General features: G+C 70.8%; 50 protein-coding genes, 2 tRNA genes and 1 rRNA gene (2 of these 53 only partly in view). 30 read left to right on the top strand and 23 right to left on the bottom strand.

The features are described 5' to 3' along the window. Positions 1-124, top strand: the 3' end of a protein-coding gene (locus ACQP1V_RS39365; protein WP_433416105.1) for a Ku protein. The gene continues 824 nt to the left of window position 1, outside the view; the window shows 124 of its 948 coding nt (coding positions 825-948); the start codon falls outside the window, past its left edge; its stop codon occupies positions 122-124. 415 nt (positions 125-539) lie between these two features. On the opposite strand, the gene ACQP1V_RS39360 is transcribed toward ACQP1V_RS39365, so the two are convergent. The 8 genes from ACQP1V_RS39360 to ACQP1V_RS39325 all read right to left on the bottom strand — a co-directional run bounded on the left by ACQP1V_RS39360 (position 540) and on the right by ACQP1V_RS39325 (position 7907). Then, entirely contained in the window at positions 540-914 is a 375-nt protein-coding gene (locus ACQP1V_RS39360; protein ID WP_433416102.1) for a hypothetical protein, read from the bottom strand. Between the two features lie 562 nt (positions 915-1476). Next, entirely contained in the window at positions 1477-1962 is a 486-nt protein-coding gene (locus tag ACQP1V_RS39355) for a hypothetical protein (protein WP_433416099.1), read from the bottom strand. A gap of 606 nt (positions 1963-2568) precedes the next feature. Continuing rightward, positions 2569-3072: a hypothetical protein gene (locus ACQP1V_RS39350; protein WP_433416096.1), complete on the bottom strand. Its 504-nt coding sequence runs from the start codon at positions 3070-3072 to the stop codon at positions 2569-2571. A gap of 591 nt (positions 3073-3663) precedes the next feature. Next, positions 3664-4143 carry a hypothetical protein gene (locus ACQP1V_RS39345; protein ID WP_433416093.1) on the bottom strand — a complete coding sequence of 160 codons (480 nt, stop codon included), beginning with the start codon at positions 4141-4143 and terminating at the stop codon, positions 3664-3666. A 617-nt stretch (positions 4144-4760) separates the two neighbouring features. Further along, positions 4761-5261, bottom strand: coding sequence for a hypothetical protein (locus tag ACQP1V_RS39340; protein WP_433416090.1), 501 nt, complete (start codon positions 5259-5261; stop codon positions 4761-4763). 556 nt (positions 5262-5817) lie between these two features. Further along, the gene (locus ACQP1V_RS39335) at positions 5818-6201 is read right to left on the bottom strand and encodes a hypothetical protein (protein ID WP_433416087.1); all 384 of its coding nucleotides are present in this window, start codon (positions 6199-6201) and stop codon (positions 5818-5820) included. A gap of 495 nt (positions 6202-6696) precedes the next feature. After that, positions 6697-7077 carry a hypothetical protein gene (locus tag ACQP1V_RS39330; RefSeq protein ID WP_433416084.1) on the bottom strand — a complete coding sequence of 127 codons (381 nt, stop codon included), beginning with the start codon at positions 7075-7077 and terminating at the stop codon, positions 6697-6699. Between the two features lie 521 nt (positions 7078-7598). Then, the gene (locus ACQP1V_RS39325; protein ID WP_433416081.1) at positions 7599-7907 is read right to left on the bottom strand and encodes a hypothetical protein; all 309 of its coding nucleotides are present in this window, start codon (positions 7905-7907) and stop codon (positions 7599-7601) included. A 579-nt stretch (positions 7908-8486) separates the two neighbouring features. On the opposite strand from ACQP1V_RS39325, the gene ACQP1V_RS39320 reads away from it, so the two are divergent. Beyond that, positions 8487-8615 (top strand): hypothetical protein, encoded by a 129-nt coding sequence (locus ACQP1V_RS39320; RefSeq protein WP_433426108.1) that lies wholly within the window; start codon positions 8487-8489, stop codon positions 8613-8615. Positions 8616-9267: 652 nt separating this feature from the next. On the opposite strand, the gene ACQP1V_RS39315 is transcribed toward ACQP1V_RS39320, so the two are convergent. Further along, positions 9268-9594, bottom strand: coding sequence for a hypothetical protein (locus ACQP1V_RS39315; RefSeq protein WP_433416079.1), 327 nt, complete (start codon positions 9592-9594; stop codon positions 9268-9270). Between the two features lie 286 nt (positions 9595-9880). Between ACQP1V_RS39315 and ACQP1V_RS39310 the strand changes: the two genes are divergently transcribed. The 11 genes from ACQP1V_RS39310 (at position 9881) to ACQP1V_RS39260 (ending at position 26297) form a co-directional block, all read left to right on the top strand. Further along, complete coding sequence (locus ACQP1V_RS39310) at positions 9881-10783, top strand: alpha/beta fold hydrolase (RefSeq protein WP_433416076.1); 903 nt, start codon at positions 9881-9883, stop codon at positions 10781-10783. Between the two features lie 83 nt (positions 10784-10866). Next, positions 10867-12045 (top strand): adenylyltransferase/sulfurtransferase MoeZ, encoded by a 1179-nt coding sequence (moeZ, locus tag ACQP1V_RS39305; protein WP_433219193.1) that lies wholly within the window; start codon positions 10867-10869, stop codon positions 12043-12045. A 101-nt stretch (positions 12046-12146) separates the two neighbouring features. After that, on the top strand, positions 12147-12866 hold the full coding sequence (locus ACQP1V_RS39300) for a hypothetical protein (protein ID WP_433416073.1): 720 nt from the start codon (positions 12147-12149) through the stop codon (positions 12864-12866). Beyond that, positions 12860-14119, top strand: coding sequence for a S8 family peptidase (locus ACQP1V_RS39295; RefSeq protein WP_433416070.1), 1260 nt, complete (start codon positions 12860-12862; stop codon positions 14117-14119). Before ACQP1V_RS39300 ends, ACQP1V_RS39295 begins: the two co-directional genes overlap by 7 nt. A 10-nt stretch (positions 14120-14129) precedes the next feature. Next, positions 14130-14960 carry a hypothetical protein gene (locus ACQP1V_RS39290; protein ID WP_433416067.1) on the top strand — a complete coding sequence of 277 codons (831 nt, stop codon included), beginning with the start codon at positions 14130-14132 and terminating at the stop codon, positions 14958-14960. Further along, entirely contained in the window at positions 14954-16063 is a 1110-nt protein-coding gene (locus tag ACQP1V_RS39285) for a S8 family serine peptidase (protein ID WP_433416064.1), read from the top strand. The genes ACQP1V_RS39290 and ACQP1V_RS39285 overlap by 7 nt, the downstream gene beginning before the upstream one ends. Before the next feature lie 101 nt (positions 16064-16164). Beyond that, positions 16165-16536 carry a hypothetical protein gene (locus tag ACQP1V_RS39280; RefSeq protein WP_387409300.1) on the top strand — a complete coding sequence of 124 codons (372 nt, stop codon included), beginning with the start codon at positions 16165-16167 and terminating at the stop codon, positions 16534-16536. Beyond that, the gene (locus ACQP1V_RS39275) at positions 16524-16826 is read left to right on the top strand and encodes an MGMT family protein (RefSeq protein WP_433416061.1); all 303 of its coding nucleotides are present in this window, start codon (positions 16524-16526) and stop codon (positions 16824-16826) included. Before ACQP1V_RS39280 ends, ACQP1V_RS39275 begins: the two co-directional genes overlap by 13 nt. 49 nt (positions 16827-16875) lie before the next feature. Then, positions 16876-19770 (top strand): CDP-glycerol glycerophosphotransferase family protein, encoded by a 2895-nt coding sequence (locus ACQP1V_RS39270; protein WP_433416059.1) that lies wholly within the window; start codon positions 16876-16878, stop codon positions 19768-19770. A gap of 54 nt (positions 19771-19824) precedes the next feature. Next, positions 19825-22998, top strand: coding sequence for an ATP-dependent helicase (locus tag ACQP1V_RS39265; protein ID WP_433426106.1), 3174 nt, complete (start codon positions 19825-19827; stop codon positions 22996-22998). Between the two features lie 65 nt (positions 22999-23063). Beyond that, entirely contained in the window at positions 23064-26297 is a 3234-nt protein-coding gene (locus ACQP1V_RS39260; RefSeq protein WP_433426105.1) for an ATP-dependent helicase, read from the top strand. Here ACQP1V_RS39260 and ACQP1V_RS39255 read toward each other — a convergent pair. The 3 genes from ACQP1V_RS39255 to ACQP1V_RS39245 form a co-directional block, all read right to left on the bottom strand. Further along, positions 26280-26852 carry a Uma2 family endonuclease gene (locus ACQP1V_RS39255; protein WP_433416056.1) on the bottom strand — a complete coding sequence of 191 codons (573 nt, stop codon included), beginning with the start codon at positions 26850-26852 and terminating at the stop codon, positions 26280-26282. The genes ACQP1V_RS39260 and ACQP1V_RS39255 overlap by 18 nt on opposite strands. A gap of 245 nt (positions 26853-27097) precedes the next feature. After that, on the bottom strand, positions 27098-29071 hold the full coding sequence (locus ACQP1V_RS39250; RefSeq protein WP_433416053.1) for a DUF6596 domain-containing protein: 1974 nt from the start codon (positions 29069-29071) through the stop codon (positions 27098-27100). Positions 29072-29245: 174 nt separating this feature from the next. Beyond that, positions 29246-29572 (bottom strand): YciI family protein, encoded by a 327-nt coding sequence (locus ACQP1V_RS39245; protein WP_285704130.1) that lies wholly within the window; start codon positions 29570-29572, stop codon positions 29246-29248. 143 nt (positions 29573-29715) lie between these two features. Here ACQP1V_RS39245 and ACQP1V_RS39240 point away from each other — a divergent pair, with 143 nt between their 5' ends. After that, a complete protein-coding gene (locus ACQP1V_RS39240) occupies positions 29716-30393 on the top strand; it encodes a DUF998 domain-containing protein (RefSeq protein WP_433416050.1) in 678 nt (225 codons plus the stop codon). A 53-nt stretch (positions 30394-30446) separates the two neighbouring features. Beyond that, complete coding sequence (locus ACQP1V_RS39235; RefSeq protein ID WP_433416048.1) at positions 30447-30806, top strand: DUF1801 domain-containing protein; 360 nt, start codon at positions 30447-30449, stop codon at positions 30804-30806. A 14-nt stretch (positions 30807-30820) separates the two neighbouring features. Here the strand turns inward: ACQP1V_RS39235 and ACQP1V_RS39230 are convergent, their stop codons facing one another. From ACQP1V_RS39230 to ACQP1V_RS39220, 3 genes are all read right to left on the bottom strand, one after another. Then, the gene (locus ACQP1V_RS39230) at positions 30821-32446 is read right to left on the bottom strand and encodes an IucA/IucC family protein (RefSeq protein ID WP_433416046.1); all 1626 of its coding nucleotides are present in this window, start codon (positions 32444-32446) and stop codon (positions 30821-30823) included. Positions 32447-32507: 61 nt separating this feature from the next. Continuing rightward, positions 32508-34157 carry an IucA/IucC family protein gene (locus ACQP1V_RS39225; RefSeq protein ID WP_433416043.1) on the bottom strand — a complete coding sequence of 550 codons (1650 nt, stop codon included), beginning with the start codon at positions 34155-34157 and terminating at the stop codon, positions 32508-32510. After that, positions 34154-35317: an ATP-grasp domain-containing protein gene (locus ACQP1V_RS39220; RefSeq protein ID WP_433416041.1), complete on the bottom strand. Its 1164-nt coding sequence runs from the start codon at positions 35315-35317 to the stop codon at positions 34154-34156. Before ACQP1V_RS39220 ends, ACQP1V_RS39225 begins: the two co-directional genes overlap by 4 nt. Before the next feature lie 87 nt (positions 35318-35404). Between ACQP1V_RS39220 and nudC the strand changes: the two genes are divergently transcribed. Next, complete coding sequence (gene nudC / locus ACQP1V_RS39215; RefSeq protein ID WP_433416038.1) at positions 35405-36343, top strand: NAD(+) diphosphatase; 939 nt, start codon at positions 35405-35407, stop codon at positions 36341-36343. A 66-nt stretch (positions 36344-36409) separates the two neighbouring features. Here the strand turns inward: nudC and ACQP1V_RS39210 are convergent, their stop codons facing one another. Both ACQP1V_RS39210 and ACQP1V_RS39205 read right to left on the bottom strand, forming a co-directional pair. After that, a complete protein-coding gene (locus tag ACQP1V_RS39210; RefSeq protein ID WP_067142013.1) occupies positions 36410-36670 on the bottom strand; it encodes a mycoredoxin in 261 nt (86 codons plus the stop codon). Positions 36671-36731: 61 nt separating this feature from the next. Next, on the bottom strand, positions 36732-37517 hold the full coding sequence (locus ACQP1V_RS39205; RefSeq protein ID WP_433416035.1) for an alpha/beta fold hydrolase: 786 nt from the start codon (positions 37515-37517) through the stop codon (positions 36732-36734). A 243-nt stretch (positions 37518-37760) separates the two neighbouring features. On the opposite strand from ACQP1V_RS39205, the gene ACQP1V_RS39200 reads away from it, so the two are divergent. The 5 genes from ACQP1V_RS39200 (at position 37761) to ACQP1V_RS39180 (ending at position 41805) form a co-directional block, all read left to right on the top strand. Then, on the top strand, positions 37761-39809 hold the full coding sequence (locus ACQP1V_RS39200; RefSeq protein ID WP_387409313.1) for an ATP-dependent DNA helicase UvrD2: 2049 nt from the start codon (positions 37761-37763) through the stop codon (positions 39807-39809). A gap of 12 nt (positions 39810-39821) precedes the next feature. Continuing rightward, a complete protein-coding gene (locus ACQP1V_RS39195) occupies positions 39822-40688 on the top strand; it encodes an acyl-CoA thioesterase (RefSeq protein WP_067142004.1) in 867 nt (288 codons plus the stop codon). A gap of 227 nt (positions 40689-40915) precedes the next feature. Further along, the gene (locus tag ACQP1V_RS39190) at positions 40916-41194 is read left to right on the top strand and encodes a hypothetical protein (RefSeq protein WP_387409314.1); all 279 of its coding nucleotides are present in this window, start codon (positions 40916-40918) and stop codon (positions 41192-41194) included. A gap of 120 nt (positions 41195-41314) precedes the next feature. Next, positions 41315-41578 carry a WhiB family transcriptional regulator gene (locus ACQP1V_RS39185; RefSeq protein ID WP_067142218.1) on the top strand — a complete coding sequence of 88 codons (264 nt, stop codon included), beginning with the start codon at positions 41315-41317 and terminating at the stop codon, positions 41576-41578. Between the two features lie 44 nt (positions 41579-41622). Continuing rightward, on the top strand, positions 41623-41805 hold the full coding sequence (locus tag ACQP1V_RS39180; RefSeq protein ID WP_067142215.1) for a hypothetical protein: 183 nt from the start codon (positions 41623-41625) through the stop codon (positions 41803-41805). Between the two features lie 145 nt (positions 41806-41950). Here ACQP1V_RS39180 and ACQP1V_RS39175 read toward each other — a convergent pair whose 3' ends face one another. Further along, positions 41951-43294, bottom strand: a complete 1344-nt coding sequence (locus ACQP1V_RS39175; protein ID WP_433416031.1) for an ABC1 kinase family protein — start codon at positions 43292-43294, stop codon at positions 41951-41953. Beyond that, positions 43291-44355: a ThiF family adenylyltransferase gene (locus tag ACQP1V_RS39170; RefSeq protein WP_387409317.1), complete on the bottom strand. Its 1065-nt coding sequence runs from the start codon at positions 44353-44355 to the stop codon at positions 43291-43293. The genes ACQP1V_RS39175 and ACQP1V_RS39170 overlap by 4 nt, the downstream gene beginning before the upstream one ends. A 180-nt stretch (positions 44356-44535) precedes the next feature. On the opposite strand from ACQP1V_RS39170, the gene ACQP1V_RS39165 reads away from it, so the two are divergent. Both ACQP1V_RS39165 and ACQP1V_RS39160 read left to right on the top strand, forming a co-directional pair. Next, entirely contained in the window at positions 44536-45051 is a 516-nt protein-coding gene (locus ACQP1V_RS39165; protein ID WP_387409318.1) for a M48 metallopeptidase family protein, read from the top strand. Further along, positions 45048-45641 (top strand): DUF2064 domain-containing protein, encoded by a 594-nt coding sequence (locus ACQP1V_RS39160; protein ID WP_433416028.1) that lies wholly within the window; start codon positions 45048-45050, stop codon positions 45639-45641. Before ACQP1V_RS39165 ends, ACQP1V_RS39160 begins: the two co-directional genes overlap by 4 nt. 75 nt (positions 45642-45716) lie before the next feature. Here the strand turns inward: ACQP1V_RS39160 and ACQP1V_RS39155 are convergent, their stop codons facing one another. The 3 genes from ACQP1V_RS39155 to ACQP1V_RS39145 are packed head-to-tail and all read right to left on the bottom strand — an operon-like array spanning position 45717 to position 48533. Then, positions 45717-46700, bottom strand: a complete 984-nt coding sequence (locus ACQP1V_RS39155; RefSeq protein WP_433416025.1) for an endonuclease/exonuclease/phosphatase family protein — start codon at positions 46698-46700, stop codon at positions 45717-45719. A 40-nt stretch (positions 46701-46740) separates the two neighbouring features. Continuing rightward, positions 46741-47289, bottom strand: coding sequence for an NUDIX hydrolase (locus ACQP1V_RS39150; protein ID WP_387409321.1), 549 nt, complete (start codon positions 47287-47289; stop codon positions 46741-46743). Next, positions 47286-48533, bottom strand: coding sequence for a zinc-dependent metalloprotease (locus tag ACQP1V_RS39145; protein ID WP_387409322.1), 1248 nt, complete (start codon positions 48531-48533; stop codon positions 47286-47288). The genes ACQP1V_RS39150 and ACQP1V_RS39145 overlap by 4 nt, the downstream gene beginning before the upstream one ends. 82 nt (positions 48534-48615) lie before the next feature. Here ACQP1V_RS39145 and ACQP1V_RS39140 point away from each other — a divergent pair, with 82 nt between their 5' ends. The 6 genes from ACQP1V_RS39140 (at position 48616) to ACQP1V_RS39115 (ending at position 54794) form a co-directional block, all read left to right on the top strand. Next, complete coding sequence (locus tag ACQP1V_RS39140; RefSeq protein ID WP_433416022.1) at positions 48616-49686, top strand: NAD-dependent epimerase/dehydratase family protein; 1071 nt, start codon at positions 48616-48618, stop codon at positions 49684-49686. Positions 49687-49791: 105 nt separating this feature from the next. After that, the gene (locus ACQP1V_RS39135; RefSeq protein ID WP_084259640.1) at positions 49792-50214 is read left to right on the top strand and encodes a molybdenum cofactor biosynthesis protein MoaE; all 423 of its coding nucleotides are present in this window, start codon (positions 49792-49794) and stop codon (positions 50212-50214) included. 50 nt (positions 50215-50264) lie between these two features. Then, positions 50265-51311, top strand: coding sequence for a YlbL family protein (locus tag ACQP1V_RS39130; protein WP_433416017.1), 1047 nt, complete (start codon positions 50265-50267; stop codon positions 51309-51311). Between the two features lie 103 nt (positions 51312-51414). Beyond that, entirely contained in the window at positions 51415-54324 is a 2910-nt protein-coding gene (locus tag ACQP1V_RS39125; protein ID WP_433416016.1) for a UPF0182 family membrane protein, read from the top strand. Positions 54325-54380: 56 nt separating this feature from the next. Further along, positions 54381-54454 (top strand) — tRNA-Met (locus ACQP1V_RS39120). Positions 54455-54720: 266 nt separating this feature from the next. Further along, positions 54721-54794: transfer RNA gene (locus tag ACQP1V_RS39115), tRNA-Met, on the top strand. A gap of 83 nt (positions 54795-54877) precedes the next feature. Here the strand turns inward: ACQP1V_RS39115 and ACQP1V_RS39110 are convergent. Further along, positions 54878-55282, bottom strand: coding sequence for a hypothetical protein (locus tag ACQP1V_RS39110; RefSeq protein ID WP_387409327.1), 405 nt, complete (start codon positions 55280-55282; stop codon positions 54878-54880). Positions 55283-56112: 830 nt separating this feature from the next. Between ACQP1V_RS39110 and ACQP1V_RS39105 the strand changes: the two genes are divergently transcribed. Beyond that, positions 56113-56825 (top strand): 16S ribosomal RNA (locus ACQP1V_RS39105) (it continues 809 nt past the right edge of the window).

Below are 56825 nucleotides of genomic sequence, written 5' to 3'. Positions count from 1 at the left end.
CCCCGCGAAATCCGGGACGAAGGCCGGGGGGAAGGCCGCGGCGAAGAAGGCGGCCTCCGGCGCCGAGGACGCCGAGGACGAGGAGAAGGCGCCCCGCAAGCGCGGAGCGCGCCGCTCCGCCTGACGCCACGGCTCGCGTACGTGTCCCGGGTACGCCTGGGGAGGCCGGGCATGGCGTGGATACGGCCGGGAGATCCGCAGGGCAAGGTCGGCGCGCGGCCGGGCCGGTCCGATCCCCGGCCGTGTGGGAACGGCTGGCGAGGCCTGGCACGGCGGGGCGGGTGGGGAACGGGTGGGGAACGGGTGGGGAAATGGAACGGCCATCCGGCCGGGATTCCCTGGCCGGATGGCCCTGTAGTAGGAAAAGGCGACGAGCCGACGGCTCTCGTCCGCGGTGTCCGCCTCTATGCGCTGAAACGATGAGTCTCATCGTGTGGGCCGGGAGACGTATATGTCTCCCGCCTGTGTGAGCGCCTCTCCGTGGGTCCCCCGCTCAGGTTGAGGGCCGATCACGGCGAGGTCGTCCGGTGCGGATCCGCTCAGCCGACGGGCACGATCGGGGCGCCGCTGAACCCCACCTCCGGCACCAGCATCGGGTCCCGCTCTTCCTCTCGCCGCCTCAGGGAGTCCAGAAGCTGCCTGGTGATACGGATCGTGATGTTGTTGATCACGTGCTGCCGCTGGTGCTCCCGCTGGTTCTGGAGTCCGTGCTGGCGCTGGTGGCTGCGGTTGTGATTGCGGTTCCAGTTGCGGTTGCGGTGGCCGCGACCCCAGCCGCCGCCACCACCCCAACCGGCCTGGACGACGGCCGCGTTCGCCGTGGTCGCGGTGGTCGTGGCGCCGAGCGCCACGGCCCCACCGGTCATGGCGGTGCTGATCGCCAGCCCCGCGATGACACTCCTGAACTTGGGCATTGCTCTTCTCCTTTGAAAGGAATTGATTCTCTCTTACCTTTCGACGCTCTCCGGATCGAATTGTGGAGAACGATTGAGATCATCCGGGGTGGATCATCTCGATATCATCTTGATTGCCGAGTTTGCGGAGCGACAAACGGTGACGTACGGATCTTGGGTGCCGCATGTGATTTATTGACGATGCTCCGTGTCGTGGGGTTTTTTCCGGGAAAATGGATGGCCCGCCGGTGAGTCATACAGCTGACGGGGAACGGCGCACGGTGCGGCGGTCGATGGCATTGTCGGCGAAAGTCGTGTGCCCGACGATGCGTCCTGTGTGAAATGCGGAAACGGCGCCCAGGGTCGTACGCACGAAAAGCCCATCCGGTCGGCGGTGCCGACCGGATGGGCCCGGTGTTTCCAGAACGTGAGACCGCTTGGGCGTCGCGACGGACGTCATCGCGTCGCCCGGCCGCTGGCCGTACCGGTGTCACCGAGGTTTCTTACCGGTGTGGACAGGACGGCCCGACCGCCCGTTGGTCGTTCGCGGCCTCACGGCCGGAGAATGCGCTTGCTTACCGGATCACGGCCGCTGCTGGTTGGCGGCGCCGGCGGCGTTGGCGTCGCCGCCGTCGCCGCCATTGGCGTCGTTGTTCTCGCCGCCGGCGATGACGCCGCCGTTGCCGCCGCGGCCGCCGCGGGCCAGGACGAGCTGGGCGAGGATGTCCTCGGCGCGGATGCCGCGCTCCTCACGGGGGCGCTCGCGCTCGCGCTCGCGCTCCCGCGGGATCTGCACGCGGATGTTGTTGATCACGTTCTGGCGCTGATGCTCCTGCTGGCGCTGGTGCTCGCGCTGGTGGTTCCGGTTGTGGTTCCGGTTGTGGTTGCGGTTGTGGTTCCGACCGCCGCGGCCCCAGCCGCCGCCGCCGCAGCCGCCGCCGCCGCAGCCGACTTGGACGACGCCGGCGTTCGCCGTGGTGGCCGTGGTGGCGGCGCCGAGCGCGACAGCTCCGCCGGTCAGCGCGGCGCTGACGGCCAGCAGCCCCACGAGGTTCTTGAACTTGGGCATTGCGTTTCCCCCTGAAGGAATCAATTCCTCTTGACGCTTCGACACTTTCGGGGAATCCCCCGAAGAATGCCCCGGACGCCCTTGATGTGGCATTTCCGTATTGTCTTGATTTCCGGCCTAGGGGGATGGCAAACGCTACAATTCCCTCCTTAGTCAGCTCTTTTCATTTCGTTGGGCGCGTCGCGCGCGGCCATGTCGGTGTTGACGGCGTAGTCCTTCATGAGGCGATTCGCTCGCGTGAGTCGGCCGGTGGCCTGCGGGTGCGTGTCCTTCGCCAGAAAAGGGTCGCGTACGAAAAACCCTGCCCGGCCCGCACGAAGCGAGGCCGGGCAGGGTGGTGTTTTCGGCGAGGTTCGCGTTATGTGAGAGCGCCCTCGTCTCGGTGTCGTAGCCGTCCTACGGCGGGGGCCTGTCGGGCCCCTTTCCGGCCTGCTCGCGATTCTTGTGAACGCCGGCAGGAGGAACCGCGTCCCGGGTGGAACGCGGAGAGTCGTGGGAGCGGCTTTCGGACACCGGCGGCGGGTTGCCGCCGGTGTCCCCATCAGGTGAGATCGCGCGTGTCGCTCGGCGGTCTCACGGCCGGAGAATGCGCTTACTTGTGATTACTTACGGCCGCTGGTCGGCGGCGCCGGCGGCGTTGGCGTCGCCGCCGTCGCCACCGTTGGCGTCGTTGCGCTCGCCGCCGGCGATGACGCCGCCGTTGCCGCCGTTGCCGCCGCGGGCCCGGATGAGCTGGGCGAGGAGGTTCTCGGCCAGCACGTCACGCATGTCGCGGCCCTCCTCGCGGGGCTGCTCGCGCTCGCGCTCGCGCTCCCGCGGGATGTGCACCCGGATGTTGTTGATCAGGTTCTGGCGCTGACGCTGCTGCTCGCGCTGCTGCTCGCGCTGGTGCTGGCGGTTGTGGTTCCGGTTGTGGTTGCGGTTGTGGTTCCGACCGTTGCGGCCCCAGCCGCCGCCGCCCCAGCCGCCTCCGCCCCAGCTGGCGAAGCCGCCCGTCTGGACGACGCCGGCGTTTGCCGTGGTGGCCGTGGTGGCGCCGAGTGCGACGGCTCCGCCGGTCAGCGCGGTGCTGAGGGCGAGAAGCCCGGCGAGCCTTGTGAACTTGGGCATTGCGTTTCCCCCTGAAGGAATCAATTCCTCTTGACGCTTCGACACTTTCGGGGAATCCCCCGAAGAATGCCCCGGACGCCCTCGATGCGGCATTTCCGTATTATCTTGGTTTCCGTCGCGGTAAGACGACAAACGCCGCCGTTCCGTTCTTAGTCAGCTCTTTTCATTTCATTGGGAGCGTCACGCAGGCAATGGTTATGTGGATGGCGCGGAGCCGTTCACGAGGGGATTCCGCCACGTACGGCGGTGCACGCGCCCGCGAAGTTGTGACTGTGCGTCCCTCAGTGCGTACGAAAAACCCTGCCCGGCCCGCACGAAGCGAGGCCGGGCAGGGTGGTGTTTTCGGCGAGGTTCGCGTTATGTGAGAGCGCCCTCGTCGTCGGTGTCGTAGCCGTCCTACGGCGGGGGCCTGTCGGGCCCCTTTCCGGCCTGCTCGCGATTCTTGTGAACGCCGGCAGGAGGAACCGCGTCCCGGGTGGAACGCGGAGAGTCGTGGGAGCGGCTTTCGGACACCGGCGGCGGGTTGCCGCCGGTGTCCCCATCAGGTGAGATCACGCGTGTCGCTCGGCGGCCTCACCACGGTGCATTCGCTTACGGCCGCTGGTTGGCGGCGCCGGCGGCGTTGGCGTCGCCGCCGTCGCCGCCGTTGGCGTCGTTGTTCTCGCCGCCGGCGATGACGCCGCCGTTGCCGCCGCGGCCGCCGCGGGCCAGGACGAGCTGGGCGAGGATGTCCTCGGCGCGGAGGCCGCGCTCCTCACGGGGCTGCTCGCGCTCGCGCTCGCGCTCCCGCGGGGTCTGCACGCGGATGTTGTTGATTACTTGCTGGCGCTGACGCTGCTCCTCGCGCTGGTGACCGCGCTGCTGCTGGTGGAGACGGTTGTGGTTGCGGTTGTGGTTGCGGTTCCGGTTGCCACGGCCCCAGCCGCCGCCGCCCCAGCCGCCGCCGCCGCCCCAGGTCTGGACGACGCCGGCGTTTGCCGTGGTGGCCGTGGTGGCGCCGAGTGCGACGGCTCCGCCGGTCAGCGCGGTGCTGAGGGCGAGAAACCCGACGAGGTTCTTGAACTTGGGCATTGCGTTTCCCCCTGAAGGAATCAATTCCTCTTGACGCTTCGACACTTTCGGGGAGTCCCCCGAAGAATGCCCCGGACGCCCTTGATACGGCATTTCCGTATTATCTTGATTTCCGTCGCGGTAAGGTGGCAAACGCCGCCGTTCCGTTCTTAGTCAGCTCTTTTCATTTCATTGGAAGCGTCGCGCATGGCATGCCTCCCTGAACGGCGCGACTCTCCTCGCAACGGGATTTCGTCGCACGCGGCGGTGTGGGCGTCTCCACAGTTCGCGCATTTCTGAGGAGAACGTCAAACCAAAAAGACCTGCCCGGCATCGCATGGGCGCGGGCCGGGCAGGGTGCTGCTTCCGGCGAGGGACGAGCTGGTCGAGAGCGCTCTCGCTGTTCGCGCCGCGTCTGGTTCCAGCAGCAGGGACCTTTCGTCCCTTTTCCGGCCTGCTCGCGTCCTTCATGAACGTCGATCAGGAAGAACCGTGTACCTGAATAAGTACGCGGATACCGTGGAAACGGCTTTCAGGCGCGATGGCGGCACATGCCGCCGGTTTTCTGGAAGGTGAGACCGTCCGCCGCTGTTCGCTCGGCGGTCCCACGGCCGGAGAATGCGCTTACTTGTGATTACTTACGGCCGCTGGTTGGCGGCGCCGGCGGCGTTGGCGTCGCCGCCGTCGCCGCCGTTGGCGTCGTTGCGCTCGCCGCCGGCGATGACGCCCCCGTTGCCGCCGTTGCCGCCGCGTGCGGCGATGAGCTGGGCGAGGAGGTTCTCGGCCAGCACGTCACGGAGGTCGCGGCCCTGCTCGGGCTCGCGCTCGCGCTCGCGTTCGCGCTCCCGCGGGATCTGCAGGCGGACGTTGTTGATCACGTGCTGGCGCTGCCGCTGGTGCTGCCGCTGCTGCTCGTGCTGGCGCTGGTGGTCGCGGTTGTGATTGCGGTTCCAGTTGCGGTTGTGGCTGCGGCCACCCCAGCCGCCGCCGCCGCCCCAGCCGCCGCCTCCGCCGCAGCCGACGCAGCCGCCCGTCTGGACGACGGCGGCGCTCGCCGTGGTGGCGCCGAGTGCGACGGCTCCGCCGGTCAGCGCGGCGCCGACGGCCAGCAGCCCCACGAGGTTCTTGAACTTGGGCATTGCGATGCTCCCTTGGAAGGAATTTATTTGCCCCGACACTCAGGTATTCCGAGAAGTTTCTCGAAAGCGTGCCCGGATGACCCTTGCCAGATCATCTCTACGGTGTCTCTGATTTCCTTCCGTGTCGGGCGGCAAACGACGATTGGCGGCTCTTAGTCTTTGCTTGTCGCTCTATTAATGAAGTGGATCGGTTTAAGGTGATTTGCTATCGATGCCCCGTATGTCGGAATTTGTGGGGGTGTATTCGGAGCGGATCGCCCGTCGCGTCGAGGCACCGCACCCGATCCTCCCGCGCGGTGGGAACAGGGAATCGGCCCGGTGAAAAAGAAATCCGGCCGGCGAGACGCCGGCCGGATGAATGTGATTTCCACGTGGACAGGATGACGGCTCGCGGGCGGGATGCCCGCCGTCGTCCCCGCGAGAATCGTCGAAAACGACGTGCTTTCCAGGAGAGAAACGGAAAACACCGCCTGTCCCGCGTTACGCGCCCTGGTCCCGGGTGTGCGGTGCGGGACCGTCGGTGTGTCCGCGCTCCCGCCGCGGTGAGTACGGCGGATCAGTCGAGGACTCGGGATTCGCGGACGATGTCCCTGCCATTCGTACTCGACGTGGTGGTCGCGGTCGGCGGCAGGTTGCGGTCGCCCGGGACCACGACATCGTTGATCAGGAAATGGGTCTGCTCCTGGTGTTGGTTCTGCTGGTTGTTCTGGCTCTGGTGCTTGACGTTGCGGTTGCGGTTCCAGCCGTTCCCGCAGCCACCGTTGCCACAGCCGCCCCAGCCGCCGTCGCCATCATCGCACCCACCGTCGCCGCAACCGTCGGCCCGGAGCATGCTGGCGCTCGCGGCCGTGGTCGTGGTCGCCGCGCCGACCGCGACGGCGCCGGCGGCCACCGCGGCGCCGAGCGCGAGAAGCCCGGCGAGCCTTGTGAACTTGGACATTGCGTTTCTCCTTCGAAAGAAATGCGTTCGCCCTCGCGGTCCGACGTTCTCGGAGATTTTCCGGGGTCGTCGCGGTGGGCGGCGGAGCGACCTCGATGATCACTCCCGCGGGTCTGTGATTTCCTTCCGTATCGAGCGGCAAACGGCGGTTAGCTGCTCTTAGGCGCCACTTGTCGCTCTATTACTAATGTTGCGATAATAAACGCAGATTTGCGGGAAGTTGCGATATATGTCCGAGTTGGGGAGTGCAAAAATCCGGCCGGCGAGACGCCGGCCGGATGGAACACTGTTCCCGGCGGGGGCCGCGGACGGCCGCCCTTCTCGGAGCCCCGTGCCTACCGGGCTGGGCTCCGCCTCTCCTCCGGGGCTCGGGATGTCAACTCGTCAGGCGTGCCCGCGCCCCCCGTGGCCTTTCGCCTTGTGCTCCGAGGCGTACGGCCCCGGTGGAACGCGGGCACGTGGGATCACTTCTCGTCGCCGCCGACAGGCGGCCTTTTAGAAGCCGTCGCCGTCGTCGTCGCCGCCGTCGAGCGCGGCAGCGTTGGACAGGATCTCCGGCAGGTCGTCGCCGTCGTCCTCATTGTTCCGGCCAACGCGAATGTTGTTGATCACGTGCTGACGCTGGCGCTGGTGCTCGGTCTGGTGCTCCTGCTGGCGGTTGTGGTTGCGGTTGTGGTTGCGGTTGTGGTTGCGGTTCCGGTTGCCACGGCCGCCCCAGCCCCAGCCGCCGCCGCCGCAGCCGCCGCCGCCGCAGCCGACCTGGACGACGCCGGCGTTCGCCGCGGTGGTGGTGGCGGCGGCGCCGGCCGCGAGGGCGCCGCCGGTCAGCGCCGTGCTGAGGGCGAGAAGCCCGACAACGTTCTTGAACTTGGGCATAGCGATTCTCCCTTGAAAGGAATTGGTTTGCCCGACACTGTGACGTTCTCCGAATTCGGAGAAATTGCGGATGGCCATTATGTGGACATCGTCGCGTCGTCTAGATTTCCTTCGGCGTCGGGCGATAAACGATGATCGTAGGCTTTTGCCGTCCGCTTGTCGCTTTATTGGAGACGTTGTGTGATTACTGCTACTTATATGGCGGTGTGCGGTATATGTCGCAATTGTGCCGCCCGGCGACCGTGCTGCGGGAATGGGACGGAAAACGCAGAGGACCACCCGGTCGGCGGTATCCGCCGACCGGGTGGTCCCGGTCTAGCTGTAGTGAGGGCTCCCGCGAGCCTTCGCTCGCGGGCCCCCAGGTCATCGCGGTGGAGAATCACCCTTCACCGGTTTGGTGAGGTGCTCTCGGTAGTCACCTGTTTGCGCTGTCGTCCGCGCTCTCCGTGAACTCGCGTCCGGCCGGAGCCGCGGTTCCGGTGGAGCGTGGATACACCATGAATCTCTTGTCGCCTCTGTTATCAGAGGTCGCCCTCGTCGCCCCGATCGCGCTCGCGGTCGACGCGGATGTTGTTGATCACGAACTGCCGCTGCTGCTCACGCTGGGTCTGGTGGTTGCGCTGGTGCTGACGGTTGTGGTTCCGGTTGTGGTTGCGGTTCCAGTTCCGGCCGCCGCCGCCCCAGCCGCCGCCGCCCCAGCCGCCACCGCCGCCGACCTGGACGACGCCGGCGTTCGCCGTGGTGGTGGTCGCCGCGCCGAGCGCGACGGCGCTGCCGGTCAGCGCCGTGCTGAGGGCGAGAAGCCCGACAACGTTCTTGAGCTTGGGCATTGCGTTTCCCCCTTGAAAGGATGGTTGCCCCGTTTTTCGATGTTTCCCAAAATGATTGGGAAACGACGTGGATGCCGATGAATGCTGCGTCCTGGCCGTCTTGATTTCCGTGCCGAGTGTCCGACAAACGACAATCATGCGCTTTTACATCATGCTTGTCGCTTTATTGACGATGTTCAAGTCTTATTGCTAGGTATGCAGTGAAATGTTGCATAATGCCCGATTTGTGCAGTGCGGTGGTGCTGGGCAAGGGGGATATCGCCGGAACGGCAGGCGGAGAGGTACCGACTCGAAGATCGGTCGGTTCCTGGACGGGCGGCGGCGAACCGTGACCCCGTGATCAGGGCAGGGTCTGCATGGGGAGACGATGGGGAGACCAGGCGCTTTGGCGCTGGCTCATGAGCTCCGGCGATACCTTGTGGCTGAGGCGTTCGAGTTCGTGAACGAGGTTGCGGGTTCGGCCTTGGGGATCGATGCGCTGGCCGTAGAAGTCCGGCCCGAGGTCGTCAGAACGGCCGTGAGGTAGGAGTCGCCCGCCAGTACTGCGGCGCCATCGGGCGAGTGGGGAACTGCCAGGTCATGCCGATGCTCGCCTGGGCCTCTCGTGTGGGGCACGCGTTCATCGGCCGACGCTGTATCGAGTCGTGGGCCGGCGACCTCGATCGGGCTGTGGCCGGAGTTCGCGAACGGCTGGCGTTCGCCGCGTAGCCGCATCTGGTGATCGAGATGCTGGAACAGGAGTTGGCGGCTGGGACGCCGTCGCGTACCTGCACCGCATATGCCGGCTACGGCCGCGATCCCGATCTGCGCGCGTTCTGCCACCGCGCCGATCGGCCGATCGCCTACGTGATGGCCGTCCTGGCCGATCTGCCTGTGCGCACGCGGCGCACCGGTCGGCCATGTGTCGGATCGGCTGCTCGCGCTGGGCGAGGTGTGGACTGTGGGGAACCGACACGAGGGGCACCCGCTTGTGCGGACTGGGCCGACATCACAGTGGCCCGGTGCAGGACCAGAGTCCTGCACCGGGCCACGCTCACACGCTGCTGATGCGGCGCCGGGCCGCCAGGCGGCCGAGATCGAGTTCTTCCTGCCCCACGCCCTCGCGGGGCTCAATCCGGAGGCGCCTGAGGAAGCCACTCCTTTCCTTGGCCGGGGTATCGAGCTTCCGACGACGCCACCGGACCCGGGCGCTTCTCAGTCACTACCGTCGACGCGAAGGGCCGCCACCGACCGATCTTCGAGTCAGCATCGGTGACCAGCTGTTTGCGCTGTGCCCGCGCTCTCCGTGAACTCGCGTCCGGCCGGAACCGCGGCTCCGGTGGAGCGTGGGCACGTCACGAATCTTTCGCCGCCTCCGTCTTTAGAAGTCGTCGCCCCAGCCCCGGTCGCGCTCACGCTCACGGCCGACACGGATGTTGTTGATCACGAACTGGCGCTGATTCTGGTTCTGGCGGTTGGTCTGGTGCTGACGGTTGTTGTTCCGGTTGAAGTTGCGGTTGTGGTTGCGGTTGCGGCCCCGGCCGCCCCAGCCGCCGCCGCCCCAGCCGCCGCCACCGCAGCCGCAGCCGACCTGGACGACGCCGGCGCTCGCCGGGGTGGTGGTGGTCGCCGCGCCGAGCGCGACAGCGCCGCCGGTCATCGCCGTGCTGATGGCGAGCCCCGCGATGACACTCTTGAGCTTGGGCATTGAGTTTCCCCCTTGAAAGGATGGTTGCCCCGTTTTCCGACATTTCCCAAAATGATTGGGAAAACGTCGTGGATGCTGATGAACGCTGCATCCTGGTTGTCTTGATTTCCGCGCCGAGTGTCCGACAAACGGCTATCTTGCGCTTTTACTCCCTGCTTGTCGCTTTATTGACGATGTTGAACTCTTATCGCTAGTTATGTAGTGAAATGTCCCGCAATGTCCGATTTGCAGCGCGGTGGCGCCAGGAGGGATACCGTCGAAACGGCGGGCGAGCAGGGGAGGACGCGTGGGTGTCGAGCCGATTCCGTACTGGCCGGGAGAGCTGATCGAGCTGGGGGAGACGCGGATCCACGTACGGTCCACACCACGCGGACCGGAGGAGAAGGCGGTGTACGTCCACGGGCTCGCCGGCTCCGCCACCAACTGGACCGACCTGATGGGCGCGCTGGCGGACGAGGTCGCCGGATGGGCCCTCGACCTGCCCGGTGCGGGCTTCTCCCCGGCGTCCCCCGATGGTGACTACTCCGTGGACGGCCACGCCCGCGCCGTCATCGCGCTGATCGAGCATCTCGGCGCCCCGGTCCACCTGTTCGGCAACTCGCTCGGCGGAGCGGTCTCCGTACGCGTCGCGGCCACCCGTCCCGAGCTGATCAGATCGCTCGTGCTCGTGTCGCCGGCGCTGCCCGACCTGCTCCCCAGGTACGGCCCGGCCCGCGTGGCCGTGTCCGCCGCCCCGCGCATCGGGGAGTGGGCGATGCGGCGGATGAGCGCGGTCCCCGCCGAGCGGAGGGTCCGGGCGACGCTCGGCATGTGCTACGCCGACCTCGGCCGCGTTCACCCCGAGCGCGTACGGCTCGCCGTGGAGGAGGTGCGGCGGCGGGACGCGCTGCAACACGCCGGACCGGCGCTGGTCGGCTCCGCCAGGGCCATCGTGGGCGAGTACTTCCGCACCGGGCCGGACAACCTGTGGCGGCAGGCCGCCCGGGTGACCGCGCCCACGCTCGTGATCCACGGGCGGCGGGACCGGATCGTCGACGCCCGGATGGCGTTGCGCGCCGGCCGTACCTTCCCCGATGTGCGCCTCGTCACCATCCCGAACGCGGGGCACGTCGCGCAGATGGAGTTTCCCGAGATCGTGGCGCGTGAGGCGGCCCGGCTGCTCGCCGAGACACGCGTTCACACGCGGTGACCTCCCGATTTGGGGAATGCCACGGCCCCCCGGCTAGGTTGTCACTAGATGCTTGTGATGACCCCCTGAACGGGAGTGGGACTGTGTCGTTGCCACCGCTGGTAGAGCCGGCAGCAGAGCTGACCGTCGACGAGGTGCGCCGCTACTCGCGTCACCTGATCATCCCCGATGTGGGGATGGCGGGGCAGAAGCGGCTCAAGAACGCCAAGGTGCTCTGTGTGGGCGCCGGCGGCCTGGGCTCGCCCGCGCTGCTGTACCTCGCCGCGGCGGGCGTCGGCACGCTCGGCATCATCGACTTCGACGTCGTGGACGAGTCGAACCTGCAGCGCCAGGTCATCCACGGCCAGTCCGACGTCGGCCGTCTCAAGGCCGACTCCGCGGCGGCCAGCGTGCGCGAGATCAACCCGTTGGTCAACGTGGTGATCCACAACGTGGCCCTCACCACCGACAACGTCATGGACATCTTCTCCGGCTACGACCTGATCGTGGACGGCACCGACAACTTCGCCACGCGTTACATGGTCAACGACGCCGCGGTGCTGCTCGGCAAGCCGTACGTCTGGGGGTCCATCTACCGTTTCGACGGCCAGGCGAGCGTCTTCTGGGCCGAGCACGGGCCGTGCTACCGCTGCCTCTACCCCGAGCCGCCGCCGCCGGGCATGGTGCCGTCCTGCGCCGAGGGCGGCGTCCTCGGCGTGCTGTGCGCGTCGATCGGCTCCATCCAGGTCAACGAGGCCATCAAGGTCATCACCGGCGTCGGCGAGCCGCTGGTCGGCCGCCTGATGATCTACGACGCGCTGGAGATGAAGTACCGCGACGTCAAGGTCCGCAAGGACCCTGAGTGCCCGCTCTGCGGCAAGAACCCCACGATCACCGAGCTGATCGACTACGAGGCGTTCTGCGGCACCGTGTCGGACGAGGCGCAGCAGGCCGCGGCCGGCTCGACGATCACGGCGATCGAGCTCAAGGACATGCAGGAGCGCGGCGACGACATCTACGTGATCGACGTCCGCGAGCCGAACGAGTACGAGATCGTCAACATCCCCGGCGCCGTGCTGATCCCCAAGGGCGAGTTCATCAACGGCTCCGCCCTGGAGGGCCTGCCGCAGGACAAGAAGATCGTCCTGCACTGCAAGTCCGGCGCCCGGTCGGCCGAGGTCCTCGCGATCCTCAAGAACGCCGGCTTCGCCGACGCCGTCCACGTCGGCGGCGGCGTGCTGAGCTGGGTCAAGGCCGTCGACCCCTCGCTGCCCACCTACTGACACCCGCGGACGCGGCCGCCGTCCCTCATCGGACAGCGGCCGCGGTGGGGTCTTTCGGCATTTCGATGGATTTGCGACCAGGTGGGGTTAAGGTCGCTGACGTGGGTGGGACACGGACGTGGCCGGCGCTGATGGTGGCGTCCGCACTCACCGTCATCTGCGCCGTCATCGCCGCAGTGGCGGCGAGCGCAGCGGCCGGCGAGCTCACCCGGGGCCCGAGCGCCGGCGAGCTGCGGCAGGCGTCCGCCGCCGAGATCGCCCGCCGCTGGGAGCTGTGGCCCGTGGGCCGGATCTTCCCCGCCACCCTCGGCTACACCGGCGAGCAGGGCGGCCGGGAGAAGGCCAGGAGGGTCGGCATCTCCTCGCGCACCGACTGCGCCGCCTCCGTCGACGCCCCGCTGCGCGCCCCCGTACGCGCCGCCGGGTGCCGCGCCATCCTGCGGGCCACCTACATCGACGCGCTCCAGGGCATCGTCATCACCGTCGGCGTCGCCGCCTTCCCCGACTCCGTCTCCGCGTCGGCCGCCGAGGCCGCCTTCCCGAAAGCGGGGAAACCCTCGCCCGGGCTGCGCGCCCTGTCCTTCCCCGGCACCGTGACCGACCGGTTCAGCGCCGCCAGCCGTCAGGAGAGCACCGCCAGGCAAGCCGGGCCGTACGTGGTGCTGACCACGGCCGGGCAGGTGGACGGGCGGCCCGCCCGCTGGGTCGGCAGGCAGCGTCCCACCATCTTCACCTTCACCGGCGACCTGGCCGGGCAGATCGCGGCCGCGCTCACCGCGCCCACCGCGCCCGACTGCGAGGCCAAGGAGTGGCGGTGCTGAGGCCGCGCGCCCTCGCCGCGCTCGCGGCGGCCACGGTGGCCTTCATCCCCGGCGTTCTCCCCGGCTTTCTCACCGACGCGGCCCGCGCCGACGACGTGCGGGCCAGCCAGGACGTGGTGCTGCGCACCCTCGACCTGGCCGAGGCGTGGCGGCTCACCAAGGGCGAGGGCGTCACGGTGGCGGTCCTCGACTCCGGCGTGGACCCCCGCCACCGCGACCTCGCCGGCTCGGTGACCACCGGGAAGGACTTCACGGCGGGGGCGAACCCGAAGGGCGTCGCCCCGACCCGCCTGCACGGCACGTATATGGCCTCGCTGATCGCCGGGCACGGGCACGGTCCCGCGCGCGAGGACGGCGTCATCGGCGTCGCCCCGGGGGCCAAGGTGCTCTCGGTGCGGGTGATCCTCGAAGACGAGGAGCCCGGCTTCCGCTCGTTCAACTCCGACGCCCGCTACGAGGGTGTCGTCGCCAGGGGCATCAGGTACGCCGTGGACCGCGGCGCCGACGTGATCAACCTGTCGATCTCGAAGGACCTGCCGACGGAGGAGGAACGGGACGCCATCCGGTACGCCATCTCCAAAGGCGTGGTCCTGATCGCCGCGGCGGGCAACGACGGCGCCGGCAAGCGCGACGCCCCCTACTCCTATCCGGCGGCCATCCCCGGCGTCATCTCGGTCGCCGCGGTCACGCCCGCCCTGCACCGCGCGTCGTTCTCCAATCGCAACTCCTCGGTCATGGTGGCCGCGCCCGGCGTCGACATCCTCGGCGCGGGCCCCGGAGACGAGTACTGGGTCGGTCGCGGCACCTCCCAGGCGACCGCCCTCGTGTCCGGGGTCGCCGCGCTGATCAAGGCGCGGTACCCCCGGATGTCCCCGGCCCTGATCGCGCAGGCCCTCACCTCGTCCGCCTCCGCCAAGGAGCGGTACAACACCGGCACCGGCTTCGGCGTGGTCAACGCGTACCGGGCGCTGACCACGGCGGCGGCGCTCGCCCGCCACCGCGCCACCGCGTCCGGGCCCGGCGTGCAGGACCCGGCACGTACGGCCGGGGCGCGGGAGCGCGCCCCCGAGCCCGTGGCGGTGGTGCGCCGCGACCAGCGGGCCATCCTGGTCTACGGCGCCGTCGCCGTCGGCGGCCTCGTCGGCACGGGCACCGGCCTGGCCGTCCTGGTCCTTCTCGTACGGCGGGCCAGGCGCGAGGAGGACGACACCCCGATCCCGCCTGCTCCTTGGCGTACGGAGACGCAGACGTAGCATCGGGGGTATGTCGCCCGACCAGCCGGGGAGCCGGCGCCGCGCGCATCCGGGGAGCGCGTCCGCGCGGCGGGCGGAGACGGCCCGGGTGGCGGCCGAGCGGGCCGCCCTGGGGCGCGGCGTGCGGTTCCATTCGATCTTTCTCGCCCTCATGGGCCTCGTCCTCGCGGCCGCCGCCGGGAACGTCCTGCTCGGCGCGGTCGGCGTGCTCCGCGAGACGCGTTCCCGCCCGCTCACCGAGGCCGAGCGGGCCAAATATGTCCAGGAGGACGTGGCGCGCCGCTGGCGGGCCTGGCCGGTCGGCATGGTCTTCCCCGAGGAGCTCGAATACGTCGGGCTCGGCCGCGCGCTGCAGTACGCCCGGCGGGTGGGCGTGGCCCCCGAGACCTCCTGCTCCGCCGCGGTCGACCCGCCCGCGGCGTCCGTGCTGCGCAGATACCGGTGCGTCACCATGCTCCGGGCGACGTACGTGGACCAGACGGCGACGTTCGCCGTCACCGTCGGGGTCGCGGTGCTCCCCGACGAGCAGACCCGGGTGGACACCGCCGCCAAGCTGCCGCAGGACGACCGCGTCGGCGTGCGGCCGGTCGCCTTCCCCAACACGGTGACTGACCTCTTCGGCGCCGCGCAGCGGCAGCGGACGGGATTCGTCGGAGCCGGGCCGTACATCGTCTTCTCGTCCGTGGGGTACACCGACGGTCGGATCCGTGACTCGGTGCCCGCGGAGGAGCAGTTGAACAGCGAGATGTGGCCCGTGGGGCAGTCGATCGCCGCGCGCATCGCGCGTTCGCTGGCCCAGCCGCCCGACGTCCCGCGCTGCACCCGGGGGAACGTGTGCTGAGGCGCGTGGCGCTGTGCGCCGCCGCCATTGCCCTGGCGACGCCGCCCGCCGCGCCGGCCCTCGCGGCCTCCACCGGCGACCGCGCGGTGCTCGACGCCGTCAACGCCGAGAAGGCGTGGAAGGTGACCAGGGGCGACGGCGTCCTCGTTGCCGTCCTGGACGGCCGGGTGGACGGCGACGCCTCCGAGCTCAAGGGCCGGGTCGAGCAGGGCCCCGACATGACCGGCACCGTCTACGGCCAGGCGACGTCGCCGCCGGGGGAGGCCACGCCCGCGGCCTCCCTGATCGCCGGCGACGGCAGCGGGGGCGGGGCCTGGGGCGTCGCGCCGCGGGCGCGCATCCTGTCCATTCCCGTGATCGCCGAGCGGCCGTCCGCCGACTTCGTCGACCCGCAGGCCGAGCCGGGGGCCGCGATCGACAGCCCGCTCGCCCGGGCCATCAGGCACGCCGCGAACAACCGCGCGAGCGTCATCGCCATCCCGTCGGGGACGTACACGGTGGGCCGGATGGACCGCGACGCGATCTCGTACGCGCTCTCGCGGGGCGTGGTGATCGTGTCGGGTGTGGGCGACGGCGGGGACTACTGGCGGTTCCCGGCCGGATATCCCGGCGTCGTGGGCGTGGCCGCGGCCGGCAAGGACGCTCCCTCCAGCACGAACCTGTCCGTCCTCGTCGCCGCGCCGGGCGTGGACCTGCCCGTGGCCCTCCCCGGAGGCCGGCACGGGCACCGGACCGGCAGCGGCCCGGCGAGCGCGGTGGTCGCCGGCGTCGCCGCCCTGATCAAGGCGCGCTACCCCGATCTCAAGCCCGAGCTGGTGGCCCGCGCCCTCACCTCCACGTCCCGGCGCGCGGGCGCCGGATACGACAAGAAGACCGGCTTCGGCGTGGTGGACGCGGCGGCGGCGCTCGCCCAGGCCGGCCGGCTCGCCGGGTACGGGCGCGCGGTGCCGGTGGAGGAGGATCTGCACTTCGGCGGCGGTCGGCTCGCCCCGGCGCCAGAGCGTCCGGGACCCGATCCCATTAGGCTCTGGATCTACGGCATCGGCGTCTTTCTCGGCGTCTGCGCCTTCACCGCGGCGGCCGCGGTGATCACCCGCCGGTGATCACATGTTGATGGCCGTTCGGCTGCGGTTCGGCTGCGGTGTGGTCGATCTCGGCACTTTCGGGCACAGGCGGGGGCAAAGGTTCGCTAGGGTCCCGGCTCATGGGGTACGAGCTGCGCGTCGAGCGTGAATCACCGCTCGCCTACGCCGAACTCGCGAGTGTGCTTTCGGCGCAGGCCGGATTCGAGCTGCGCGGGTCGCAGGAGGTCGGCGAGGTTCTCGCGCGGCACGGCGACGCCGTGCATCGGGTGGCGATCTGGTCGGGACGGCTGGCCGGCCAGCCGGGGTCGGACTGGCATGTGGCCCAACTGGCCCTGCTCTCCGACATCGTCGGCGCCCGTCTCGTCGGCGAGGACGGCGAGGCGTACGGCATCAGGAACGGTATCGTCGAGCAGATGAACGGCACGTCGAGCTACGAGTTCGGCAAAGTGGAAGAGATCATCGCGGCCGGACCGGCCGAATGGAGCGCCTGAGCGACTACGCCGAGCGGGTCCTCGACATCGTCGAGCTGATACCGCCCGGCAAAGTCATGCCGTACGGGGACATCGCGGAATACCTGGGGGAGGGTGGACCGCGGCAGGTGGGACACGTCCTGTCCCTCTGGGGTGGTGGCGTCCCGTGGTGGCGCGTGCCGAGAGCGGACGGCTCTCCGCCCGTGGGGCACGAGGTCGAATGCCTCGCCCGATGGCGTGAGGAGGGCACGCCGCTCCGGGGAAACCGGGCGGACATGCGGTTCGCTCGATGGGACGGACCCGCCCGCTGACCGCTTACCATTTCTAGAACACCGGTCTCCGAAGGGTGGTGCCTCCCCTATGACACCCGCGCCCACGAGCGACACCGTCGCCGACCGTCTGCGGGCTGTTCAGGAGCTTTACGACCGGGGTGAGTCCATATCGTCGCTGGTCGCGCTGGCCCGTGAGCCGGGCCTCGGGCCGGCCGAGCGGCGCGAGGTCGACCGCGAGGCGCTGGCCGGGCCGCTCGGGCTGCGGCTGGACGCGGCCGCCAAGCGGGGCCCCACCCGCCGCCGCGAGGCGATCACGGTCCTGCGACCCTACCTCGCCGAGGTGGACCCCCGCGTCAAGAGGGACCTCCCGGTCGGCCGCCGCGCCGTTTACCACCTGATCGAGACCCGCGACCCCGGGGAGCTGGCCGAAAGCGACGCGCTGGCCAAGCTGGCCGCCGCCGCGGTCGAGCCGTCCCGGCGGGTGCGCAAGGGCCTCCGGTGGTACGCCGACCTTCCGGTCGAGGTGGACGACAAACTGCTGCGGCTGCGCAAGGCCGACCTCGTGCCGGTGACGCAGATCGACGACATCTCCTGGACGGGCGGGCGGCTGCGGATCACCGGCCACGCCTACCTCGCCGGGCTGTCCGTGCGCAGCCGCCGGTTCAACCGCGCCACCGTCGTGCTGAAGGGGCCGCGCTGGCTGCCGCGGGTGCGGCTCAAGACCCGGCGGATCTACCATCCCGAGGCCACCCACGCGGCCAAGGAGCCGGGCTGCAACTATGACTGGGCGGGGTTCACCGCCGAGCTGCACCCGTTCTCGCTCCGCTGGCGCGCGGGACTGCGCGCCGTGGTTCGCGGCGGAAAGCGACTGCTCAAGCGTCGCCGCACCGTGCAGGACACCACCACTTGGCGCGCCGAGATCGCGATCTGGAGCCGCATGGCGCGGGCGACCGGCCCGCTGCGCGGCCCTGCGATCGGCCGCACCGAGCGCCCGGCCGGGCTCCGGGTCAAGCCGCGCTGGTGGGTGCGCCCCGTGTGGACCTCCGACAAGGCGCTCCAGGTCGTGCTGCAGCCGACGCGGGCCGAGCTGACCGGCGTCCGGCGTGAGGGCGACAACGTCGTGCTCACCGGCTTCGTCCCCGGCCACCCCGTCACCCGCGGCAAGGCCAGGGTCGGGGGCCACCGGATGGCGGCGGAGTTCGCCCCGGTCGAGGGCGGCAGCGAGTTCTCGCTGGTGCTGGGCGTCCCGACGCTGCTCAAGGACCGCGACGCGCGCCGGCTCTGGGTCGAGCCCAAGGGCGAGCCCGCGGCGGCCGTGATGCTGGAGGGCGGCGAGGAGACCCGGATCATCGTCGGCGACCGCGAGATCACCGTGCAGGGTGATCGGCGCGACCGGGTGATCGTCTCCGGGCACAAGATCCTTCCGGTGATCACCTCCGCCGACTGGCGGGACGACACGCTCACGCTCACCGGCCGGTACCCCGACCCCGACCCCGGGCCGCGCGACATGCTGCTGCGCCACCGCGGAGGCCTGATCATCCGCGTTCCGCTCCAGCGGGACGGCGAGGAGTTCTCGGTGCGGCTCGCGCCCGGCGCGATGCCGCGGTTCGGGGGGACCGTCCCGCTCGCCGAGGGCATCTGGAGCATCTCGGTCGCGCCGCCCGGCAAGCACGGCCCCGCCGTCGCCCCGGCCCGCTTCGACCATGCCGGGCTCGACGCCCTCGACGAGGAGCGGCGCACCATCGACGGCCGCGTCTACCGCTTCGTCGCGACGCGGTACGACGTCCCCGTGCTCGTGACGGCGGAGGACCGGCCGGGCGACGAGCGCAGCGCCGCCGGAGTCTGGGCGCTGAGCCGCAACTTCTACCCCTCGGAGCGGTCCCAGCCGCTGCGCGAGGCCGCGGTCTACGTCTCCTCCGACGGCAGGTCCTACTCCGATAGCCCCCGGGCGATCTACGAGGAGCGGGTCCGCCGGGGCGACGACAGTGAGCACATCTGGGTGGTCAGGGACGGCGCGTTCATCCCGCCGGGCTCGGCCGAGCTGGGTCTTCCCGGCGACATCGTCCCCAAGGTGGTCAGGGAGGGCAGCCGGGAGCACTACGAGGCGCTGGCCCGCTCCCGCTACGTCGTCTCCAACGGCTTCCTGCCGCCGTGGTTCCGCACCCGCGACGACCAGATCTGCGTCCAGACCTGGCACGGCACGCCGGTCAAGCACATCGGCCGCGACCTGCCGCACATGCGGCGTGAGCCGAGGCCGCCGGTCTGGCACCGGCAGGCGGTCGAGGTCCGCGGCTGGGACGTGCTGGTCTCGCAGAGCCCGTGGGCGTCCTCGGTGCTGCGCAAGGCGTTCGGCTACGAGGGCGAGATCCTTGAGTGCGGATATCCGCGCAATGACGTCCTCGTTGGGGACCGCGAGCCCGCCGCGAGCGCGATCAGGCGGCGCGTCGGCGTCCCCGAGGGCAAGCGGGTGATCCTTTACGCGCCGACGTTCCGCGACTACGACCGCAGGAACGCCTCGGTGAAGCTCGACCTCGTGGACGCCCGGCGGGCCCTCGGCACGGACCACGTCGTGCTCGTGCGCGGCCATGCGATGCAGGCGTTCCCGCACGTGCCGTCCCTGGATGGATTCGCCATCGATGTCACCACTTATCCCGACATGGCGGACCTGCTGCTGATCGCGGACGTGCTGGTCACCGACTACTCCTCGTCGATGTTCGACTTCGTCGCGAGCGGCCGGCCGGTCGTGCTGTTCACTCCGGACCTGGACCGCTACCGCGGGGCCCGCGAGATCTACCTCGATCTGGAGTCCCAGCGTCCTGGGCCGCGCCTGGCCACCTCGCCCGAGGTCGTCGAGGTCCTGCACACGATCGACTCGGTGCATGCCAGGCTCGCCGACCGGTATGCCTCGTTCGTCCGGACGTACGCGCCGAATGAGAACGGCAAGGCCGCCGCTCGCCTGGTCGATCACGTGTTCTCATCCTGACCGCGGGCCCAAGCGGGCACGATCAGCTCCCGTGGTCTGGTGGAATGGCGTGTTATGAGTTATCGGCTGGTGCGGCGCGGAGCGGTGGGGCCTCACACGGCTCCCGTTCTCGACGAGCACCAGCGGGCCGTCGTCGAGCACGGATCGGGGCCGCTCCTTGTGCTCGCAGGCCCGGGCGCCGGCAAGACCACCACCATCGTGGAGAGCGTGGTCGACCGGATCGAACGGCGCGGCGTCGACCCCGAGCGCGTCCTCGTCCTCACATTCAGCCGCAAGGCCGCCGGTGAGCTGCGTGAACGCATCACCGGCCGGCTGCGCCGGACGACCAGGACGCCGCTCGCGCTGACCTTCCACAGCTACGCGTACGCGCTGCTGCGCCGGGAGGCGGTGCTGGCGGGCGAGCCGCCGCCCCGGCTGCTGACCGGTCCGGAGCAGCTCCTGGAGGTCCGCCGGCTGCTGCACGGCGAGCTGGAGGACGGCGCGCGGCACTGGCCGGCGCGGATGCGCGAGATGCTCGGCACCCGCGGGTTCGCCGAGGAGCTGCGCGATTTCCTGTCCCGCGCCGCCGAGCGCGGCCTGGACGGCGACGCCCTGGTCCGGCTCGGCCGCGCGCACGGCCGGGAGGACTGGCAGGCCGCGGGGCTGTTCTCCTACCGCTACCAGGACCGGTTCGACCTCGACCCGGTGCCCGCGCTCGACTACGCCGAGTTGATCCGCGCGGCCGCCGGCCTGCTCTCAGACGGCGACGTGCGGCGGCGCGAGCGGGCGGCCTACGACGTCGTCTTCGTGGACGAATACCAGGACACCGACCCCGCCCAGGAGCTCGTCCTGCGGCAGCTCGCCGGGGACGGCCGCGACCTGATCGTGGTGGGTGACCCCGACCAGGCCATCTACGGCTTCCGCGGCGCCGACGTGCGGGCGATCCTCCGGTTCCCGGAGCGCTTCCGCACCCTGGACGGCCAGGACGCGCCGGTCATGGCGCTACGGGTCTGCCGCCGCAGCGGCCCCGCGCTGCTGGAGGCGTCCCGGCGGATCGCCACCCGGCTGCCCGCCACCTTCACGACGCACCGCGACCTGCTCTCGGTGCCCGGCGCCGAGCCCGGCGGCGTACGCGTGCTGGTCGCCGACAGCGCCGGCCAGGAGGCGGCCGTCGTCGCCGACACCCTGCGCCGGGCGCACCTGCTCGACGGCGTCCCCTGGTCGCGGATGGCCGTGCTCGTGCGCAGTGCGGCCCGCCAGATCCCGGCGCTGCGCCGCGCGCTGGTCACGGCCGGGGTGCCGGTCGTCGTCGGCGGTGACGAGGTTCCGCTGATCCAGGAGCCCGGCGTCCGGCCCCTCATCACGTTGTTCAAGATCGCGGTCCGGCCGTCCACACTCGACGCGGCGACCGCGGAGGAGCTGCTCACCGGGCCGCTCGGCGGCACCGACATGATCGGCGTCCGCAGGCTGCGGCGCGCGCTGCGCGTGGCGGAGCAGGAGCAGGCCGCCGACGAGGACGGGACGCTGCCGTTCACACCCCGGTCCTCCGACGAGCTGCTCGTGGCCGCCATCCGCGACGCCCGCGAGCTGATCCCGATCGAGCCACACGTGGCCGCGCCCGCCGAGCGGGTCGCCGGGCTCCTCAAGATCGCACGCTCCGCCGAACGGGACGGGCCGGAGGCCGTGCTGTGGGAGGTCTGGCAGGCCAGCGGGCTGCCCGAGCGGTGGACCGAGATCAGCCTCTCCGGCGGCTCCAGGGGCGCGCAGGCCGACCGCGACCTCGACGGCGTCGTGGCGCTGTTCGACTACGCCGCCCGGTTCATCGACCGGCTCCCCAAGGCGGGCGCGGAGGTCTTCCTCGACGACCTGATCGCGCAGGAGATCCCCGGCGACTCGCTCGCCGAGCAGGCGCCGGACGGCGAGGCCGTACGCATCCTGACCGCCCACCGGTCGAAGGGCCTCGAATGGGACGTCGTGGTGGTGCCCGGCGTCCAGGAGGGCGTCTGGCCGGACCTGCGGCTGCGCGGGTCGGTCCTCGGCATCGAGTCGCTGATCGAGCTGGCCGGAGGGGGCACGCCCGACACGACGGCGCTCGACACCGGCGCGGCGGTGGCCGCGCTCGCCTCCAAACTGCTCGCCGAGGAACGGCGGCTGTTCTACGTCGCCGCCACCCGAGCCCGCCACCAGCTGGTCGTCACCGCGGTCGGCGGCGAGGACACCGACGAACGTCCCTCCCGCTTCCTGAGCGAGCTGCTGCCCGGCGGCGTCGAGCCGGTGACCATGGACGACCGGGCCCGCTGGCTCAACATGCCCGCGCTCGTCGCGGACCTGCGCGCGGCGGTCTGCGACCCCGAAAAGCCCGAGGCGATGCGCCACGCCGCCGCCACGCACCTGGCCCGGCTGGCCCGGGCGGGCGTGCCCGGCGCGAGCCCCCGCGACTGGTACGCGCTGACCCCGCTCTCCGACGACCGCCCGCTCGGCTGGCCGGACGACATCGTCCGCGTCTCGCCGTCCGCCGTGGAGAACTTCACCAAGTGCGGGCTGCGGTGGGTCCTGGAGACGGCCGTGGGCGCGGGGAGCGTCGGAGTCACGCAGAGCCTCGGCACGGTCATCCACGCGATAGCCGTACTCGCGACGGGCGAGGACCCGGATCTGGCGAAGCGCCTGGACGAGGTCTGGGACCGCTTCGACTTCGGCGGCGTGTGGTTCAACCGCAAGCAGCGCAAGGTGGCCGAGCAGATGGTCGAGCGGTTCCTGACCTGGCACCGGGAGAACCCGCGCCGCCTCGTCGCGCTCGAAGAGCCGTTCACCGCGGTGCTGTCCGAGGGCGTGCACATCAAGGGCCGGGTGGACCGCGTCGAGCGGGACGATGACGGCCGGGCCGTCATCATCGACATCAAGACCGGCGGCGTCAAGCCCAAGGACGGCGAGATCGACCGCCACCCGCAGCTCGGGGTCTACCAGCTCGCCACGCTGCTGGGCGCGTTCAAGCGGCACGGCCTGGTCGAGCCGGGAGGCGCCGCGCTCGTGCAGGTGGGCAAGGCCGCGGGCACCACGGGCAAGGCCAAGGAGCAGGCGCAGCAGGCGCTTGGCCAGGACGCGGACCCCGACTGGGCGGAGCGGCTGGTCGAGACCGTCGCGACCGGCATGTCCGAGCGGGTGTTCGTCGCAAAGATCAACGACGGCTGCCGCACCTGCGCTGCGAAGATCAGCTGCCCCGTCAACGACAGCGGAGGTCAGGTGTGCTGAGCGAGGCCGACGGATCCGAAGAGCCGGACGGCGGCCGCGCCGAACCCGAGTGGCGGCCGGCCACGCTGAGCCCGGGCGAGCTCGCCGAGAAGCTCGGCATCCTCCCCCCGACCCCGGAGCAGGCGGTCGTCATCGAGTCGAGCCTGGATCCGATGGTCGTCGTGGCCGGCGCCGGGTCGGGCAAGAGCGAGACCATGGCCGGCCGCGTCGTCTGGCTGGTCGCGTCGGGCCTGGTCCGCCCGGAGCAGATCCTCGGGCTCACCTTCACCCGCAAGGCCGCCGCCGAGCTGGCCGAACGGGTACGCAGGCGGCTCGCCGGGCTCGCCTCGGCCGGCCTGGTCCCGGCCGAGCTGCTCGACGCCGAGCCCACCGTCTCGACCTACCACGCGTACGCCGCCCGGCTGGTGACCGACCACGCGCTGCGTGAGGGCCTGGAGCCGACGATGCGGCTGATGAGCCCGGCGGTGGCCTGGCAGATGGCCGCCCGGATCGTCGGACAGTACGACGGCCCGATGGACCTGGTCGACCTCGGCCCGCCGAGCGTCACCGCCGCCGTCCTCGAACTCGCGGGCGACATGGCCGAGCATCTGCGCGGCGCCGACGACGTGCGCGAGGTCGGCGGGTGGCTCCGGGAACGCCTCGCCGAGCTGCCGGGCAAGGCCACGGTGGCCCAGCAACGGCCGGTGCGCATCCAGGCGATCCGCGAGCAGCTCCTGCCCCTGGCCGAGGCGTACACGCGGGTGAAGCGCGCCAGGGAGGTCATCGACTACGGCGACCAGATGGCGCTGGCGGCGCGCATCGCGGCGAAACACCCCGAGGTGGGCGCGACCGAGCGGTCGCGGTTCTCCGTCGTCCTGCTCGACGAGTACCAGGACACCAGCCACGCCCAGCTCGTGCTGCTCCGCGCCCTGTACGGCGGAGGCCACCCGGTCACCGCGGTGGGCGACCCCTGCCAGTCGATCTACGGCTGGCGTGGCGCGTCGGCCGGCAACCTGTCCCGCTTCCCGGAGGACTTCCCGACGGCGTCGGGCGACCCCGCGCCGGTGCGGCAGCTCTCCGTCAGCTTCCGCAACGGCGAGCGGGTGCTCGACGTGGCGGCGAAGATCCAGATCCCGCTGCGGGACGGGCGGCGCGGCAGCGTGCCGGTGCTCGTGCCCGGCGCCAACCGGGTGGACCGCGGCCGGGTCGTGTGCGCCTTCCACGCCACCGCCGAGGACGAGGCCGCCTGGATCGCGGACGGCATCGCCAGGACGCTCGGCTCCGAGACCGCGCCCGACGGCCTGCCCTGGGGCAAGGGCGAGCAGGCCCGCCCCCTGCAGGCCAGGGACGTCGCCGTCCTCGCCCGCAAGCGGTCGCAGTTCCCCACCCTGCGCCGCGCGCTCGAGGACCGCGGTATCCCGGTCGAGGTGGTCGGACTGGGCGGCCTGCTGACCGTCCCCGAGGTGGCCGACATCGTGGCCACGCTGCGCGTCCTCTATGACCCGACCGCCGGAGACGCGCTCGTACGGCTGCTGGCCGGGCCGCGCTGGCGGATCGGCCCGGCCGACCTGAAGGTCCTCGGCGACCTCGCCCGCGCGCTGAGCCAGGAGGGCCGGCGGACCGAGGACCCGCTGGAACAGGTGATGGCCGACCTGGAGAACGAGCGCGGCAGCCTGATCGACGCGCTCGACGAGCTGCCCGACCGGCCCGAGTGGCTGGAGCCGTTCTCGCCGCTGGCCCGGGTCCGCCTGCCCGCGCTGGCGGGCGAGCTCAGGTCGCTGCGCGCCCGCGCGGGCCAGCCGCTGCCCGACCTGATCACCGAGATCGAGCGGCGGCTCGGCCTCGACATCGAGGTGGCCGCGCGCGGCGGGAGCGCACTGGCGGCACGGGCCGACCTCGACGCGTTCCTCGACGCGGCGGCCAGGTTCGCCGGCGACGCCGAGGACCCCACGCTGGGCGCGTTCCTCGCCTACCTCAAGGCCGCGGAGAGCGAGGAGTTCGGCCTGGAGGCCGGGCGGGTCGGCGAGACCGACAGCGTCAAGCTCATGACCGTCCACGCGTCCAAGGGGCTGGAGTGGCCGGTGGTCGTCGTCCCCGGCCTGTCCCAGCTCACCACCCAGAAGGGCGGGCTCGGCCGGGGCAGCGTCTTCCCCGCCACGCCGGTCACCAATTCGCGCTGGACCGAGAACTTCCGCAAGCTGCCGTACCCGCTGCGGGGCGACGCGTCGGACCTGCCGGCGCTGACCGGTCTCGACAAGGAGGCGCTCGCCGACTTCGACGAGCGCTGCCGCGACCGGGACCTGCTGGAGGAGCGGCGCCTCGCGTACGTCGCGGTGACCCGGGCGCACTACCTGCTGATCGCGTCGGGATATCGCTGGGGCGGCTCGTCCAAGCCGCTCGACCCGTCCGACTTCCTCACGGAGATCCGCGACGCGGGCGCGACCGTGGCGTGCTGGGACGAGAGCGAGGCGGCGGAGAACCCGCTGCTCGCCGAGCCCTCCGAGGCGGTCTGGCCGTCCGTGTCCGTACGTGACGCGGTGCTGGAGGGCGCCCGCCAGGTCGAGGAGGCCATGGAACGCGCGCTCGACGGTCAGAAGGACCCCGTCCCCGCCCGAGGGGAGCGGATGCGCGCCTGGGCCCGGGACACCGAGCTGCTCCTCGCGGAGCGCGAACGGCGCGGCGAGGCGGCGGTCGTGGACCTGCCCGCGCGGCTGTCCGTGTCGTCGCTCGTCACCCTGGCCGGCGACCCGTCCGCGCTGGCCCGGCAGGTGCGCCGCCCGCTGCCGAGGAAGCCCGCGCCGCTGGCCCGGCGGGGCACCGCGTTCCACGCCTGGCTGGAGTCGCGCTGGGGCCAGCAGCGGCTGATCGACGACTTCGAGCTGCCGGGCGCCTCCGACGACGTGTCCGACACCGACGTCCAGCTCACCGAGCTGCAGCAACGCTTCGAGGAGAGCGTGTGGGCGGCGCGGGAGCCGCTCGACCTGGAAGTGCCGTTCGAGACGATGATCGCCGACCGGCTGGTCCGCGGCCGGATGGACGCGGTGTTCACCGACGGCGACGGCTATGTGGTGGTGGACTGGAAGACCGGCGAGCGCCCGCGCGGCAAGGCCGCCCGCACCGCGGCCGTCCAGCTCGCGGCCTACCGCATCGCCTGGGCGTCGCTCGCCGGGGTGCCGCTGGAGAAGGTCGGCGCGGCCTTCCACTACGTGCGGTCGAACGAGACGGTGCGCCCGGTGGACCTGCTCGACGCGGAAGGTCTGGCCGACGTCATCCGCCGCGTCCCCGAAGTGGGGCCGCGAGGATCAGCCGAAGACCGCTGAGGTGTCCAGCTTGACGCCGAACGGCTCGGGCAGCTCAAGCGGCTGACCCGCCTCCACCATCACGACCTCCCGGTACGGCTGCCGCTCGTCGTCCACGGCGAGATCGGCGACCGGGCCGCTCATCAGCGTCATCGTCGGCGGATCGGTCACCGGATCGACGATGAGATAGAGCGGCACGCCGGCCCGTGCGTAGTCCAGCGGCTTCTCGTGCCAGTCCACCATGCGGGTGCCGGGCGAACACACCTCCACGACCAGCAGGGTGCTATGCCCATGAACGCGCATCTCATCGAACTGTTCGGCGTTGTCTGGAGCGATCATCAGATCTGGAAGCCGGTGGTCGAGGAGGGGCGGAATATGGACGGCCCAGTTGTGGTGGAACAGCCAGTCGTTGGCGAGCTTGAGGGGAATGAGTTGATTGGCGATCTTGTCGACTATGTAGGAGCTTCGCCGGTTCATCCAGGGGCTCACGACGACGTGCCCCCAAGAGATCTCGGCGGTGTAGCCGGCGTCATTGAGTTCCCGGCAGAGCTGCTGGATCTCGGCCTCGGCGTCCAACGGCTCCTCTGGAGGCTCGGGCGGTGGTACGGGGGAGGGGGCGGGATGCGTGACGCGTCGTCGGTGCTCGACGAGAGGCATGTGGGTCCCATCCTTTCGGCTCCTTGCGCTGTCTCATGGTACGTGGAGTTGCTACTTCGCGACGGAACGTAACAGCGGGACGGGGGCGCGGTGACGGCCCGGAGAGATTGCGGGAGAAGCCTCTCCACCTCGGGGCGAGAGATGCCCCTCGGGATGGGGGTGGATCAGTCCCGGGGCTTGAGCTGGCGGAGGGTGTAGCCGTGGCCGGCCGGGTCCAGGGGGATGGTGGCCCGCTTGAAGAGGTACTCGGCCCGCTCGTACGACAGGCGGCCGCGGCCGGTCTCCGGGCACAGGTCCGCCGGCGCCGGTGTGCGGGCCGGGCCGGGGCGCCGGTCGGCGAGGAAGAGGGGGCCGCGGGCGCGCCCGGCCAGCAACCGGGAGAGCAGGCGGGCGGTCCCGGAACGCCAGCTCACCCAGCCGCCTCCCGCCCGGGCCCGGCGGTCGTCCAGGTCCAGATCCTCGACGTTCAGGGACAGCACGGTCGTCACCCCGGCCGCCGACTCGTGCAGGAGCCGCCACAGGGTCAGCTCCCGCAGGGGCACATCGGGGAGGTTCCACAGCGCGTCGAGCCGGGCCGCGTCGATCGTCTCCGTACGGGCCGGGGTCACGGTCCGGCGGTCGAGGCCCGCCGCGAGGTCGTCCAGGGACGCCCACGCGCAGAACGACCGCACCGCGGACCGGTGCCGGTTCCAGGTCGCGGCCGCCGCCTCGCTCCAGGCCGTACGGAAAACGTGCGCCACCTGGTCGGCGGTCAGTGAGTCCAGCGGCAGCTCGTCGCCCAGGGACAGGCGTAGCCGCCGCAGCGTCTGCCCGTACGAGCGGGCGGTTCCGCCGTCGAGGTCGTCGCGGGCCAGGAAGTCGCGGGCGGCCTGCCAGAGAGTTAACGTCGGCGCCTGGGGAGCGGGGATCTCGTCCGCGCGGCGGCGCAGGAAGGCGCGTTCGGCGTCGTTTCCGGTGAGGGACCCGGCCCGCAGGAACTCGCGCCGCGCCTCCTCGCGCCGTCCGAGCCGGAGCAGGAGATCGCCCCGGACGCTCGGGAGCAGGTGGTAGTCCCGCAGCGCGGGGTCGCCGGTCAGCGAGTCCACCACGGCCAGCCCCACCTCCGGCCCGTACGCCATGCCGAGCGCGACCGCGTGGTTGAGTTGTACGACCGGGGTCGGGAGCAGCCGGGACAGTGTCTCGTACAGGCTCGCGATCCGGGGCCAGTCGGTGTCGGCCGCCGTCGCCGCCTGGGCGTGGCAGACGGCGATCGCCGCCTGCAGCATGTACGGCCCCGGCGGGCCGCCCGCCTCCCGCGCGCGCAGCATGGCGGTGAAACCGCGGCGGATGAGCAGCCGGTCCCACCGGCCCCGGTTCTGCTCGTGAAGCTGGACCGGCTCCCCTGACGGGCTGGTGCGGGCGGCGGAACGCGACTCCTGGAGCTCCATGAGCGCGACCAGGCCGTGGACCTCGGCCTCGTGCGGCGCCAGCTCGGCCAGCAGGCGGCCGAGCCGCAGCGCCTCCAGGCAGAGCTCCGGCCGCATCAGGTCGTCGCCGGAGGTCGCCGAATATCCCTCGTTGAAGATCAGATAAATGACGTCGAGCACGGACGACAGGCGCTCGGTCAACTCGGCGCCGTCCGGCAGCTCGAACGGCACCCCCTCCTCGGCCAGCGTCCGCTTGGCGGAGGCGATCCGCTGGACGATCGCGGGCTCGACGGCCAGGAACGCCCGCGCGATCTCGGCGGCCGTCAGACCGCCGAGCAGCCGGAGCGTCAGTGCGACCCGCTCCTCCGTGGGCAGCACGGGGTGGCAGGACAGGAACATCAGCCGCAGCACGTCGTCCGGCTCGCCGTCCGGCTGCCGCTGCAGCTCGTACGCGATCTGCTCGTGTTTGCGTTCCAGGCGGGCGGACCGGCGGATGTGGTCGACGGCCCGCCGCTTGGCGATCGTCATCAGCCAGGCTCCCGGGTTGTCCGGGACGCCGGACTCGGGCCACTGTTCGAGCGCGGAGACCAGCGCGTCCTGGGCCAGCTCTTCGGCGAGGCCGACGTCGCGGACCATGCGGGTGAGTCCGGCGACGATCTTGGCCGACTCCATCTTCCAGACCGCGTCGATCGTCCGCCGGACGCCTTCCGGAGGGAGGGAAGCGTCGATCATGGTCTGCCGATGCCTTTCGCCGGTTCGGTGTGGTGGTCCGGTCTCCTGCCCGTGCCTGCTCACGGGAGAGGCCCCGCCCGGCGCCCCCCGGTCAGGAGAGGGGCGCCGGGCGGGGCCGGAGCCGTCGCGGTTCGGCGGCCGGGAGTGCGCTCACGAAGCCCGGCCGCACAGGTGTCAGGGGCCGAAGACCTGCTGGATCACGCTCTCGCCGTCCCCGACGATCTTGCGGAAGCGCCGGGTCACCTCGATCGCCTCCTCCTTGCTGCGGACCTCGACGAGCGCGAAACCGGCGACCGCCTCCTTGGCCTCGGTGAACGGCCCGTCGGTCACCGTGATCGTGTCGCCCGAGGAAGCGACGCGGACACCGCCGGCCTCCAGGCCGCCGGTGGCCAGCAGGACCCCGGCCGCGGTCAGCTCCTCGACGAACTTGGCCATCTCGGCGTACAGCGTCTCGTCGGGGGCGGCGGTGTCGGTGGCCTTGGTCGTCATCAGGTAGCGCATGAGGTTGCTCCGTATTCGTTAGTCGCTTCGGTGTTTCGCCCAAGCGTCGAACACCTTATGTGACAGGGAACGGCGGCATTCCCTGTCACATCGCCGGATCGACGTGTCAGCGAGAACCGACGAACACCAGAAAGGCATCGGCCATGACCGCCATCCAGATCCCCGCCGCCACCACCACTCCCGCGGCCCCCGCGACCTCGGCGACCACCCGCGCCCTGCTCACCTGCGCGGCGGTCGCGGCGCCCCTGTGGGCGACCGTCTCCCTGGCCCAGGCCGCCACCCGGGAGGGCTTCGACCTGATCCGCCACCCGCTGAGCGCGCTGAGCAACGGCTCCCTCGGCTGGTTGCAGATCGCCAACTTCCTGGTCGCCGGTCTCCTGACCGTCGCCGGGGCGACCGGTTTGCGCCGCGCGATGCGCGGCACTCCCGGAGGCACGTGGACGCCACGGCTGGTCCTGGTCAACGGCATCGGGATGATGGCCGCGGGGGTCTTCGTCATGGACGCGGCCGACGGCTTCCCCGTCGGCACCCCGGACGGGATGCCCGAGGCGCTCACCTGGCACAGCTACGGCCACATGGCCGCCGGATCGGTCGCCTTCATCGCGCTGATCGCCGCCTGCTACGTCCTGGGCCGGCACTTCAGCCGCTCCGGGAACCGGGGCCTCGCCGTCGCCTCCCGCGTCGCCGGCACCGCGCTGCTGGTCGGCGACGGCTGGTCGATGACCGGCGGCGCGGCCGGCTCCCTCACCCTGGCCGTCGGCGCCATCACCGCGATGCTCTGGGTCTCCTGGGTCGCCGCCCGCTACCGCCGCGGCTTCTGAACCACCCCACTGAACCACCCCACCCCGAACCCCGAACAAGAAAGGTCGCCGACATGACCAAGCCCGCCACCGTGGACGAGTACATGGCCTCCCTCCCCGAGTCGCATCGCGAGATCGGTGCGAAGCTCCTGCCCCTCATCGAGGAGACGCTGCCCGGTGTCGGCGCGGTCTGGCACGGGCACCCGGTGTGGAGCCTGGGCCCGGCCCCGGGCAAGCAGCCGGTCGCCTACGTCAAGGCGTACGCGAGCTACGTGACCTTCGGCCTCTGGCGTGGCCAGGAGATCGAGGACCGGTCGGGCCGCCTCGAACCCGCCGCCCGGGTGATGGCCGCGGTCAAGCTCCATTCGGTGGACGAGATCGACGCCGAGCTGTTCGCGGACTGGCTGCGCCAGGGCCGCGACCTGGAGGGGTGACCGCGCCGGGGACGTCAGGCGAGCGGGTTGGCGATCGGGACGTATCCGGCGGTACGGTCCGCGTCGCGCGCCCAGCGGACCCCGAGGTTGGCCTTCGCGGGCAGTGGCGCCCCCGCGAGCAGCTCGGCCAGCGGGGGTGGCGCGCCGCGTTCCTCCGCGTACGCCGCGAGGACGTCACGGGCGGCCGACCACAGTTCGGGCAGGATGACCTGCCCGGCGTGCTCGGCCACCGAGGCGGCGACCTCGGCGAGATGGTTGACCATGAGGCAGTAGACGACGCGGTTCCAGCCGCGCTCCGCGTCGTACGTGAGCGCCGTGGCCACCGCCGGAGGCAGGCCGGACAGATCATGCCGGTCCCGGACGAGCTTCGTCCCCTCCATATCCCGAAATATGGCTTCAACGGGGAGATCGCGGTCGTCGATCCCTACCAGGACGTTCTGCAGGTGGGGCTCCAGGACCACGCCGTGCGTGAAATACGCGTCGAGCACCGGTGGCGCGACCCGCTCCACATAGCACCGCCACCACGCGAGCGGATCGGCCGTGCCGTACGGCCCCGGGCCCCCCGGGGAGGCGAGCGCCCCGGCGAGGACCGGGGTGACGCCGGGACCGCACACCGTCCATGGGCCGGGCCGGAGGATCACGCCCAGCCCTTCGAGCAGCCGGACGCCGAGGTCCGCGGACCGGTAGCCGGGCTCGGGCAGCCACCGCGTGCCGGGGAAGCCGGCGGCCAGCCGCGCGAACACCGGGCCGAGCCGCCCGGTGAGCTCCACCGCGCCGATCAGCTCGTACCAGGCGTTCTTCCGCACGCAGTTCGTGATCCGCACGTCGAGACTGAACTTCAGGCACATCCCGGTCTCCGCGTCGTACACCGTGCGGACCGACGAGGTGGGGGCCACCGGCCGGGACGTCTCCCCCAGATCGACCAGCCGCCCGTCGGCCAGGGGGTCGCGTAGTTCGGCGGCGAGTAGGTCGAGCTGCCACGGATGCGCCGGCAGCGGCACGTACCCCGAGGGCGCGCCGCCGAATAGGCCGAGCGCGGCGGCGTCGCCCCGCTCCGCGACCAGGTCGGCGCGCACGCCGAGCAGCCGGAGCGGGAACTCCGCGTGCGCCTCGGGCGCGTAGCGCAGCCAGTCGGACCCCTCCCGCGCCTTCGGCGAGGGGTGGAACGGGTGCCCCGCGACCAGCGCCTGCTCCGACGCGAGCCACGGATCGCCGGGGGCGGCCGCCCTCTCGCGGGCCCGCAGCAGCGCGGCGATCGCCTCCCGGCTGCGCGCCACCTGCCCGGCGAACTCGTCGTTCCCTCCGGCCAGCTCCCGCTCGACCAGCGTGACCAGCATCTCCGAGGTGAGCGGCCGCCACGCGCCGCCCGAGAGCCACTCGGCCGGGCCGTCGAAACGCAGCGCGATCCCGCCGTGGACCCGGGCCCGCAGCAGCGTCCCGGCCACCCGCAGCAGCAGGTACGGCTCGGCCGGCCAGACCTGGCCGCGCGGCCAGGCCACCTCGCGGACGCAGCAGCGCAGCAGCGCGCCCAGCGTCACCGCCTCCGCGACCGCGCGGCGGGCGTCCCCGGAACCCGGCTCGGGGCCGTGTTCCGGGGAAATCCCGTGTGTACGGCCCGCTGCCGTGGATACGGCGCTCATCCGATCTCCTTCGGCGTGGAGGACTCCCGTCCGCGATCCGGGGGAGATCCGGGGGAGGCAGTCAACGCGGGAAGCGGAGGTAGTTCGGCCCGCTGGTGCCGTAGAACTTGTTGACGTCCTTGGCGCCGGTCCGTTCCTTGCCGACCAGGGTGGCGGCGGTGACCATGGACTTGCCGACCAGCCGGGCCGCGTCCAGGGTCCTGGCGCGCAGCAGGCGGGCCATCGGGTGCTCGCCGTACTCCGTGAGCGCGTCGTCGAGCGTCTCGCGTATCAGCCCGGCCGCGTCCTCGACCGCCCCGAACACGATGGCCGCGGCGGCCAGATGCAGGGTGATCGTCACGAACACGTCGGCCAGAGAGTGCGGATCGTCGGTCAGCATGCGCTCGTCGGCGAAGTCCGGTACGGCCGGCCCGGCCGAGGCCAGCCGGTCCGGCGCGGCGAGAAGGCCGTCGTTGTCCTTCACCATCAACCGCATCGCGCCGTCCGTGAAGACCAGCGACAGGTTCTGCTGGTGCGCCTCCAGGGCGATGCCGTACCGGACGAAGAGCCGGACGTTCCACGCGAAGAGGAGGGCCAGGTACTCGCGGAGCAGCGCCCTGACGTCGCCTCCGTGGAACCGGGCGGCGATCTCGGGCAGCACGCCGGGCGCGGCCAGCGCCGCCACGGGCACGATCTCGCCGGGAGGCAGCCGCCGGACCAGCCAGCCGAGGTACTCGTGCCCGGCGTGGCCGTGGACCTGCTCGTCGGCGAGGAGCACCGGCAGGTCCGGCTCGGCGCGGAGCACCTCGCGCAGCAGCCGTTCGGCGAGCGCGCCGTCCCGCAGCGTGGCGGGCTTGATCGACCGCCGGTTGCGCAGTCCGAGCGTGCTCGTCGGGATCGGCAGCTTGAGGTGCAGCCGTTCGCCGGCCACCACGGTGCGCATCGACAGCGTCGGCCGCACCCGCAGGTACGGCACGCCCGCCACGATGACGCCGGGGATCCCGGTGACCACCGGCAGCGCGAGCGGATGCACCGGGAAGAGCACGTGCGTGTCCGCCAGCCGGTCGGGCAGCCCCACGTCGGCGGGGCGTGGGAAGAGCGCGGAAGCGTGACCCGGGACCGCCGACGGGAACACGCGGGAAAGCGGCCTCGAGACCGGCTCCTGGCGGACGCCCGGGAAGGTCTCCGCCTCGGCCGAGAGCGTGACGCGCTCCCTGGGCACCGCGGCCCAGCGCAGCTCGAACGCGGGCGCGAACTCCGGGGCGTACGCGAGCAGGCCCTCGGCGGGGACGCCGAGGCGGCAGCGCGCCGTCGGGTACACGGGGTGGTCCACGGCCGCCGCGAGCGCCTCGTACCGGATCGGGCCGGGTGCCCGCTCCAGCGCCCGCGGCCCGTGCCGGTCGTGGAGTTCGAGCGCGGCGAGGGTCTCGTGGCACTCGGTGGCGAAGGCGGCGACCCCGGGAGCGTCGGCCGGCGTCGCCACCGCCTCCAGCGTCTGCAGGACCTCCGCGAGGGTGAGCGTCTCCTCCGGGGCGATCGAGAAGTCCTGGAACAGGCCGCCGGGCGCGAGCCGTACCCTCCGGCCGGACGCGAGCACGAGGGCGACCCCCTCCCGGTCGCGTTTCAACCGCGACGCGATGCCCGCGAAGTCCTCGCGGAGCAGCGCGTTCAGCACCCGTCCGGCCAGGTACGGCTCCCGCCCCACCGGCCGCACCCCGGCCATCGCGCTCATCCGATCACCCACGGCCGCTCGGCGCGGAACGCCGCCACGGCGGCGTCGACGCGGGCGCGGTCCGGCCCGACGGCGCGGAGGAGGCCCAGATAGTCGCGGTTGGTGTGGGTCAGCTCGACCCGGTCGCCGACCCGGCGCAGCGGCCGGTGCCACAGGCGGGCCCCGTCGCGCTCTCGCGGCTTCGCGTCCGGCGGCGGGGCCACGGTCACCACGCCGGAGCGGTCCGCGACGAGGCTGACCACGGCGCCGTGCCCGGCCGCGGCCGCCTCCGGCGGGCACGGCAGCGGCTCGCCCGCGTGGACGCGCAGGATCCACTCGAAGAGGGGCGCCCCGATCATGTCGGCGAGCAGGAGGTCGCAGTTGTCGCCGATGACGCGGTAGTTCACCTCGACGATCCGGGGCCCGTCCGGTGTGACGACGTACTCGGTGTGGCACGCGCCGAAGCCCACGCCGAGCGCGGCCAGCGCGGCCAGCACGTGGTCGCGCGCGCCCGGGGGCGGCTCCGGATCCCAGTCGAGCCGTTCCTCGACGAAGTGCGGCAGCGGGCCGAGCGTGGTGCGGAATCCCCCCAGAACGGCCATCGTGCGGCCGTCCCCGAGGGTCTCCAGGGTGTGGAGGGGGCCGTCGAGGTACTCCTCGGCCACCAGCGTCTCGCCGGGCCGCCGCGTCCTGATCTCGGCGACCGCCGCGGCCAGCTCGCCGGCGTCCCGGGCCAGCGTCACGTCCTCGCTCGCCACCCCCATGGCCGGCTTCACCACCACCGGGTACGGCAGGGCCTCCGGCAGGGCCGCCCCCGGCGTGAGCCGTACGGACCGGACGGACTCGACGGAGGCGAGCCGTTCGCGCGTGAGGGCCTTGTTCTTCGCGGTGACGCAGGCGCGCCAGCCCTTGCCCGGCAGGCCGAAATACGCGGCGGCCAGGGCGGTCTCCGCCTGGATGTGGTCGGAGTTGGTGAAGACGACGCCCGGCGGGTGGTGCCGGGCGACGGTGTCGATGACGGCGCGGACGTTGCGCACGTCGGTCTCGATGGTCTCGAACCCGGGATATCCGGCGGGACGGTCGGTCAGGATCGTCACGTCCCACCCCAGAGCCTCGGCGGCGGGCAGGAAGCCGGCGGTGACCGAGTCGGTGGGATTCAGCGAGGTGAGGTACAGCCGCACGCAAGGACCCCCGAAGGTAAGGCTAACCTAACTCGGTCATCCTAGCCTTCGATAGATCGTTTTGGTGACGAATGGAAAGATAGGCGAGTGGAAACGACTGACGGGCTCATGGGGCCGTTGTTGCTGTCGCGCGGCATCGTCGACCGTTCGGCCGCGCTTCGCAACGACGAGGACTGGTTGCGGCGGGTCTGGGCCGAGGAGACGACCCGCGTCCTGCTCGTCCACGAGGGCAGGACCCTGGTCCGGAGTCGCGGCATGGAGGCGAGCCTGACCCTGATGTCGCCCGCCGAGGCCCCGCAGGGGCCGCGCTACCTGCTCGGTGTCGACGCCGAGGGTGTGCCGTACTTCGCGGTCAAGACGCCGCTGCCGGACGAGATCACCGAGCGTCCCGCGCCGGAGGACGGCCCGTACGACGCTCCGATGGGGCTGCGCCAGGCCGGATCCCTGCTCGACGACCGGGACGCTGGTCTCTTCGTCTACGCGGTGGCGCTGGAGGCGTGGCACGCCGGGCACGAGCACTGCCCGCGCTGCGGGAGCCGCACCGACGTCGCGGCGTCGGGCCACGTGCGCGTCTGTCCCGCCGACGGCAGCCAGCACTTCCCCCGGGTCGACCCCGCCGTGATCATGCTGGTGCGCGACGAGGACGACCGTGCGTTGCTGGCCAGGGGCCCGGAGTGGCCGGAGGGTCGGATGTCGGTGCTCGCCGGGTTCGTCGAGCCGGGCGAGGCGCTGGAGCAGGCCGTCGTGCGCGAGGTCTTCGAAGAGGTCGGCGTCGCCGCGACCGACGCCCGATACATGGGCAGCCAGCCGTGGCCGTTCCCGCGCAGCCTGATGGTCGGGTTCTTCGCCCGCGCGCTGTCCACGGAGCTCCGGCCGGACGCGGAGGAGATCGCCGAGGCCCGCTGGTGGACCAGGGACGAGCTGGGCGCGGCCGTGCGCTCCGGAGAGCTGGGCCTGCCGTCCCAGCTCTCGATCGCCCGCAGGCTCATCGAGACCTGGTACGGCGCGCGCATCGACGGCGACTGAGTGCGGGGGCGCCGACCGGTACGGCGGCGCCCCACAGATCAAACCGGACGGAACGCGAGGAGGGGGTCAGCAGGCGCCGGTGAGGTGCCGCTTGACCTCGGCCACCGACGGGTTCGTCATCGTGTGGCAGTCGGCGACCACGGTCGGCACCACCTGGTTGCCGTTGTTCACGCTCATCACGAACTCCGCGGCGTCCGGATGACGCTCGATGTCGATCTCCTCGAAGGTGATGCCTTCGCGGGTGAGCTGGCCCTTCAGTCGCTTGCAGGGGCCGCACCAACTGGTCGTGTAGACGGTGAGCGCCATCTTCGTCCCTTCGTGTGTCATGAGCAGTCATTGACAACACAACGGACCACCGCCCGTGTTCCCGGGATCCGCGGAGCGGCGGTCACTTCGCCAGGCGGGAGGCGATCCAGGACTGCACGCCCTCGGCCACGCCCGGCTCGCGGTAGAGCGCCGAGCTGTGCTGCACGCCGGGCATCGTCCGGATGGTCATCTTCACGCCCACCCCGTCGAGCGTCTGCTTCAGCAGCTCGCTCTGGTACGGCGGCACGAACTCGTCGTCCGAGTGGAGCGTGAGCATCGGGGCGTCGCCCGCGCTCGCGTGGAACGCCACCTCCATGCTCGACCAGATCTTGGGGCACTGGGTCGGCGCGCAGCCGCCCGCCAGCGCCACCGTCGCCTTGCGGAGCTTGCGCTGGTAGGCGTCCCCGCCGGCGTCGCCGTCGCTGTACGCCGTCAGCGGCGAGATGACCGGGGAGACGGCGGCGACGCCGCGCAGGCCGGGGGAGCCGTCGCCGTACGTGCCGACGGCGGCGGCGATGTGCCCGCCCGCGGAGAAGCCGAGCACGACGTAGCGGTCCGGGTCCATGTTGAACGTCTCGGCGTGCTTGCGCATGGTGGCGATGGCGTTGAGCGCGTCGCTCCGCTGCGCGGGCCACGCGGCGTCGCCCGAGAGCCGGTAGTTGATCGAGATGACGGTGTAGCCGAGCTGGGCGTAGCTCTGGCTGATCGAGGCCGTGGCCTTCTTGTCGCCGCCCGACCACCATCCGCCGTGGACGATGAACACCGCCGGATGCCGCTCTCCGGTGTTGTGCCACCACACGTCCATGCGCTGCCGAGAGTGCGCGCCGTACGAGAAGGTGCGGACGTTGGTGTCCGAGTGGAGCGGCACGACGGATACCGTGGCGGAGGGCGTGGGACTGGGCGACGGCGTCGGGTCGCCCGACGCGGCGGCGGCGCCCGTCGACGGGAGCAGAACGGCAGCGAGGGCTAGGGATCCGACACCTACCGCTGTCCTTCGCACTGCTCTCCTCCTTCGGAGCCGGGGCCCCTGTGGGTAAACCACGCCGTCTCTGTTAGTTGCTGGAAGGATGATGCCAGTTCATCCGTCCGCATCGCATGTTGGGAGCGTTACGTGGACGTCCTCGCGGGGCTGGATCCGGAGCAGCGTGACGTCGCCGAGTCCGTACGCGGTCCGGTGTGCGTGCTGGCAGGAGCAGGCACGGGCAAAACCCGGGCCATCACCCATCGCATCGCGCACGCGGTGCAGTCCGGGGTGGTCGAGCCGCAGTGCGTACTCGCTGTGACGTTCACCACGCGAGCGGCCGGCGAGCTCAGGCAGCGGCTGCGCCGGCTCGGCGCGCCGGGCGTGCAGGCCCGCACCTTCCACGCGGCGGCGCTGCGCCAGCTCAGCTACTTCTGGCCGCGCGTGATCGGCGGCGACACACCCCAGATCGTGGAGTCCAAGCTGCCGCTGCTCGTCGAGGCGTGCCGCACGCTCAGGAGGAACCCCGACCGCGGCGAGCTGCGCGACGTCGCGAGCGAGATCGAGTGGGCCAAGGTCACCCAGACCGGCCCCGAGGACTACCCGGCCGCCGCGCTCAAGGCCCGGCGCACCCCGCCGATCGCCCCCGAGGAGGTGGCCCGCCTCTACGAGGCGTACGAGGAGCTGCGCCGCCGCCGCAACCTGATCGACTTCGAGACCATCCTGGAACTGACCGCCGCGGTGATCACCGAGCACCGGGAGGTCGCCGCGCAGGTCCGCCAGCAGTACCGCTACTTCGTGGTGGACGAGTTCCAGGACGTCAACCCGCTGCAGAAGCTGCTGCTCGACACCTGGCTCGGCGGGCGCGACGACCTGTGCGTGGTCGGCGACCCCAACCAGACCATCTACTCCTTCACCGGCGCGACCCCGCTCTACCTGACGAACTTCGCCGTCGAGCACCCCTCGGCCACGGTGATCAGGCTGGTCCGCGACTACCGCTCCACCCCGCAGGTGGTCACGCTCGCCAACCGCGTCATGGCGCGCTCGCCGCACCGGCTGGAGCTGGTCGCGCAGCGCCCGGAGGGCCCCGAGCCCGTCTTCACCGAGTACGACGACGAGCCGGCCGAGGCGCTGGGCGTGGCGCTGACGGTGAAGAAGCTCATGGCCGACGGCGTGCCCGCCCGGGAGATCGCCGTGCTCTTCCGCGTCAACGCCCAGTCCGAGGCGTACGAGCAGGCGTTCGCCGAGGCCCGCGTGCCGTACGTGCTGCGGGGCGCGGAGCGGTTCTTCGAGCGCCCGGAGGTGCGGCAGGCCGTGGTCCTGCTGCGCGGCGCCGCCCGCTCGGCGAACGACGAGGAGTCGCTCGCGCCGGCCGTCCACGCGATCCTCTCGGGGATCGGCCTCACCCCGGAGCCGCCCGGCGGCGGCAGCGCCCGGGAGAAGTGGGAGTCGCTCAAGGCGCTGGCCGACCTCGCCGAGGACATGGCGGCCGAGGGCGCGGACCTGCCCGCCTTCGTCGCCGAGCTGGAGCGCCGGGCGATGGAGCAGCACGCCCCGCCCGTCGAGGGCGTGACGCTCGCCTCGCTGCACTCCGCCAAGGGCCTGGAGTGGGATGCCGTCTTCCTCGTCGGGCTCACCGACGGCATGGTCCCGATCGTGTACGCCGAGACCCCCGAGCAGATCGAGGAGGAGCGGCGGCTCCTCTATGTGGGCGTGACCCGCGCCCGCGAGCACCTTCACCTGTCCTGGGCGCTGGCCCGCTCCCCGGGCGGCCGCCGGTCGCGCCGGCCGTCCCGGTTCCTCGACGGCCTCTCCTCGCTGACCGCGAGCCCGCCGCCGAAGGCGGAGCGCCGGGCGCCGTCCAGGAAGGCGGCGCAACCCGTCCAGTGCCGCATCTGCGGCAGGTCCCTGGCGACGGCCGCCGAGCAGAAGCTGGGCCGCTGCGCCGGCTGCCCGGCGGACTACGACGAGGAGTTGCTGGAGAAGCTCAAGGCCTGGCGCTCCTCCGTCGCCAAGGAGAACAAGGTCCCGGCGTACGTCGTCTTCACCGACGTGACGCTCCAGGCGATCGCCGAGCGGGTGCCCGCCTCGGAAGAGGACCTTATGCAGATCGCGGGGATAGGACGGGTCAAATTGGACCGGTATGGTGACGCTGTGCTCGACCTGTGCCGTTCCGCCGCCGGAGTCTCCGGTGAGTAATGGAGGTTCTCGATGAACTCCGCGCTCAAGGAGCTCCTCGACCTTCTCGATCTGGAGCAGATCGAGCTGGACATCTTCCGGGGACGTAGCCCCGAGGAGCGCATCCAGCGTGTCTTCGGCGGCCAGGTCGCCGCCCAGGCCCTGGTGGCGGCGGGCCGTACGGTGCCGGCCGACCGCATGGTCCACTCGCTGCACGCGTACTTCATCCGCCCCGGTGACCCGGCGGTCCCGATCGTCTACAACGTCGAGCGGGTGCGTGACGGCCGCTCCTTCACCACGCGCCGGGTCGTCGCGATCCAGCACGGCAAGGCGATCTTCACCATGTCGGCCTCGTTCCACATCGACGAGCCCGGCGTCGCGCACCAGGCGCGGCCGATGCCCGACGTGCCCGCGCCGGAGAGCCTGCCCACGTTCCAGCAGCGGATGTTCGAGACCTTCGGCGACGACGAGGCGTGGCGCGAGTGGACGTCCAAGCCGCGTCCGGTCGACTTCCGCTACGTCAGCGCGCTCCCGTGGGAGGCGCAGCGCGACCCGAGCCTGATCAGCACCGAGAACAACGCCTGGTTCCGGTACGACGCCGAGCTGCCCGACGACCCGCTGCTGCACGTGGTGCTCGCCGCGTACGCCTCCGACTTCACCCTCGTCGACACCGTGCTGCTCGCCCACGGGCTGGCCTGGGGGTCGGCGAACATCAGCGGAGCCTCCCTCGACCACGCCATGTGGTTCCACCGCCCGTTCCGCGCCGACGACTGGATGCTGTACGCCCAGGAGTCGCCCTGGTCGGGCGGGGCGCGCGGGCTCGCGCGCGGTGAGATGTACACCGCGTCCGGGCAGCTCGCGGTGTCGGTCGTCCAGGAGTGCCTGATCCGGGTGGGCTGACCGCGTCGCCCTGAGCAGTGGGGCTCGTCAGCCGTGTCCCGGAGTGGGCGTGCGCGCGCGGGCCGCGCGAGTGCTAGCGTGGCGGTTCTGACCCCACGGTTAGTGTCGCGAAACCGTGAAAATCGCAGGTAGAAAATAGGTTGCCGGGTTCCCGGTCACGCATTTAGGGTCATGGAAGTCGGTCGGACGGTCCTGTCCGGCCTCGCATTCAAGCGGAGGTGAGTCACGTGACGAACACGATCATGTTTAACGCTGCGCGGCTTGCTTCCGCACGCCCGGCCGCCGGAGTGGCGTCGGTCATTCCGATGCGCGGCAAGGCCGTCCGTGTCGAGGCTCTCGCCGGCCCGGTCGTCTTCGGCGTCCTCGCTGACGCGCGCCAGGGCATCCCCGCCTACCGTCCGGCCCCGGTGGCCCGACCGATGGGCGACGAGCAGCTGAACAGCCACATCACCAACGGTGGAGTGCGCGGTTCGCGTTACGCCTGGAGAGAACCAGTCATAACCTGACTGGTCTCCTCTTCAGGCCGCGGATCCGCACACAGGATCCGCGGCCTTCTTGTTTTACCGCCACGTTCCGCCCACCCAAGAGGACAACCAGCCCAGAAACCAATCAAAGAGGTGACGCAGATGGCGGCCCCGGTCATGGACCTGATCGAAGCCGAGATCCCCTGCCGTACCGAACCCGACCTGTGGTTCGCCGAGTCTCCGGAGGACGTGGAGTTCGCCAAGGCGCTCTGCGGAGGCTGCCCGATCCAGAAGGCCTGCCTGGCCCGCGCGCTGGAGCGCGAGGAGCCGTGGGGCGTCTGGGGCGGCGAACTCATCCTGAGGGGGGCCGTCGTCCCCCGTAAGCGGCCGCGCGGGCGCCCCCGCAAGACTCCGGTCGCTGCCTGACCACCACCGCACCCGACGAACGTGTGAAAGAGGAGAAGATCCCAATGAACATGACCCTTACCGCCGCCATGTATATGCATCAAGAACTGGTCGCTGATCGAATACGCGGCCTCCACGAGGAGGCCGCCGAGCAGCGACTGGTCAGTCGGATCCAGGACGTACAGAGGGCGCGCCGCAAGGCCGAGCGTGCCTCACGGCGGCTGCTCGCGGCGCTCGCGCGCACCTGACGCTTCCTCGGGGAGCGTGCGTCACCCGGGCGGCCTCGGCCGCCCGGCGCGTGGCGGAACATCGGCAGGAGGGCCCGGGCCGTTCGTACGGCCCGGGCCTTCGCCGTCCGTACGGGCCCCTCACGCGAGGCGCAGCCCGGGGCGCTCAGCCGACGAGGGCGCCGCCTACCGCGTCGTCATCGTCGTCGTCGGCGAAGCCGGGAACCCAGCGGGTCACCTCGTCGCGGAACCGCGCGGTCGTGCCGAGCTGGCACAGGACCCCCACACCGGCCGCGTGCACGCGGTGGATCAGCACGTACGACGGGGGAAGGTTGAGCTGGCGCACCACGTTGGTGGGCCGCAGGTCGGCCACGGCCGCCGCCTGACGCTGGAGCCACTCCCTGCTGAAGCTGAACTCCTCCACCCGGGTGGGCTCAACGTAGGGGGCGAGGAACGCCCGCAGCGCGTCCACGTCGACCTCGATGTGCGGCCGGATGAACCCCTCGGCGCGCAGCCCCTCGACGACCGCCTCCATGTCGCCCTGGTTGAAGATGCGGGTCAGCTTGCCGAACATCAGGGGGTAGCCGTCCGGCAACCGGTTGACCGCGCCGAAGTCGAGCACCCCGAGGCGGCCGTCCTCCAGCATCCGGAAGTTGCCGGGGTGAGGATCCGCGTGCAGCATGCCGACCCGGGCTGGAGAGCAGAAGAGGAAGCGGCACAGCAGCAGCCCCGCGCGGTCGCGTTCCTGGCGTGTGCCGTCGGTGATGATCCGGGACAGCGCCGTTCCGGACATCCACTCGGTGACCAGGACCTGCTCGTTGGCGGCGATCACGTCCGGCACGAAGAAGTCGGGGTCGTCCCGGAACTCCTGCGCGAACGCGTGCTGCGCCTCCGCCTCGCTGAAATAGTCGAGCTCCTCGGTCACCCGCTGCCTGAGCTCGCTCAGCACGGCGGTGACGTCGAGGCCGGGCAGCAGCGCGCCGAAGAGCTTGCCGACCCGGGCGAGCTGGTTGAAGTCGGAGAGCAGGGCCTTGCCCGCGCCCGGGTACTGGATCTTCACGGCGACCGCCCGGCCGTCGTGCCAGACCGCCTTGTGGACCTGTCCGATCGAGGCCGCCGCGCTCGGCACGTCCGCGAACTCGAGGAAGTTGTCCCTCCAATCATCGCCGAGCTGCTCGGTCAGGACCTTGTGCACGACCGGGGCGGGCAGCGGCGGGGCGGCGTCCTGCAGCTTGGTCAGGGTCGCGCGGTACGGCCCGGAGATCTCCGGAGGCAGCGCCGCCTCGAAGATGGACAGCGCCTGGCCGAACTTCATCGCGCCGCCCTTGAGCTCGCCGAGCACCTTGAAGATCTGCTCCGCGGTGCGCTGCTGGATCTCCTGGGCAACGATCTCGGCGGACTTGCCACCGATGCGTTTGCCGATGCCGAGTGCGGTGCGGCCGGCGAACCCCAAGGGGAGCGCGGCCAGCTTCGCCGAGCGCGTCACAGCGCGTCGCGGGAGGTCACTCACGCGACCATTGTTAGCGAAGGTCGGTGGTTTCGACCACAGTCACACAACGGATGCGGGCGACAGGAGCGCCGATCCCAGCGCCAGTCAGGGGTTATCTCCAATGTGCCGTTGCTCACAGCGGCGCCTTCGAGCCATGCCAGCGCCTGTCCCACCGCCTGCGCGGCGACCAGCGCGGACAGAGCGGCGTCGCAGGCGATCTCCCCCGCGGGGAAGCCACCGAGCCGGGCCTGGACCGACGGCCAGGCCGGGTCACGGTCCCGCCGGAAGAGATCGAGGCAGCGCAGGCACGGAGTGCTCCCGGCCAGCACCAGCGGCCCCACGCACCCCCATCCCTCGGCTGCGGCGACGAGCAGGTGCGGGACGCCCGCCGCGCGCAGTTCGTGCGCCAGCAGGGCGTCAAGCGGCTCGACGGGGGCGAGGATCGCGAGGTCGGGGCGGCGCGCGCCGTCGGCGGGCCGCGAGGCCGTACGGCCGGGCCAGGCGTTGATCCCCGGAGCGAGCCGCCGGGCGATCGCGACCGCGCCCTCCTCCCGGCTCGCCCCCACCTCGGCGGCGCCCAGCCCGCCTGGTGCCACGTCCCGGAGGCGGGCCGTGCCCGGGTCCACGACGCAGAGATGGCCGATGCCGGAGGCGGCCAGCAGCGACACGATCCGGGCGCCCACCCGGCCCGCGCCGTACACCCGGATGTGCGCCGACCGCCTGCGCCGCAGCGCGGCGAGCCCGCCGTCGGGGGCGGCGAGGGAGAGCCGGTCCAGCTCGGGACGGAGCCGCTCGCGCTCCTCGCGGGACAGCGCGGCGAGCTCGCCCGGCGGCGCGGACGCGTCCTCGACCAGGCCGTGCCGTACGAGCAGGGCGATCACCTCGTGCGCGGCCTCCGCGCCGAGGCCGCTCGCCGCGACGGCCTGCTCCAGCGTGCGGGTGCCGTCGAGGCTCTCGACGAGCCGCCGGACGGCGGGCTCCAGGTCGGTGAGGACGATCGAACGCGACGGGTGGACGCCGAACTGGAGCGTGCGGGCGTCTCTTTCGACCCGCCGCAGGGCGGGCTTCAGACGAGGTCTCATAGCAGCGTGAGATTAGTCACACCAGGTGAGAGCGTGTGCGTGGGCTGTGGATAACTTCGTGACAGATGAGGGGGAAGCGGTTCAGGTTTCCCGTAAAGTCGGCCGGCGTTCGCCTGATTGACCAGCGAGAACGTCATTGACCCCCTGTGGAAACAGGCGGTTGTCGGCTACCTTGCATATGTGCCCCCCGAGACAGTCGAGGTTCGTCGGAGCGCGCGACGGCGGCGAACCGTTTCCGCGTACCGCGATGGCGACAAAACCATCGTGCTGCTCCCGGCCGGTCTGAGCACGACCGACGAGGAGCAGTGGGTTCACCGCATGCTCGACCGGCTCGCCGCGAAGGAACAGCGAAGACGTTTCAGCGACGATGATCTGCTCGATCGGGCGAGGGAGCTGTCCACCCGCTATCTGGACGGTAGAGCCGTCCCCCGCAGCGTGCGTTGGGTCGACAACCAGCAGCACAGATGGGGCTCCTGCACCCCGGATCACGCGACGATCAGGCTATCGGCTCGGCTCCGCGGGATGCCCGCCTGGGTCGTAGACTACGTGATCATGCACGAGCTGGTCCACCTGTTGGTCCCCAGCCACGGTCCCCGATTCTGGGCCTTGGTCGAGCGCTTTCCCAAGGCGGAGCGGGCCCGGGGCTTCCTCGAAGGCTTCTCCATGGCGGCCAACGGCTCCCCGGAGGAGTGTTGACCCGCGTCGCGGCCGTCCTCGTCACCGCCGGCATGGCGGACGCGGCCCCTCCCGGGATCGACCCGCACGAGTTCCTCATGGCCGTCGCCGAGGACACCTACGAGATCGTCGCCGGACTCGAGTTCGTCGAGCCGGTCATCCTGTCCGCCGGGGTCGCCGGGCTGGACGAGATCGCCTGGCCGGGCACGCCGGTCATCTCCGTCGACTCGCCCGCCGAGGCGTTCGCCGCCCTGCCGTACGCCGTGGGGGGAGACGGGGGCGCCGAAGGTGTGGTGGTCAGCGCCGACGCCCCTGACCTGCCGCCCCTGCTGATCGGCAAGCTGTTCCGGGCGCTGGGCCGGGCCGAGGTCGCCATCTGCCCCGCGGAGGGCGGGGGAGCGGTCGCCGTCGCCGCGCGGCTGCCTTTCCCCGACTGGGCCGACCCCGACCTCGACGACCCCGACCTCGTCGCACGGCTCCGCCGTCAGGCTCCTGGGCGGCGCATGGTCGCCACCGGCCCCGGCTGGCACCGGCTCAGGAAGCCGGTCGACGTGGCGCGGCTCGATCCCGGCCTGGAGGGCTGGGAGAACACCCGGCTCTTGCTCAGTTAGCGCGCCGGCGGATCAGGCGGCGCGTCGGGCCAGGTGAGCGGCCGCCCGCGGGTGCCGGTCGGCACGAGAGGCCGCTCAGCGGGCGGGCAGCCGCAGCTCGGCGAAGAGGGCGCGATGGTCGGTGTCCGGCACGTCGTGGACGCTGACGTCCACCGCCGAGGCCCGCCGGTCCACCAGCACGTGGTCGATCGTGATGAGTGGGGGCAGCCGCCGGTTCGCCGGCCAGGTCGTGCGCAGCCCGGCGCCGGTCGCGTCCGCCGCGTCGAGGTATCCGCGGTCGAGGACGTCGCGCAGGCTCGCGTGGTCCAGGCTGGCGTTGAAGTCGCCGGCGAGGACGCGGATCGTCCCCGGCACGGTGGGCGGCAGCGAGCGCAGCGCCTCCCGCCAGGTGGCGACGTCCGGGCCGAGCGGCGCCATGGTGTGGACGTCGACCAGCTCGACCGTCTGCCCGCTCGGCAGCGAGAACCGGACATGCGGCATGTGGTGCCCGTCGGACGGGCCGAGATCCGGCAGCTTCGTCAGCGGATAGCGCGAGTAGACGCCGCTTCCCGACGCGCTGTACTCCGGCTCCAGGTGGCCGTACGGCATCAGCCGCCCCAGCCCGGCCGCGTCGAGGGCCTCGACCGCCCGCGGGTCCAGCTCCTGTGTGTTGAGGATGTCCGGACGCAGCCGGCGCACCAGCTCGACCACCGTGTGGGCGTCACCCCGCCCAAAGAACAGGTTGACCGTGAGGATCCGCAGGGACGGGCCGGTCGCGGTCGGCGTGTCGCCGAACGCCCGGGGCAGCACCATGAACGCCATGAGCACGCACGTCGCCGCCCCCACGGCGATCACAAGCCGGCGCCGAGTGCCGAGCGCCAGCAGCAGCGCGACCAGCGAGAACAGCGCCACGTACGGCGTGCCCGTGATCAGCTCGGTGATGACGGGGCCGTCCACGCCGGCCAGCCGGACCAGCGCCCAGACCGCGCACGGCGCCACCGCGATCCAGGCCAGCGGCCGGGGAACCCGCCACCGGCGCCGCGGGACCGTGACGACGCCGCCCACGTCCACCTGAGTCATGGGGCCGACCCTAACGATCGGAACCGCAAGCCTGTGTAAGTCAGATGTGCGGATTCCGTGCAGCTTTGGCCCGGGCGGCGAGCCGCCGGGTGGCCTCGTCGCTCGGCTCGGGGATCTCCTCGACGGGGAACCAGCGCAGGTCGAGCGACTCGTCGCTGATCACCGCCTCGGCCCCGGGCGGCGCGACCGCGCCGTACTCGACGTCGAGGTGCCAGCTGTGCGGTGGGTGGCACCAGACCTGGTGCCGGTCGAGCGCCAGCGGCCCGGGCAGCAGTCGCAGGCCGGCGATGCCGGACTCCTCGGTCGCCTCTCTGAGCGCGACCTCGGCCAGTGAGCCGTCGGAGACCTCGCAGTGGCCACCCATCGGGAGCCACATCCCGGCCTTCGGATGCAGCGTGAGCAGCACCCGGGAGCCGTCGTGGGAGATCACCGCCGTGGTGGCGGTCAGGTGCCCCGGCACGCACTCGCGCCACATCGCGTTCTCGTACGCGTCGAGGTGGGCGAGAAACTCCTTCCTCAGGAGCTCCTCGCCCGGCGTCGGCGCCGTCCACCCGCTGAGCACGTCATACGCGTCCCGGTGGAGGCTCACTCGTCGTCGTCCTTGGGCTCCTCCAGAGCGGACAGGTCGAACCGCGCCTCGCCCCTGACGAAGGACTCGGGATCGTCCAGGTCGTCGGCGGTGGGCATGAGGTCGGGGTGGCTCCACACGGCGTCCCGGCCGTCGACGCCGCGTTCGGCGGTCAGCGCCTTCCACAGAGCCGCCGCCTCGCGCAGCCGCCGGGGCCGCAGCTCCAGGCCGACCAGCGTGGCGAAGGTCCGCTCGGCCGGTCCGCCCGTCGCCCGGCGGCGCCGCACCGTCTCGGCGAGCGCCGTCGCGGAGGGCAGCTTGCCCTCGGCGGCCTCGTCCACGACCGTGGCCACCCAGCCCTCGACCAGCGCGAGCGCGGTCTCCAGACGGGCCAGGGCGGCCTTCTGCCGTTCGGTCTCCTCAGGCTTGAGCAACTCGCCGCCGCCGAGGATCTCCTGGAGCTGCTCGGGGTTGTTCAGGTCGAGGCCCTGAAGCTTGCCTTCCAAGGCGGAGGCGTCCACGGTGATGCCCCTGGCGTACTCCTCCACCGCGCCGAGCAGGTGCGCCCGCAGCCACGGCACGTGCTGGAACAGCCGGTGGTGGGCCGCCTCGCGCAGTGCGAGGTAGATCCTGATCTCCTCGGCGGGCGTCTCCAGGCCCTCGCTGAAGGCCGCGATGCCGCCGGGCAGCAGCGCGGCGGTGTCCGAGAGCGGCAGGCCGATGTCAGAGGAGCCGACGACCTCGCGGGCGAGCGTGCCCAGCGCCTGGCCGAGCTGCTGGCCGACCATCATGCCGCCCATCTGCTTGAGCATGCCGAACAGCGGCCCGGCCATCGCCTGGGCCTCGGCGGGCAGGCCAGCGGCGCCCAGAGTGCCGCCCATCGTCTCGACCATGCGGGCGGCGATGGGCTCGCAGAGCTGCTTCCAGACCGGGACGGTCTTCTCGATCCACTCGGACCGGCTCCACGCCTGCGGGCTCGCCACGCCGCTGGGCAGCGCGGTCGCCTCGTTCAGCCAGAGGTCGGCGAGATTGAGGGCGTCGACGATCTGCCGCCGTTCACCCTCCATGACGCTCGGGTCACCTTCGGCGACCACGGCGTGTCGTGCGATGTTCTTGGCCATGTCCCAGTTGACAGGCCCGGCGCTCTGCGGGGCGGACAGCATGTCCGCGAACTGCCGCATCGCCGCCGCGATCTGCTCCGGGCTGCCGAACATGGCGAACGGGTTTTCGTTGGGGTCATTTTCACGACCTGGCAGGTCAGTCACCGCGCCACCTCGTGCAGGATGGAGGAGTCCACATCCGCCACGTTATCCGCCGTGGGGCGGATCAGTGCAAAGTGAGGACCTCGTGCAAACCTCGAAACGCCTTCGTCCGCCCGTCGTCGCCGTCACGGGCGCCGCCTCCGGTCTCGGCAGGGCGTTCCTCGCGAAAGTCGCCTCGTCTGCGGATTTCCGCAGGGTCGTGGCCATCGACGACCAGCGCGGCGACGTGCCGGACGTCACATGGCGGGTGCTCGACATCAGGGATCCGCTCTTGGCGAACCGGATCTCGGATGTGGACGTCCTGGTCCACCTGGGCGGCGACTACTCCCTCGACTCCGACCCCGAGGAGCGCCGGGCGTACAACCTGCGGGCCGCCCAGACCGTGCTCACCGCGTCCGCGGCGGCCCGGGTCCGCCGCGTGGTCCTGGTCACCAGCGCGATGGTCTACGGCGCCGCCGACGACAACCCTGTGCCGCTGGCGGAGGACTCTCCGGTCGCGGCCGAACCCGACACCGGCGTCGTCGGTGACCACCTGGAGATCGAGGCGCTGGTGCGGCGCTCCCTCCGCTCGCACCCCGGCCTCGGCGTCACCGTGCTGCGGCCCGCCGCGCTGGTCGGCCCCGGCATCGACACGGTCGTCACCCGGCACTTCGAGGCTCCGCGCCTGCTCGTGGTCAAGGGTTCGCTGCCGCGCTGGCAGTTCTGCCACATCGACGATCTGCTGTCGGCGCTGGAGATGGCCGCGCTCGGCCACGTCGGCGGAGTGGTCGCGGTCGGCTCCGACGGATGGCTGGAGATGGAGCAGGTCGAGGAGGTCTCCGGCCTGCGCCGCTTCGAGCTGCCCGCGGGACTGACCTTCGGCACGGCCCAGCGGCTGCACCGGCTCGGGATCACCCCCGCCCCGGCGACCGACTTGCACTACGTCGTCTATCCGTGGGTGGTGGACTGCACCACACTCCGCGCCGCGGGGTGGAAGCCCACGTGGACCAACGAGGCCGCCCTGCAGGAGCTGCTCGAGCTGCGCCAGGGCAAGCACGCGGTGGTCGGCCGCCGCCTCTCCGGCAAGGATGCGACGCTCACCGCCGCCGGTGCCACGGTCGCCGTCATCGGCACCGCCGCCATCGTCCGGGTCGCCCGCCGCAAGCGGCGCGTCTGACCTGTGCGTACAAGCCCGCCGGGCGCCCCGCCCGGCGGGCTTGTACGGCTTATTGGGAGCGGCGGCACGTGCCCCGAGGATCGTCGCCGTACTAACCTCGGGTCCGTGGATGTCATCCGTTTGCTGGGTATTCGCGACACCCCGTTGTCGGTGGACGAGGTGCTGCGCGCGGTCGGGGACCACACGGCCGGCGGCACCGCGATCTTCGTGGGGACCGTACGCGAAGAGGACCAGGGCAAGGCGGTGACGCTGCTGTCCTACTCGGCGCACCCGACGGCCGAGCAGGAGCTGCGGAGGGTGGCCGAGAAGGTCGCCGCCGACCACGCGGTGACCGCCCTCGCTGCCGTCCACCGCGTCGGCGACCTCGAATTGGGCGACATCGCGGTCGTGGTGGCCGTGGCCTGCCCCCATCGCGGCGAGGCGTTCGCCGCCTGCCGTCGCCTGATCGACGACCTCAAGCACGAGGTGCCGATCTGGAAGCATCAGGTCTTCGCCGACGGGACCTCCGAGTGGGTCGGCGCCTGCTGACCGCCGGGCGAGTGTCCAGGGTCACTGCCCGCAGCGCATAGAGTGCGACCATGTCCCGACGCGCTCTCACCTTGCTGGTGGCGGGTTTCCTGACAGTGATACTCGCCGTCGTCGCGGCGTGGTTGCCCGTGCCGTACGTCGTGCTGAGCCCGGGGCCGACGGAGAACACGATCGGCGAGGTCAAGGGCAAGCCGGTGATCTCGATCTCGGGACACTCCACTTATCCCACCGACGGCAAGCTGAGCATGGTGACCGTCGCCTACCAGGGCGGGCCGAACAACAACATCGACCTGCTGACCGCGCTGCGCGGCTGGTTCGACCCCACCATCGCGGTCGTCCCCGAGGAGACGATCTTCCCGAAGACGTCGTCGCCGAAGCAGGTCGAGCAGCAGAACACGCAGGAGATGACGACCTCGCAGGAGGACGCCACGATCGCGGCGCTGCGCGAGCTGAAGATCCCGGTCGCCGAGATCGTGACGGTGGTGGCCGTGGAGAAGGGGCTGCCCGCGGACGGCAAGCTGCAGGTGGGCGATGAGATCACCGCCGTGGACGGCGTCGCCGCCTCCGACCAGAACGCCGTGGCCACGGCGGTTCGCAAGGCCACGCCGGGTGACCAGGTGCGGCTCACGGTGAAGCGCAAGGGCACCTCCACCGAGGTCACGCTCGGCACCGTGAAGGGCGGGGACGGCAAGGCCAGGGTCGGCGTCACCATGGGGATGCGCTACCAGCCCCCGTTCAAGGTCGACATCAGCGTCGGCGACATCGGCGGCCCGAGCGCGGGGCTGATGTTCTCGCTGGGCATCTACGACAAGCTCACCCCCGGCTCCCTGACCGGCGGCAAGTCCATCGCGGGCACGGGCACCATCTCGCTGGACGGCACGGTCGGCCCCATCGGCGGCATCGAGCAGAAGATGGTGGGCGCCAGGAAGGCGGGCGCCACGGTCTTCCTCACCCCCGCGCGCAACTGCGCCCAGGCCGTACGGGCCGTGCCCGAGGGGCTGCGCCTCGTCAAGGTCGAGACTCTCGACGGCGCCGTCAAGGCGCTCGACGCGCTGCGTACCGGCACGGGTGATGTCCCAGCATGCACAGGAAACTGAAATCACGGCCGGGCGTTTCGCGGTGTAGGTTGCCAAGCACGGACCGTTGTTCTGAGACAAGGGGTTGGCGTTGAGCTTCCGGAGCCCCGGAGCCGGTCGGGCGATGCGCTTGCCCCGCCGTCCGCGACTGCTCATTCCCGTTGTGGTCGCCCTCGCGGCGATCGTTGTTTCTTTCTTCATTTTTACCGCGATCTATACCGACTTCCTGTGGTACGAGTCGGTGGACTTCTCGTCGGTTTTCTCGACCATGCTGGTGACGCAGATCCTGCTGTTCGTGGTGGGCGCGGCGCTCATGGTCGTGATCGTGGGCGGCAACGTCGCCCTCGCGCACCGGGTGCGCCCGATGTTCGGCCCCGGCATGTTCGGCTCGCCGCAGGGGGCCGACCGCTACCGGCTCGCGGTCGACCCACACCGCAAGGTCTTCTTCCTCATCGGCCTGGGCGTCCTGGGGTTGTTCACCGGTTCCTCCACGGCCGGTCAGTGGAAGACGTGGCTGCTGTTCCTCAACTCCAGCAGCTTCGGCGCGAAGGACCCGTTGTTCGGCCGGGACGTGTCGTTCTTCATGTTCATCGTCCCCTTCCTCCGGATGACGCTGAGCTTCCTCTTCACCGCGGTCATCCTGTCGATCATCACCGCGGCGATCGTGCACTACCTCTACGGCGGGTTCCGGATCGCCTCTCCGGGCGGGGTGCACGCCTCCCGCGCCGCGCGGGTTCACCTTTCGGTGCTGCTCGGCGTCTTCGTCCTGCTCAAGGCCGTCGCGTACTTCCTCGATCGCTATGACCTGGTGTACTCCACCCGCGGCATCGTGGACGGCGCGTCCTATACCGACGTCAACGCGGTGCTCCCGGCGAAGGGCATCCTGGCGGTCATCGCGCTGATCTGCGCGCTGATCTTCTTCGCCGGGGTGGTCCGTCCGGGCGGCATGTGGCCCGGGGCCGCCTTCGGGCTCATGGTCCTGTCGGCCATCCTCATCGGCAGCGTCTACCCCGTCCTGGTCGAGCAGTTCCAGGTGCGGCCCAACCAGCAGGGCAAGGAGCAGCTGGCGATCTCGCGGAACATCGCCGCCACCCGCGAGGCGTACGGCGTGGCCGGCGCCAAGGTCGAGACGTACGACGCGCAGGCAACCCCGAAGCAGGGGATGTCGGCCGACGAGACCGTCTCCGGTGTGCGACTCCTCGACCCCACACTGGTCTCGAAGACGTTCCAGCAGAAGCAGCGCATCCGCGGCTTCTACGACTTCCCCGAGCAGTTGGACGTCGACCGGTACAAGGACGCCGACGGTGTCGTGCGCGACCACCTGGTCGCGGTCCGCGAGATGGTCGGCCCGCCGGGCGACCGCAACAACTGGATCAACCGTCACCTCGTCTACACCCACGGGTACGGCTTCGTCGGGGCCCCGGGCAGCGAGGTGGACAGCGAAGGCCTGCCGAACTTCGACGCCAAGGACATGCCGGTCTCCGGCTCGCTCGTTGCGACCGCCGGGCTCAAGGAGCCGCGCATCTACTTCGGCGAGAAGACCCACGACTACGCCGTCGTCGGCGGCAAGAAGGGGATGGAGCTCGACTACCCGACAGACGGCGGGACCGGCCAGAAGGACACCTCGTACGAGGGCAAGGGCGGCGTCCCGGTCGGCTCGTTCTTCAACCGGCTGCTCTACGCCGCGAAGTACGGCGAGATCAACATGCTGCTGTCGGGTGACATCGACGACCGGTCCCGCATCATCTACGACCGGACGCCGACCGAGCGCGTCGCCAAGGTGGCGCCCTTCCTCAACCTCGACTCCGACCCGTACCCCGCGATCGTCAACGGCCGGGTGGTCTGGATCGTCGACGCGTACACGACCGCGAACGAGTACCCGTTCTCCCAGAGCAAGAGCTTCCAGGACATGATCCGGGACACCACGACCAACCCGGGGCTCGGGGCGCCGCAGCCGCGTGACCAGATCAACTACATCCGGAACTCGGTCAAGGCGGTCGTCGACGCGTACGACGGCTCGGTGACGCTTTACGAGTGGGACGAGAAGGACCCCATCCTCAAGTCGTGGGAGAAGGCCTTCCCCGGGATCATCAAGCCCAAGAACGCGATCGACCCCGATCTGCAGCAGCACCTGCGCTACCCCGAGGACCTGTTCAAGGTCCAGCGTGATGTGCTGTCCCGCTACCACATCACCAACGCGCAGTCGTTCTACGGCGGGCAGGACTTCTGGAACATCCCTGACGACCCGTCCTCCGGTGAGAAGAACGTCAAGCAGCCGCCGTACTACCTGTCGGTCAAGATGCCCGGCGCCGAGAAGTCCGCGTTCTCGCTGACCACGACGTTCGTACCGCGCGCGAACCCGAACCTCGCCGCGTTCATGGCCGTGGACGCCACCGCCGGGGACGACCCAGGCGCGTTGCGCATCCTGCGGATGCCGGCGAACACCACGATCATGGGCCCGGGGCAGGTGCAGAACGCCTTCACCAACAAGTTCTCGGGAGAGCTCAACATCCTGGGGCTGGGCAAGGCCCAGATCATCTACGGCAACCTGCTCACCCTGCCGTTCGGCGGCGGTCTCGTCTATGTCGAGCCCGTGTACGTCCAGACCGCGGCGGGGGCGGGACAGGAGCCGTATCCGATCCTGAGGCGGGTGCTGGTGATGTTCGGCAACCGGGTGGGCTCCGCCGACACCCTCCAGCAAGCCCTCGACCAGGTGTTCGGCACCACCACGTCGCAGCCGGCCAAGCCCGAGGACAAACCCGGGACCAAGCCGGAGGACAAGCCCGCGGTCGACCCCGGCCTGACCGGAGTGATCGAGAGGGCCCAAGCCGCCTACGACGAGGCGCAGAAGGCGCTGTCCGCGAACCCGCCCGACTGGGGCAAGTACGGCGATGCGCAGAAGCGGCTGAGCGACGCGTTGAACGAGCTGGCCGAGGTGCAGCGGAACCAACCCGCCGCCACGCCGTCGCCCTCGCCGTCCGGGGCCGCACCGTCTCCGTCGGCCTCCGCGATGGCCGAATCGGGGAGCTCCTAACAGCGTGCCGATTTGCCCTCGCCTTCGCGTCCCGGTACTGTGTAGACACACACCGACGCGGGGTGGAGCAGTTCGGTAGCTCGCTGGGCTCATAACCCAGAGGTCGCAGGTTCAAATCCTGTCCCCGCTACTGATGGAAGGCCCTGGTCACCGGGAAACCGGAGACCAGGGCCTTCTGCCGTTCCTGCCCTCTCTTTCCAAGGAGGGGTCACTCTCCTCAAGGGCGAGGATCGCTCTCCTCGTAGGAGGGGACCGCGCGGGGCTCCATCCGGAAATATGCGTATTCGCTGGGGTGAGCAGGCGTAGCCGGAGTGGCGATCGCCGGTTACGAGAGGCGAACGAGGCAATTGGTTTGCCCTCGCCTTCGCGTCCCGGTACTGTGTAGACACACACCGACGCGGGGTGGAGCAGTTCGGTAGCTCGCTGGGCTCATAACCCAGAGGTCGCAGGTTCAAATCCTGTCCCCGCTACTGATCGAAGGCCCTGGTCACCGGGAAACCGGCGACCAGGGCCTTCGCTTTTGCTTGACGTCGTCTTGGCTTCGGCCCCGGGCTCACCGCGGGAGCGTACGGCTCACCCCGACGCAACTCCTGGCCCGGCTGCCCGGCCTGGGGCGCCGCGCCGACGGCTCGTCCTCGACGCGGGGGATCAACGCCTGCGCGGCCTTGGCATCGGAGAGGATCCGCAGCGCTTCGCTGTCGTTGGCCGGCAACTGACCGTGCCGGGCGAGCTCATGCACGAGGAAGGTCATCGGCGCGGGATCACCGGCGTTCGACGCGGCCACGGTCGCGCGCGCGGCCGTCAGCAGGCTGAGGTAGTAGGAGCGCATGGTCGCCTCGCGTACTCGGGCCTGCTCCAGGTCGTCGAGCAGCTCGTTCGCGATCTCCAGCAGGTCAGCCGTGTGCCGGGCCTCGGCGGTGATGTGTGCCCGGATGTCGTCGAACTCGGACCGCGTCATTATGGCTACCTCCACCGGTGAGAGCCCGGGCGACCGGGATGGCGCCAAAACAAGGGCTCCCACTCTGCTTTCCTAAGGCGCGGCGATTGCGGACGGCTTGACAACAGGTTGCGCTGCGGACCTCATGCTGATGCCGCGATCCCCGTCCCCACCCCGTGCCGGCCTCGTCGCCGTAGTGCTACTTAGATGCTTGAGACCCGGTTCTGGTTGTCCACGCTGAACTGGACGTTCTCTGGGAACCGCGATTCATCGCCCTGCGTGGCGGGGGGCGGGGCGCTGTGAGGGCTCGCGCCACTCCCGGAATCCGAGAGTGACGGAATGCGTCTCGATCACTCCGATGGGCCTGCTAGTCTTCTCAGGTCGGCGCAGTCCGGCGTCTTCCCTCTCCTTCCGCTGAGCGGTTCAGGCATGGGACGGCGTGGGCTAAACTCGACAAGTCTCCTCAAACGATCAGTTTCGGGTCATTCGTTCGCGAAGCGGACAAGGATCTGGTAAGTTAGAGGGGTTGCCCCGGAAACGGGGCGGCTGCGATTCCTCTGGAGTTGCGCGGTTTGGGTCAAGTGCTCCGAAATGGGGCGGTTTGACACGGACCGGGCGACACGGAAGAATAGTAAACAGAAAGAACGAAGCGAATAACGCCCCGGAGCGGATGGCTCGGTTTCGAGTCTGAGGTGATGGTGGTCGCGTCCGTTTCTTGAGAACTCAACAGTGTGCTAAAAGCCAGTGCATGACGCACAACCCCGTCCTTACCTGCATCTTCGGGTGTGGGGGGATGGATTCCTTTGGTTGACATTCATGTCGAATGTTGGCCAGGAAAAACTCGAAAACATTGTTTGGAGAGTTTGATCCTGGCTCAGGACGAACGCTGGCGGCGTGCTTAACACATGCAAGTCGAGCGGAAAGGCCCTTCGGGGTACTCGAGCGGCGAACGGGTGAGTAACACGTGAGTAACCTGCCCCTGACTCTGGGATAAGCCTGGGAAACTGGGTCTAATACCGGATATGACTACTTCGGGCATCCGATGGTGGTGGAAAGTTTTTTCGGTTGGGGATGGACTCGCGGCCTATCAGCTTGTTGGTGGGGTAGTGGCCTACCAAGGCGACGACGGGTAGCCGGCCTGAGAGGGCGACCGGCCACACTGGGACTGAGACACGGCCCAGACTCCTACGGGAGGCAGCAGTGGGGAATATTGCGCAATGGGCGAAAGCCTGACGCAGCGACGCCGCGTGGGGGATGACGGCCTTCGGGTTGTAAACCTCTTTCAGCAGGGACGAAGTTGACGTGTACCTGTAGAAGAAGCGCCGGCTAACTACGTGCCAGCAGCCGCGGTAATACGTAGGGCGCAAGCGTTGTCCGGAATTATTGGGCGTAAAGAGCTCGTAGGTGGCTTGTCGCGTCTGCCGTGAAAGCTTAGGGCTTAACCCTAGGTCTGCGGTGGATACGGGCAGGCTAGAGGCTGGTAGGGGCAAGCGGAATTCCTGGTGTAGCGGTGAAATGCGCAGATATCAGGAGGAACACCGGTGGCGAAGGCGGCTTGCTGGGC

The organism is Microtetraspora malaysiensis (genome assembly GCF_050947145.1).
Lineage (GTDB): Bacteria > Actinomycetota > Actinomycetes > Streptosporangiales > Streptosporangiaceae > Microtetraspora_A > Microtetraspora_A malaysiensis.
This window is presented reverse-complemented; position numbering and strand designations above follow the sequence as displayed.

What these genes read in the sequence shown, in the direction of transcription:
- ACQP1V_RS39360 (WP_433416102.1), bottom strand. Translation starts at nt 914, where the DNA reads ATGCCCAAGTTCAGGAGTGTCATCGCGGGGCTGGCGATCAGCACCGCC.
- ACQP1V_RS39355 (WP_433416099.1), bottom strand. Translation starts at nt 1,962, where the DNA reads ATGCCCAAGTTCAAGAACCTCGTGGGGCTGCTGGCCGTCAGCGCCGCG.
- ACQP1V_RS39350 (WP_433416096.1), bottom strand. Translation starts at nt 3,072, where the DNA reads ATGCCCAAGTTCACAAGGCTCGCCGGGCTTCTCGCCCTCAGCACCGCG.
- ACQP1V_RS39345 (WP_433416093.1), bottom strand. Translation starts at nt 4,143, where the DNA reads ATGCCCAAGTTCAAGAACCTCGTCGGGTTTCTCGCCCTCAGCACCGCG.
- ACQP1V_RS39340 (WP_433416090.1), bottom strand. Translation starts at nt 5,261, where the DNA reads ATGCCCAAGTTCAAGAACCTCGTGGGGCTGCTGGCCGTCGGCGCCGCG.
- ACQP1V_RS39335 (WP_433416087.1), bottom strand. Translation starts at nt 6,201, where the DNA reads ATGTCCAAGTTCACAAGGCTCGCCGGGCTTCTCGCGCTCGGCGCCGCG.
- ACQP1V_RS39330 (WP_433416084.1), bottom strand. Translation starts at nt 7,077, where the DNA reads ATGCCCAAGTTCAAGAACGTTGTCGGGCTTCTCGCCCTCAGCACGGCG.
- ACQP1V_RS39325 (WP_433416081.1), bottom strand. Translation starts at nt 7,907, where the DNA reads ATGCCCAAGCTCAAGAACGTTGTCGGGCTTCTCGCCCTCAGCACGGCG.
- ACQP1V_RS39320 (WP_433426108.1), top strand. Translation starts at nt 8,487, where the DNA reads ATGCCGATGCTCGCCTGGGCCTCTCGTGTGGGGCACGCGTTCATCGGC.
- ACQP1V_RS39315 (WP_433416079.1), bottom strand. Translation starts at nt 9,594, where the DNA reads ATGCCCAAGCTCAAGAGTGTCATCGCGGGGCTCGCCATCAGCACGGCG.
- ACQP1V_RS39290 (WP_433416067.1), top strand. Translation starts at nt 14,130, where the DNA reads ATGTCGCCCGACCAGCCGGGGAGCCGGCGCCGCGCGCATCCGGGGAGC.
- ACQP1V_RS39280 (WP_387409300.1), top strand. Translation starts at nt 16,165, where the DNA reads ATGGGGTACGAGCTGCGCGTCGAGCGTGAATCACCGCTCGCCTACGCC.
- ACQP1V_RS39275 (WP_433416061.1), top strand. Translation starts at nt 16,524, where the DNA reads ATGGAGCGCCTGAGCGACTACGCCGAGCGGGTCCTCGACATCGTCGAG.
- ACQP1V_RS39270 (WP_433416059.1), top strand. Translation starts at nt 16,876, where the DNA reads ATGACACCCGCGCCCACGAGCGACACCGTCGCCGACCGTCTGCGGGCT.
- ACQP1V_RS39265 (WP_433426106.1), top strand. Translation starts at nt 19,825, where the DNA reads ATGAGTTATCGGCTGGTGCGGCGCGGAGCGGTGGGGCCTCACACGGCT.
- ACQP1V_RS39250 (WP_433416053.1), bottom strand. Translation starts at nt 29,071, where the DNA reads ATGATCGACGCTTCCCTCCCTCCGGAAGGCGTCCGGCGGACGATCGAC.
- ACQP1V_RS39245 (WP_285704130.1), bottom strand. Translation starts at nt 29,572, where the DNA reads ATGCGCTACCTGATGACGACCAAGGCCACCGACACCGCCGCCCCCGAC.
- ACQP1V_RS39240 (WP_433416050.1), top strand. Translation starts at nt 29,716, where the DNA reads ATGACCGCCATCCAGATCCCCGCCGCCACCACCACTCCCGCGGCCCCC.
- ACQP1V_RS39235 (WP_433416048.1), top strand. Translation starts at nt 30,447, where the DNA reads ATGACCAAGCCCGCCACCGTGGACGAGTACATGGCCTCCCTCCCCGAG.
- ACQP1V_RS39230 (WP_433416046.1), bottom strand. Translation starts at nt 32,446, where the DNA reads ATGAGCGCCGTATCCACGGCAGCGGGCCGTACACACGGGATTTCCCCG.
- ACQP1V_RS39225 (WP_433416043.1), bottom strand. Translation starts at nt 34,157, where the DNA reads ATGAGCGCGATGGCCGGGGTGCGGCCGGTGGGGCGGGAGCCGTACCTG.
- ACQP1V_RS39210 (WP_067142013.1), bottom strand. Translation starts at nt 36,670, where the DNA reads ATGACACACGAAGGGACGAAGATGGCGCTCACCGTCTACACGACCAGT.
- ACQP1V_RS39195 (WP_067142004.1), top strand. Translation starts at nt 39,822, where the DNA reads ATGAACTCCGCGCTCAAGGAGCTCCTCGACCTTCTCGATCTGGAGCAG.
- ACQP1V_RS39185 (WP_067142218.1), top strand. Translation starts at nt 41,315, where the DNA reads ATGGCGGCCCCGGTCATGGACCTGATCGAAGCCGAGATCCCCTGCCGT.
- ACQP1V_RS39180 (WP_067142215.1), top strand. Translation starts at nt 41,623, where the DNA reads ATGAACATGACCCTTACCGCCGCCATGTATATGCATCAAGAACTGGTC.
- ACQP1V_RS39170 (WP_387409317.1), bottom strand. Translation starts at nt 44,355, where the DNA reads ATGAGACCTCGTCTGAAGCCCGCCCTGCGGCGGGTCGAAAGAGACGCC.
- ACQP1V_RS39155 (WP_433416025.1), bottom strand. Translation starts at nt 46,700, where the DNA reads ATGACTCAGGTGGACGTGGGCGGCGTCGTCACGGTCCCGCGGCGCCGG.
- ACQP1V_RS39130 (WP_433416017.1), top strand. Translation starts at nt 50,265, where the DNA reads ATGTCCCGACGCGCTCTCACCTTGCTGGTGGCGGGTTTCCTGACAGTG.
- ACQP1V_RS39125 (WP_433416016.1), top strand. Translation starts at nt 51,415, where the DNA reads ATGCGCTTGCCCCGCCGTCCGCGACTGCTCATTCCCGTTGTGGTCGCC.
- ACQP1V_RS39110 (WP_387409327.1), bottom strand. Translation starts at nt 55,282, where the DNA reads ATGACGCGGTCCGAGTTCGACGACATCCGGGCACACATCACCGCCGAG.